This window comes from Pseudomonas sp. 1152_12 (genome assembly GCF_052850675.1).
This window is the reverse complement of sequence record NZ_VXCW01000015.1, coordinates 57,672-115,197: the sequence shown is the minus strand read 5'-3', so window position 1 is coordinate 115,197 and position 57,526 is coordinate 57,672. Positions and strand designations below refer to the sequence as shown.

At 57.9% G+C, this 57,526-nt stretch carries 51 protein-coding genes and 3 pseudogenes (2 of these 54 only partly in view); 23 read left to right on the top strand and 31 right to left on the bottom strand.

Annotated elements, in window-relative coordinates:
* On the top strand, positions 1-1,521 hold the 3' portion of the coding sequence (locus FW764_RS24275) for a methyl-accepting chemotaxis protein (protein ID WP_446436094.1). The gene continues 99 nt to the left of window position 1, outside the view; only the last 1,521 of its 1,620 coding nucleotides appear in the window; the start codon falls outside the window, past its left edge; the stop codon is at positions 1,519-1,521.
* A 157-nt stretch (positions 1,522-1,678) separates the two neighbouring features.
* Here FW764_RS24275 and FW764_RS24270 read toward each other — a convergent pair whose 3' ends face one another.
* Positions 1,679-2,401 (bottom strand): 3'-5' exonuclease, encoded by a 723-nt coding sequence (locus tag FW764_RS24270; protein ID WP_446436093.1) that lies wholly within the window; start codon positions 2,399-2,401, stop codon positions 1,679-1,681.
* Positions 2,398-4,278, bottom strand: coding sequence for a DUF294 nucleotidyltransferase-like domain-containing protein (locus FW764_RS24265; protein ID WP_446436092.1), 1,881 nt, complete (start codon positions 4,276-4,278; stop codon positions 2,398-2,400). The genes FW764_RS24270 and FW764_RS24265 overlap by 4 nt, the downstream gene beginning before the upstream one ends.
* 300 nt (positions 4,279-4,578) lie before the next feature.
* Here FW764_RS24265 and FW764_RS24260 point away from each other — a divergent pair, with 300 nt between their 5' ends.
* Positions 4,579-5,832, top strand: a complete 1,254-nt coding sequence (locus FW764_RS24260) for a cation:proton antiporter (RefSeq protein ID WP_446436122.1) — start codon at positions 4,579-4,581, stop codon at positions 5,830-5,832.
* Between the two features lie 107 nt (positions 5,833-5,939).
* Positions 5,940-7,217 carry a DUF2254 domain-containing protein gene (locus FW764_RS24255; RefSeq protein ID WP_446436091.1) on the top strand — a complete coding sequence of 426 codons (1,278 nt, stop codon included), beginning with the start codon at positions 5,940-5,942 and terminating at the stop codon, positions 7,215-7,217.
* A gap of 6 nt (positions 7,218-7,223) precedes the next feature.
* Here the strand turns inward: FW764_RS24255 and FW764_RS24250 are convergent, their stop codons facing one another.
* Positions 7,224-8,546, bottom strand: coding sequence for a chloride channel protein (locus tag FW764_RS24250; RefSeq protein ID WP_446436090.1), 1,323 nt, complete (start codon positions 8,544-8,546; stop codon positions 7,224-7,226).
* 241 nt (positions 8,547-8,787) lie between these two features.
* On the opposite strand from FW764_RS24250, the gene FW764_RS24245 reads away from it, so the two are divergent.
* The 7 genes from FW764_RS24245 to FW764_RS24215 all read left to right on the top strand — a co-directional run bounded on the left by FW764_RS24245 (position 8,788) and on the right by FW764_RS24215 (position 16,124).
* Entirely contained in the window at positions 8,788-9,741 is a 954-nt protein-coding gene (locus tag FW764_RS24245) for a TAXI family TRAP transporter solute-binding subunit (protein ID WP_446436089.1), read from the top strand.
* Between the two features lie 75 nt (positions 9,742-9,816).
* The gene (locus FW764_RS24240) at positions 9,817-11,844 is read left to right on the top strand and encodes a TRAP transporter permease (protein WP_446436088.1); all 2,028 of its coding nucleotides are present in this window, start codon (positions 9,817-9,819) and stop codon (positions 11,842-11,844) included.
* Positions 11,841-12,227, top strand: coding sequence for a DUF1850 domain-containing protein (locus tag FW764_RS24235; protein WP_446436087.1), 387 nt, complete (start codon positions 11,841-11,843; stop codon positions 12,225-12,227). The genes FW764_RS24240 and FW764_RS24235 overlap by 4 nt, the downstream gene beginning before the upstream one ends.
* A gap of 214 nt (positions 12,228-12,441) precedes the next feature.
* Positions 12,442-13,122, top strand: a complete 681-nt coding sequence (locus FW764_RS24230) for a response regulator transcription factor (RefSeq protein WP_446436086.1) — start codon at positions 12,442-12,444, stop codon at positions 13,120-13,122.
* On the top strand, positions 13,100-14,497 hold the full coding sequence (locus FW764_RS24225; RefSeq protein ID WP_446436085.1) for a sensor histidine kinase: 1,398 nt from the start codon (positions 13,100-13,102) through the stop codon (positions 14,495-14,497). Before FW764_RS24230 ends, FW764_RS24225 begins: the two co-directional genes overlap by 23 nt.
* Before the next feature lie 104 nt (positions 14,498-14,601).
* Positions 14,602-15,810, top strand: a complete 1,209-nt coding sequence (locus tag FW764_RS24220; RefSeq protein WP_446436084.1) for a D-alanyl-D-alanine carboxypeptidase family protein — start codon at positions 14,602-14,604, stop codon at positions 15,808-15,810.
* A gap of 17 nt (positions 15,811-15,827) precedes the next feature.
* Positions 15,828-16,124 carry a DUF6388 family protein gene (locus tag FW764_RS24215; protein WP_446436083.1) on the top strand — a complete coding sequence of 99 codons (297 nt, stop codon included), beginning with the start codon at positions 15,828-15,830 and terminating at the stop codon, positions 16,122-16,124.
* A gap of 90 nt (positions 16,125-16,214) precedes the next feature.
* Here FW764_RS24215 and FW764_RS24210 read toward each other — a convergent pair whose 3' ends face one another.
* From FW764_RS24210 to atpD, 11 genes are all read right to left on the bottom strand, one after another.
* Positions 16,215-17,669, bottom strand: a complete 1,455-nt coding sequence (locus FW764_RS24210; protein ID WP_446436082.1) for a TrkH family potassium uptake protein — start codon at positions 17,667-17,669, stop codon at positions 16,215-16,217.
* Positions 17,670-17,966: 297 nt separating this feature from the next.
* Positions 17,967-18,224, bottom strand: a complete 258-nt coding sequence (locus tag FW764_RS24205; RefSeq protein WP_446436081.1) for a hypothetical protein — start codon at positions 18,222-18,224, stop codon at positions 17,967-17,969.
* A 118-nt stretch (positions 18,225-18,342) separates the two neighbouring features.
* Positions 18,343-19,254: a F0F1 ATP synthase subunit gamma gene (locus FW764_RS24200; RefSeq protein ID WP_446436080.1), complete on the bottom strand. Its 912-nt coding sequence runs from the start codon at positions 19,252-19,254 to the stop codon at positions 18,343-18,345.
* The gene (locus FW764_RS24195) at positions 19,254-20,807 is read right to left on the bottom strand and encodes an alternate F1F0 ATPase, F1 subunit alpha (protein ID WP_446436079.1); all 1,554 of its coding nucleotides are present in this window, start codon (positions 20,805-20,807) and stop codon (positions 19,254-19,256) included. Before FW764_RS24195 ends, FW764_RS24200 begins: the two co-directional genes overlap by 1 nt.
* Complete coding sequence (locus FW764_RS24190) at positions 20,804-21,577, bottom strand: F0F1 ATP synthase subunit B family protein (RefSeq protein WP_446436078.1); 774 nt, start codon at positions 21,575-21,577, stop codon at positions 20,804-20,806. The genes FW764_RS24195 and FW764_RS24190 overlap by 4 nt, the downstream gene beginning before the upstream one ends.
* Positions 21,578-21,580: 3 nt before the next feature.
* Positions 21,581-21,871: a F0F1 ATP synthase subunit C gene (locus FW764_RS24185; RefSeq protein WP_083359038.1), complete on the bottom strand. Its 291-nt coding sequence runs from the start codon at positions 21,869-21,871 to the stop codon at positions 21,581-21,583.
* 41 nt (positions 21,872-21,912) lie between these two features.
* A complete protein-coding gene (locus FW764_RS24180) occupies positions 21,913-22,614 on the bottom strand; it encodes a F0F1 ATP synthase subunit A (protein WP_446436077.1) in 702 nt (233 codons plus the stop codon).
* Entirely contained in the window at positions 22,605-22,925 is a 321-nt protein-coding gene (locus tag FW764_RS24175) for an N-ATPase subunit AtpR (RefSeq protein WP_446436076.1), read from the bottom strand. Before FW764_RS24175 ends, FW764_RS24180 begins: the two co-directional genes overlap by 10 nt.
* Positions 22,918-23,274 (bottom strand): AtpZ/AtpI family protein, encoded by a 357-nt coding sequence (locus FW764_RS24170; protein ID WP_446436075.1) that lies wholly within the window; start codon positions 23,272-23,274, stop codon positions 22,918-22,920. Before FW764_RS24170 ends, FW764_RS24175 begins: the two co-directional genes overlap by 8 nt.
* The gene (locus tag FW764_RS24165) at positions 23,271-23,675 is read right to left on the bottom strand and encodes a F0F1 ATP synthase subunit epsilon (RefSeq protein WP_446436074.1); all 405 of its coding nucleotides are present in this window, start codon (positions 23,673-23,675) and stop codon (positions 23,271-23,273) included. Before FW764_RS24165 ends, FW764_RS24170 begins: the two co-directional genes overlap by 4 nt.
* A complete protein-coding gene (gene atpD, locus FW764_RS24160) occupies positions 23,656-25,113 on the bottom strand; it encodes a F0F1 ATP synthase subunit beta (RefSeq protein ID WP_446436073.1) in 1,458 nt (485 codons plus the stop codon). The genes FW764_RS24165 and atpD overlap by 20 nt, the downstream gene beginning before the upstream one ends.
* 676 nt (positions 25,114-25,789) lie before the next feature.
* On the opposite strand from atpD, the gene FW764_RS24155 reads away from it, so the two are divergent.
* The 5 genes from FW764_RS24155 (at position 25,790) to FW764_RS24135 (ending at position 29,711) form a co-directional block, all read left to right on the top strand.
* Positions 25,790-26,785 carry a TRAP transporter substrate-binding protein gene (locus tag FW764_RS24155; RefSeq protein ID WP_446436072.1) on the top strand — a complete coding sequence of 332 codons (996 nt, stop codon included), beginning with the start codon at positions 25,790-25,792 and terminating at the stop codon, positions 26,783-26,785.
* Between the two features lie 65 nt (positions 26,786-26,850).
* Positions 26,851-27,483, top strand: coding sequence for a TRAP transporter small permease (locus FW764_RS24150; RefSeq protein WP_083359046.1), 633 nt, complete (start codon positions 26,851-26,853; stop codon positions 27,481-27,483).
* Positions 27,480-28,763, top strand: a complete 1,284-nt coding sequence (dctM, locus tag FW764_RS24145) for a C4-dicarboxylate TRAP transporter large permease protein DctM (protein WP_446436071.1) — start codon at positions 27,480-27,482, stop codon at positions 28,761-28,763. The genes FW764_RS24150 and dctM overlap by 4 nt, the downstream gene beginning before the upstream one ends.
* Before the next feature lie 55 nt (positions 28,764-28,818).
* The gene (locus FW764_RS24140) at positions 28,819-29,253 is read left to right on the top strand and encodes a YeeE/YedE family protein (protein ID WP_446436070.1); all 435 of its coding nucleotides are present in this window, start codon (positions 28,819-28,821) and stop codon (positions 29,251-29,253) included.
* A 2-nt stretch (positions 29,254-29,255) separates the two neighbouring features.
* Complete coding sequence (locus tag FW764_RS24135; protein ID WP_446436069.1) at positions 29,256-29,711, top strand: YeeE/YedE family protein; 456 nt, start codon at positions 29,256-29,258, stop codon at positions 29,709-29,711.
* A gap of 78 nt (positions 29,712-29,789) precedes the next feature.
* Here FW764_RS24135 and FW764_RS24130 read toward each other — a convergent pair.
* The 12 genes and pseudogenes from FW764_RS24130 to FW764_RS24075 form a co-directional block, all read right to left on the bottom strand.
* Positions 29,790-30,407, bottom strand: a pseudogene (locus FW764_RS24130) (amino acid permease); the annotation flags it as partial.
* A gap of 199 nt (positions 30,408-30,606) precedes the next feature.
* A complete protein-coding gene (locus FW764_RS24125; protein ID WP_446436068.1) occupies positions 30,607-31,827 on the bottom strand; it encodes an acetate/propionate family kinase in 1,221 nt (406 codons plus the stop codon).
* Between the two features lie 71 nt (positions 31,828-31,898).
* Positions 31,899-31,982 (bottom strand): annotated as a pseudogene (locus FW764_RS24120) (hypothetical protein); the annotation flags it as partial.
* Between the two features lie 125 nt (positions 31,983-32,107).
* Entirely contained in the window at positions 32,108-32,620 is a 513-nt protein-coding gene (locus tag FW764_RS24115; RefSeq protein ID WP_446436067.1) for a hypothetical protein, read from the bottom strand.
* A gap of 190 nt (positions 32,621-32,810) precedes the next feature.
* Positions 32,811-34,706, bottom strand: a complete 1,896-nt coding sequence (locus FW764_RS24110) for an aspartate:alanine exchanger family transporter (RefSeq protein WP_446436066.1) — start codon at positions 34,704-34,706, stop codon at positions 32,811-32,813.
* On the bottom strand, positions 34,699-36,081 hold the full coding sequence (locus FW764_RS24105) for a glutamate decarboxylase (protein ID WP_446436065.1): 1,383 nt from the start codon (positions 36,079-36,081) through the stop codon (positions 34,699-34,701). Before FW764_RS24105 ends, FW764_RS24110 begins: the two co-directional genes overlap by 8 nt.
* Positions 36,082-36,353: 272 nt before the next feature.
* Entirely contained in the window at positions 36,354-37,130 is a 777-nt protein-coding gene (locus FW764_RS24100; RefSeq protein ID WP_446436064.1) for a cyclic nucleotide-binding domain-containing protein, read from the bottom strand.
* A 28-nt stretch (positions 37,131-37,158) separates the two neighbouring features.
* On the bottom strand, positions 37,159-37,740 hold the full coding sequence (locus tag FW764_RS24095; protein WP_446436063.1) for an N-acetyltransferase family protein: 582 nt from the start codon (positions 37,738-37,740) through the stop codon (positions 37,159-37,161).
* Entirely contained in the window at positions 37,730-37,885 is a 156-nt protein-coding gene (locus FW764_RS24090) for a hypothetical protein (RefSeq protein ID WP_446436062.1), read from the bottom strand. The genes FW764_RS24095 and FW764_RS24090 overlap by 11 nt, the downstream gene beginning before the upstream one ends.
* A 13-nt stretch (positions 37,886-37,898) precedes the next feature.
* Positions 37,899-39,320, bottom strand: coding sequence for an NAD(P)H-hydrate dehydratase (locus tag FW764_RS24085; protein ID WP_446436061.1), 1,422 nt, complete (start codon positions 39,318-39,320; stop codon positions 37,899-37,901).
* Between the two features lie 76 nt (positions 39,321-39,396).
* Entirely contained in the window at positions 39,397-40,431 is a 1,035-nt protein-coding gene (gene adhP, locus FW764_RS24080) for an alcohol dehydrogenase AdhP (protein WP_446436060.1), read from the bottom strand.
* A 64-nt stretch (positions 40,432-40,495) separates the two neighbouring features.
* On the bottom strand, positions 40,496-41,878 hold the full coding sequence (locus tag FW764_RS24075; protein WP_446436059.1) for an NAD-dependent succinate-semialdehyde dehydrogenase: 1,383 nt from the start codon (positions 41,876-41,878) through the stop codon (positions 40,496-40,498).
* 184 nt (positions 41,879-42,062) lie between these two features.
* Here FW764_RS24075 and FW764_RS24070 point away from each other — a divergent pair, with 184 nt between their 5' ends.
* Complete coding sequence (locus tag FW764_RS24070) at positions 42,063-42,767, top strand: VIT1/CCC1 transporter family protein (protein ID WP_446436058.1); 705 nt, start codon at positions 42,063-42,065, stop codon at positions 42,765-42,767.
* Between the two features lie 25 nt (positions 42,768-42,792).
* On the opposite strand, the gene FW764_RS24065 is transcribed toward FW764_RS24070, so the two are convergent.
* The 3 genes from FW764_RS24065 to FW764_RS24055 all read right to left on the bottom strand — a co-directional run bounded on the left by FW764_RS24065 (position 42,793) and on the right by FW764_RS24055 (position 43,722).
* The gene (locus tag FW764_RS24065; RefSeq protein ID WP_446436057.1) at positions 42,793-43,254 is read right to left on the bottom strand and encodes a hypothetical protein; all 462 of its coding nucleotides are present in this window, start codon (positions 43,252-43,254) and stop codon (positions 42,793-42,795) included.
* Positions 43,208-43,462: an Lpp/OprI family alanine-zipper lipoprotein gene (locus FW764_RS24060; RefSeq protein ID WP_446436056.1), complete on the bottom strand. Its 255-nt coding sequence runs from the start codon at positions 43,460-43,462 to the stop codon at positions 43,208-43,210. Before FW764_RS24060 ends, FW764_RS24065 begins: the two co-directional genes overlap by 47 nt.
* Before the next feature lie 116 nt (positions 43,463-43,578).
* Complete coding sequence (locus FW764_RS24055) at positions 43,579-43,722, bottom strand: hypothetical protein (protein WP_446436055.1); 144 nt, start codon at positions 43,720-43,722, stop codon at positions 43,579-43,581.
* A gap of 210 nt (positions 43,723-43,932) precedes the next feature.
* Between FW764_RS24055 and tpiA the strand changes: the two genes are divergently transcribed.
* From tpiA to FW764_RS24040, 3 genes are read left to right on the top strand one after another with little or no spacing between them, the layout of a single operon-like run.
* Positions 43,933-44,790: a triose-phosphate isomerase gene (gene tpiA / locus FW764_RS24050; RefSeq protein ID WP_446436054.1), complete on the top strand. Its 858-nt coding sequence runs from the start codon at positions 43,933-43,935 to the stop codon at positions 44,788-44,790.
* Between the two features lie 35 nt (positions 44,791-44,825).
* Complete coding sequence (locus FW764_RS24045; RefSeq protein ID WP_446436121.1) at positions 44,826-47,213, top strand: phosphoketolase family protein; 2,388 nt, start codon at positions 44,826-44,828, stop codon at positions 47,211-47,213.
* Positions 47,210-48,241, top strand: coding sequence for a class I fructose-bisphosphate aldolase (locus FW764_RS24040; RefSeq protein WP_446436053.1), 1,032 nt, complete (start codon positions 47,210-47,212; stop codon positions 48,239-48,241). Before FW764_RS24045 ends, FW764_RS24040 begins: the two co-directional genes overlap by 4 nt.
* Here FW764_RS24040 and FW764_RS24035 read toward each other — a convergent pair.
* Both FW764_RS24035 and FW764_RS24030 read right to left on the bottom strand, forming a co-directional pair.
* On the bottom strand, positions 48,228-48,923 hold the full coding sequence (locus tag FW764_RS24035; protein ID WP_446436052.1) for an HAD family hydrolase: 696 nt from the start codon (positions 48,921-48,923) through the stop codon (positions 48,228-48,230). The two genes, FW764_RS24040 and FW764_RS24035, sit on opposite strands and share 14 nt — an antisense overlap.
* A 9-nt stretch (positions 48,924-48,932) precedes the next feature.
* Positions 48,933-49,697, bottom strand: coding sequence for a Crp/Fnr family transcriptional regulator (locus FW764_RS24030; protein WP_446436051.1), 765 nt, complete (start codon positions 49,695-49,697; stop codon positions 48,933-48,935).
* A 281-nt stretch (positions 49,698-49,978) separates the two neighbouring features.
* On the opposite strand from FW764_RS24030, the gene FW764_RS24025 reads away from it, so the two are divergent.
* From FW764_RS24025 to FW764_RS24010, 4 genes and pseudogenes are all read left to right on the top strand, one after another.
* Positions 49,979-50,776, top strand: coding sequence for a PRC-barrel domain-containing protein (locus FW764_RS24025; protein WP_446436050.1), 798 nt, complete (start codon positions 49,979-49,981; stop codon positions 50,774-50,776).
* Entirely contained in the window at positions 50,773-51,420 is a 648-nt protein-coding gene (locus FW764_RS24020) for a BON domain-containing protein (protein WP_446436049.1), read from the top strand. The genes FW764_RS24025 and FW764_RS24020 overlap by 4 nt, the downstream gene beginning before the upstream one ends.
* 409 nt (positions 51,421-51,829) lie before the next feature.
* Positions 51,830-54,052 (top strand): response regulator, encoded by a 2,223-nt coding sequence (locus tag FW764_RS24015; RefSeq protein WP_446436048.1) that lies wholly within the window; start codon positions 51,830-51,832, stop codon positions 54,050-54,052.
* 369 nt (positions 54,053-54,421) lie between these two features.
* Positions 54,422-57,526 (top strand): annotated as a pseudogene (locus tag FW764_RS24010) (GH36-type glycosyl hydrolase domain-containing protein); its annotated part runs 2,250 nt beyond the window's last position; the annotation flags it as partial.

The following is a 57,526-nucleotide window of genomic DNA, read 5'->3' as shown; positions in this document are numbered from 1 at the left end:
ATGGGCAAGCTGCGGGACGCCGAAAAAGATGTCGAAAACAATTGGCTTCCAAGTATCCGACAAACGGCGTTGATGAACGTTGGCTCAATGCGGCTCAGACTTGAAACCCAGCGTGCACTTGCTGACCCTAAAGCACTTCAATCGACGGTTGCGTCCTTCGCAGGCTACCGGAAGGCTTTCGCGGATGCGGTGGTAAATTATGAGCCTCTGATCGCTAGTAACGACGAACGCACGCTTTATCAAGTAGTGACAGCGTCCGCCGATGCGTACGCCAAACAACTGGATATCCTCGAACCGTTGATGGCGCGCGGAGACATACCTGCCGCCGTCAACCTGGTGAGTACAGGTATACGGCCGTTGACGAATAGGATGGAGGCTGAAATCAAAACCCTGACTGACTTCAACAACAATGGCGCAACAGCGGCCGGGCAATACGCAACCAATACTTACTCCGAAGGCATCTGGACAATAATTGGCCTTATTACCGGCGTCGTCGTCCTGACTGTCGGGTTGGCAATACTTCTGACCAAGAGCATTACGACCCCGATCGGTGCAGCGTTATCGGTGGCCGAACGCATTGCCGGCAGCGACCTTTCCAAAGAAGTGCACGTTAGTGGGAAGGATGAAGCCGGACGTCTGTTAAACGCACTGGCCCAAATGCAAGAGAACCTTCGCAAAACCATCATGCAAATCGGTGATTCATCGACACAACTGGCCTCTGCCGCAGAAGAAATGACCGCCGTCACGGAGGCGTCCAGTCGAGGTCTCATCTCACAAAATGATGAGGTCAACCAAGCCGCCACGGCGGTCACTGAGATGAGTGCGGCTGTTGATGAGGTGGCCCGTAATGCGGAGTCGGCCTCGGAAGAGTCGCGTCGTACTCAGGCATTTACCGAGACCGGTTTGGAGCGAGTCTCTCAAACATTGAAGTCCATTCAAAAACTCAGCGGAAATGTTGAAATCACGAGTGACCAGATTCAGGTTTTGTCACAGCGTGCGCAAAGCATCAACAAGGTCGTGGAAGTGATTCGTGCAATCGCGGAGCAAACTAACCTTCTAGCGTTGAATGCCGCGATTGAGGCCGCAAGGGCCGGTGAGCAAGGTCGTGGATTTGCGGTAGTCGCTGACGAGGTAAGGGCATTGGCGCACCGTACGCAGTCGTCGACTCAAGAGATAGAGCAGATGATCTCGGCCATGCAGACTGATTCAGCCGAAGCCGTTGAGGCCATGAGCAAAAGCAAAGAGTTGGCAACTCAATCGCTTGATGTCGCACAGGAGGCGAGCAGTTCACTGGATCAGATCGCGAAGGCGATTACACAGATTAATGAGCGCAATATGTTGATTGCAACCGCGTCAGAAGAACAGGCACATGTTGCCCGCGAAGTTGACCGTAATCTTGTCAGTATCCGAGAGCTTGCCGTCCAGAGCTCTGCGGGCGCCAGTCAAACAGCCACCGCGTGCGGGGAAATGTCGAAGTTGGCGGTTGACCTTAATAAGATGGTGAATCGCTTCGTCGTTTGAAAAAATGACGCCGGACACACGATGTGTGCCTGGCGCGATGAGGGCTCTCAAACGGATCATGGGACACGCTGAGTGCTTGACTGGAAGTCTTTTGCAAGCTCAATGGCCGAGGAATATCGGTCGGGCAGGCGCTAGCGTTTCACTACCAAGCGGTGACTCAGTTCCACAACTCGCCAACAGGCGTGGACGCTGAGTAATAAGTCGCCACCTGCGCCTGCAACAATTCTGCGGTCGCCAGGGCATCGGTTAATGCATGGTGCGCGTGATAAGCCGGAAGGCCAAGGCGCGCACGGCTATCCGCCAGCCTTATGGACGGTTGTGGGCGCCCCATAAGTCGAGCGAACCACCCGCGCTTTTGCCGGTGTAGTCGGGCTTCCAACTGCATCGTATCGATGACCGGGAACTCAAACCCTTCCCCTAAATGCCTACGCACTGCCTGATCCAAAAAGGCCCGCTCAATATTCCGATAATGGACCACCATCACCTTGCCTGCCATGGCCTCCAGCAACGGGGCCAGCACCTGCTCAAAGGTGGGCGCATCTGAAATTTCAGCATGGGTTATGTGATGAAACGTCACTGATTTTTCATTTAGCTCGGACGCTGGTTTTATTACCCAGTAAAGCGAGTTCCCACAATAAATGCGCTGCAGCGTGAACGGCATTACCCCGATGCTCACAACGCTGTCAGCTTGTGCATCAAGGCCGGTAGTTTCCACGTCCATGGCCAGCAGTTGCACGCTGTCAATGGAAGCCTGTGCCGAGACCGCGCCGGCTTGATAGAACTGTCGCAAGCGGCTGTTAACGGCGTTGTCTGCCAGGGTCTCGAACTTTGAAGACCACTCGAGCATTTTATGATCGGGCTGCGCTTTCACGTGTTTCATGACGGCAGGCGACCCTTTGATGGATAGCGGAATCTTAAGAAATTCTGGCCATTACTCAAGACCTGAAACGCCTCTTTTAAGTTATGTCGCTCACTGTTGGAAAAGCGTTCCGGTTCGACGTAATTATTGAGCGCAGCGCCCTGCTCCAGTGCGTCAACCTGGTGTCGAATTCGCACCATCGAGAGGAACTCCAGCGCGTATCGCAGTTGCTTTAAGGCTTCAGGCGGAATGACGTTGCTGTTCGCGATGGCATCCATGCGATCAAATGAATTCTGCGCGGTACTGCCACACGCGAGCGCGTGGATGCGGATCAGGTCCGTCAGCGGTGCGGTGCCTCGCCCCTTGAGGTTGATGATCCGTTTGTGCTGCCCGTCTGTCTCAACGACAAAAGTACGGAAAAAGCCCAATGGAGGCGTCCGGTTAAGGGCAATCCGAGCCATGGCACTCAAAAAAACAGGATGTGTGCTGGATTTTCGAGCGCACAGAACCTTAAGCTCCTGTACGAGTTCCAGTTGGCCAAATACGCCGTCCAGGTCGAAAAAAATACAACTATTGAGCAACGTCGTCGGGTTAGGCTTTTCGATCCACTGATCAAAATAACTTCGCCATACCTTCAACGGCTGACGCCACTGATCGTTCGTCGCCATGATCCCGCCTTTGCAATAGCTGTAACCGCACGCGGCCAGGCCATCACTTACAAACGTCGCCAACGCTCGGAAGTAAGCATCGTGCTGGAGCGGATCGAAGCGGTCGTCGAGCACCAAGGCATTATCCTGGTCAGTCACCAACAACTGCTCATCACGCGCCATGGAACCCAGCACCATGAAGCAGTAAGGCACCGGAGGCGGCCCCAGCTTTTTCTCTGCCAGTTCCAGCAAACGCTGGGTAAAGGCCCGGCCAATACCGGAAATCGCGCTACCAATCATGTGCGCCGTCGCGCCGTCACGCACCATGCGGATATAGGTTCCGCGCAGGTCACGCAAAAGCGATTTCAGACCGTCGACCGACGTCTGGTTGGAGATTCTGTTTACCAGGTACAAACTGCTGTGTGACTCGTAGCGGATAATATCCGACAGGTTGATCAGCCCGATCGGATGGCCATGATGGACCACCGGCAGATGGTGAATATTACGGCGCAACATCACCAGCATCGCTTCAAACACGGAGTCGTCTGCGCCTATCGCTACCGGCTCGGCCGTCATGATGTCTCGGGCAGACGTTTCGTCAGCGTTTCGACCGGCCGCGACAACGCGTGTGCGAAGGTCCCGATCCGTCACGATCCCTTGGATTTCAGCCGCCTGCAAGCCCGCAGAAGACATCACCAGAACGCAAGAAACGCTTTGCTCGGTCATGATTTTTGCCGCGTCGCCGACGCAGGTATCCGACGTGACCCATACCAAGGGTCGAGAGATAAGGCCTCGGCATTTGAGCTGAATAAGCTCGCTCGCGCGCCCCTGCGCCTCAACGGCAGTCTTGAGCCTGGAATGCCCCTCAGCTTCAACGAAGTCGGCGAACGCATCATGCTGCGCACACAGGTCGGCGAAGACGTCGGCGGGTATGTAATAAATCAGGCTATCTTCCAAGGCTCTGGCGGGAAAGCGCACCTTGTTACTGCGCAACAGACCGGCCTGACCGAACAGATCGCCTTCGACAAGTCGGTTGTAGAGCTCGCCATTGCGCCGGTAAATCTCCACCGCACCGCTACGTACATAGTGCAAGTCATGAATGATCGCGCCCGCTTCAAGGATGTCACTGCCGGCCTTGAAATAACTCACTTCTACCCGCCGAGCGATGGCGTCTACCGATTCCTTTGGCAGCGTATCAAATGGAGCGAAACGGTAGAGGTGGTCGCTAATCTCCTGTAACTCGATTTGCATGAAACCTCGAAATGCTGAAAAGAATAAAAAGTGCGAGCGCCCTACATGGCAAAGGGCAGTAGTCTTTCTGTGTCGCCCACCACATCACATCCCGATACGAGGATCAAGCGCCGCGTCTGATCTACGCTATGAGTGGCAGCAACTGCTGCGCAACGGCTGGCCGTCATATTTACACTCCCGGCAGGCGCGGCATTCACTGAATCCACAGCGCAGGCGGCGGTTATTTCTGAACGCTCAGAGGTATTTGCGATCTGCATTGCCGAGGGTGCTTTCCTCATCCTGTGCTTTTGGAGCGGGTCAATGCTGGACATTATTGCGATCTTCCTTTGCATCACAGCAGTACTCGCCTATCTCAATCGGCGCTACGTTGGCCTGCCATCCGCCATCGGTGTGATGGGCATTGCCTTGGGCCTGTCACTGTTGAATATGGCCTCCGATGCGCTGGGCTTTCATGCTTTGCATACCCTTGAGCAATCGCTGGTGGAGTCCATCGACTTTTCCGAACTGCTGATGCAAGGCATGCTGTCATTGCTGCTCTTTGCAGGCGCGTTGCATGTGGACCTGTCGGAGCTGCGGGCTTACAAATGGCAGGTGGCATCCTTGGCAGTGGTCGGGACAACGCTCTCAACCTTGTTCATCGGCTTCGGGCTCTGGGCGCTGTTGTCCCTCACAGAACTGCAGCTACCGCTGTCTTATTGCCTGGTGTTTGGCGCGCTGATCTCCCCCACCGACCCCATCGCCGTGATGGGTATTCTGAAATCTGCCGGCGCGCCGCATAGCGTGGAACTGGTCATTTCCGGTGAGTCATTGTTCAACGACGGTGTGAGTGTCGTGCTGTTTTCACTGATCGTCGCAATGATTGCCAGCGGGGCGACACCGTCGGTTGTCGGCGCATCGCAGCTGTTACTGAAGGAAGCCGGAGGCGGTGCTCTGCTAGGTGCCTGCGTGGGCTATATCACTTACAGAATGCTCAAGAGTATCGATAGCTATCAGGAGGAAGTGCTCATCACCCTGGCCGCTGTTCTCGGCGCCTATGCACTCGCCACTCAGCTCCATGTTTCGGGCCCATTGGCGATGGTGGTGATGGGACTGATTGTGGGTAACCAAGGGCGCTCCCATGCCATGTCCGAGCAGACTGAAAAAAACCTGGACATGTTCTGGGAACTGATCGATGAAATACTCAACGCAGTGCTGTTTGTATTGATCGGGTTGGAAGTCGTTCTGATCCAGTTCTCCAACCCATTGCTCACCACGGGCCTGCTGGTCATAGTGCTGACCTTGTTATCACGCTTGTTGACTGTAGGGGTTCCGATTGCGGTATTGGGTAAACGCTTCCGCCTACCGCAGGGTGCCTGGAGTGTGATGACCTGGGGCGGCCTGCGTGGTGGGATATCGGTGGCATTGGCGTTGTCGCTGCCCCCAGGCGCGGCTCGCGATATCGTGGTTTCCCTGACGTATCTGGTGGTCGTTTTTTCTATTCTGATCCAAGGCATGTCGATCGGGAAATTGGTCAAGCGAGTCATTCCGTGTGCGGCAACCAAAGACGCTGGATGAACCCTCAGCCAGACAAAATACTCTATTGAGGATTATCAACTCACCGCCTTCGTTTCCTTGAACCCTTGCGATGGGTCCCCTCGTCTTATTTGCAGAAGGTATAAAAAATGCTTGCACGCTGGCGCTGGGTGTTACACCAATTGACCAAACGGCTGTGGTTCAGGGCGAGTCTGTTTTCCTTGCTGGGCATTGCGACCGCGTTACTCGCCGTTGTGTTCAAGGACTACATTCCCGAATCGTTGCCCGCCCGCATCGGTGCCGACGCCGTCGATAAGATATTGGGCATCATTGCCTCAAGCATGCTCGCGGTGACGACCTTTTCGTTAAGTACCATGGTCAGCGCTTACAGTGCAGCGAGCAGCGGCGTGACGCCCCGTGCCACCACCCTGGTGATGGAAGACACTACGACACAAAATGCCCTGGCCACCTTTATCGGCTCATTCCTGTTCAGCCTGGTGGGGATCATTGCCCTGAGTACCGGCGCCTACGGTACACAAGGGAGGGTATTGCTATTCGCGGTAACCATCGCCGTGGTCATTCTGATTGTCTACACACTGCTGCGCTGGATCGATCATTTGTCCAAGCTTGGGCGGGTAGGAGAAACCATTGACCGTGTCGAGCAGGCAACCATTGATGCCATTAACCATCGCGTCCAATGGCCGCATTTGGGCGCCGCCGCCTACCCTTGCGAGTCAACGGTCCCCCGTTCTGCGCTGATCATCACCAGCCTTCAGACGGGATACGTCCAGCACATCGACGTTCAGGCGTTAGGCGCGATCGCTAAAGCAGACGAGATACAGATATTTATGGACGTCCTGCCGGGAAGCTTCGTGCATGTAGGCATGCCGCTCGCCCGAACCGTCAGCTTGAGCAAGGCGCGCGCGGAGGACCTGGCGTCGAGCAGCGAAAAAATCATCGCCACCCTGGCTATCGGCGTGCGTCGCACGTTTGAACACGACCCAAGGTTCGGCCTGTCAGTGCTGTCGGAGATCGCCTCCCGCGCCTTATCGCCGGCCGTCAATGACCCCGGCACCGCCATTGACGTTATCGGCCGCGGCATCAGAAGCCTGACATGTTGGGGTAAACCTAAAGAACCTGCCGCGAAAATCGACGCTGACTGCCAGCACGTTTACCTGCGCGGTTTGACCGTGGATGACCTGTTCGATGACTTCTTCGCACCGATTGCCAGAGATGGCGCGGGCCTGGTGGAAGTCGACCTGCGTATGATGAAGGCCCTTGTGAGCCTGGCGCAGATAAACCCGGTGATGTTCAGGGGGGCCTGTACCCGGCACGCAGAACGGCTGCTCAAGCACGCGAACACTGCGCTTGTGCTCGAAGAGGATCGGCGCACGCTCAGCGCAGCGGCGCGACCGCTGCTGCACTGACCCACTCTACGTGTTGGCTTTTTGCGCGGCGGCGCCACTGCCCTCCGATTGCAGAAAGCCACGGGCCAACTGCTGATAGAGCTCGGGGCCCATCCTGGCACTGACTGCTTTGGCAATCAGCGCAACCGCCATCAGACTGATGACCATGCCATGGCTGTCGATCATCTCCATCACGATGATTGCAGAGGTGATCGGCGATTGCGTGACTGCTGCCAGAAACCCGACCATGCACAGTGCAATGATGGGCTGTGCCGCCAGAGCGAAGTATTCAGCAACATTGGCCCCGACAGCAGCGCCTACCGCCAAAGAGGGGGCAAAAATACCGCCCGGTATACCGGAAAAATAAGTGACGACGGTCGCAAGAAACCGCGTAATTGGTGCGTGCCACGGCAAACCGACATCGGACACGATGATCTGCGAGGTGATCCCGTAACCGCTGCCAAAGGACATCCCGCCGCTGAGCCAACCGAGAATCGCCACGATCATACCGCAGCCACCTGCAAACCAGACGGGATGCAGGCGGCGCCACTCCCAGACGACAAAACTGCGATACCGCTGTGGCCACAGGAGCATCCGACTGAACAACCCCCCCATAAGGCCACAGCCAATACCAATCGCCAGTACCGGAACAACGATATCGAGATTGGCCTCTTGTACGTCGAAATGCCCGAAATAGTTGTAGTTGCCCTGCAAGGCAATCGCGACCATCCCCGACAAAATGATCGTGCTGAGCAACACCCCGCTGGTGCGGGTTTCCAACTTGCGCCCCAGCTCCTCTACGGCAAAGGCCACACCGGCCAAGGGCGTGTTGAAGGCGGCGGCAATCCCCGCTGCGCCGCCGGCCAGGATAAGGTCTTCAGGGCGAATGATGCGTGCGTTGGGCAGGTAACGGTGAAAGAAATGCATGATCGAGGCGGCGACTTGCACCGAAGGCCCTTCACGCCCCGCTGAAAAACCACCGGTCAGGGCCAGGGTACCGAGCCCTATCTTGGCGAAGGCCAGACGCAACGACACCAACTTATTCACGGGCTTGCCTTGGTGGGCCAACCGTGTGGCCGCGATCACCTGGGGAATACCGCTGCCTTGGGCCCCGGTAAAAAAACGCGAGGTCATCCACACCACAAACATGCCGATCAGCGGCGTGTAGATAAACGGCAGCCACGGCCGGGCGGCGGCCTGTTGAGCGAACTGCATCAGCGCCAGGTCAGCCAGCCGGGCGAACATCACAACCAGCAAACCTGCGAGGGTAGCAGCGGCCCAGAGCGTCACTCGAGTACGCCATCGGATCGAAGCAAAGCGACGACGTATCAGCAATATCGGTTTGATCACCCGAGCGGATTCCCGTTGTTGAAATTCAATAAAATGTAATAACGAGGTTAACGGGTTAAACGCTCAGGTCCAACCGGCAGTGACCAGATAACTACAACCCCCACTCCCGCCTGACCGCTCGCCCGGCACCCTCAGCCAGCCATTCTGATACATAGTATGACTGTCCGCTCGCCACTGCGGTGATCAATCAACTACAGTTGAGTCGCTCTGAATAAAAACAAAACAAGCCGGAGAGATTCCCATGCGAGTAAAGAACCGCTTCATCCTGCTGGCAGCCGCCGCCACCCTGACACTCACCACCGCGACACAGGCAGCCCCGGTATTCATTAACATCCTGACAGGCGGCACCAGCGGGGTGTATTACCCGATCGGGGTCGGTCTCTCCCAGATTTACAATGAAGGCATCCCCGGCGTGAAGACTTCGGTTCAGGCCACCAAGGCCTCCGTGGAGAACCTGAACCTGCTGCAATCGGGTCGAGGCGAGTTGGCACTGGCACTGGGTGACTCGGTGGCGGATGCGAAGAACGGCGTCGAGGAGGCCGGCTTCAATACACCCCTGACCAAGCTACGTGCCATTGCCGGCGCGTACCCCAACTACATTCAAATTGTGGCCAGCAAAGAGTCGGGTATCAAGACGCTGGCAGACCTTAAAGGCAAGACCATCTCGGTCGGAGCGCCGAAATCGGGTACCGAGTTGAACGCTCGCGCGATTTTCAAGGCGGCGGGCCTGACCTATGCAGACATGGGCAAGGTGCAATACCTGCCCTTTGCCGAGTCAGTTGAGCTAATCAAGAACCGGCAACTGGATGCCACCTTGCAGTCTTCCGGACTGGGCATGGCCGCCATCCGCGACTTGTCATCGGTGATGCCGCTGAACTATGTGGCGATCCCCCCGGAAGTGGTGGCGAACATCGGCAACGCGGCCTATCACAGCGCGATGATTCCGGCCAACACTTATGACGGCCAACCTGACGCGGTGCCGACGGTTGCGATCACCAACATTCTGGTAACCCGCTCGGATGTACCCGATGAGTTGGCGTACCAGATGACAAAATTATTGTTCGAAAACCTCCCCCGTCTGGGTAACGCTCATTCGGCTGCCAAGGACATCACCCTGGAGAACGCCACCAAGAACCTGCCGATTGCGCTTCATCCGGGCGCCGAACGCTACTACACCGAAAAAGGCGCGCTCTAGCGAGGCACGGCGCAGCGGCACCCGATCGCTGCGCCTACGGTTCGCCCTTTTTCCATGCAGTGAGGCAGGCAGCTAATGAGTGAAGATCATCACGGCATCTCTGCGAACCCGCGAGACTGGCCAAAAACGCTGTTTTACGTCGCGTTGCTATTTTCGATCTTTCAGATCGTCACAGCAGCGTTTTCACCCTTTTCAAGCCAGGTACTGCGCGCGATACACGTCGGCTTCTTATTGTGGGTGGTCTACCTGAGCTATCCGGCCTATGGCAACAAGCGCCCCTGGCAACCATTGGCCTGGGTTCTCAGCCTGGCAGCCATTGTTACCGCCCTTTATCAATGGTGGTACGAGGCGGACCTGATCCAGCGCTCTGGGGACCTGACAACCGCGGACACGGTGATCGGCATTGTGCTGGTGGTGCTGGTGTTCGAAGCCGCTCGACGGGTAATGGGCATAGCCCTGCCGATCATATGCGGGCTGTTCCTGGCGTATGGCCTGTTTGGCGAGTATCTACCGGGGGAACTGGCACATCGAGGTTATGGTTTCGACCAAATCATCAACCAACTGTCTTTTGGCACCGAAGGGCTGTACGGCACGCCCACCTATGTTTCGGCGACCTACATCTTCCTGTTTATCCTGTTCGGCGCATTCCTCGAACAGGCAGGCATGATCAAACTGTTCACCGACTTTGCCATGGGCCTGTTCGGCCACAAACTAGGTGGGCCGGCCAAGGTCGCCGTGGCCTCATCGGCGCTGATGGGCACGATTACCGGCTCGGGCATCGCCAACGTGGTGACCACAGGGCAATTCACCATCCCTCTGATGAAACGCTTTGGTTACCGGGCTGCCTTTGCCGGCGGGGTGGAAGCGACCGCCAGCATGGGCAGTCAGCTGATGCCGCCAGTCATGGGCGCCGTCGCCTTCATCATGGCCGAAACCATCAACGTACCGTTCGTGGAGATCGCCAAGGCGGCGTTGATCCCTGCCATCCTGTATTTTGGTTCGGTCTTCTGGATGGTCCACCTGGAAGCCAAGCGCTCCAACCTCAAGGGATTGCCCAAGGATCAATGCCCCAGTGCGTTGGGAGCGGTGAAGGAGAACTGGTACCTGCTGATCCCACTGCTGGTATTGGTCTACTTACTGTTTTCGGGGCGCACGCCATTGTTTTCCGGCATGGTCGGACTGGCACTCACGGCCATCGTGATTCTCGGCTCGGCGATCATCCTGAGAGTACAAAGCTTTGGCTTGCGCTGCGCTTTCTGGATGGCGCTGGGCATCCTCTGTACCGGCTTTTTCCAACTGGGAATCGGCGTGATCTTCGCCGTGATTGCAGTGCTGGTGGGGGTCTGTGGGTTCATCAAGGGCGGGCACGAAACCCTGACCATTTGCCTGCACGCCCTGGTAGAAGGTGCACGCCATGCTGTACCGGTTGGCATCGCGTGCGCCTTGGTGGGCATCATTATCGGCGTGGTTTCACTGACCGGCGTCGCGTCGACGTTTGCGGGGTATATCTTGGCGATCGGCCGAGACAACCTACTGCTTTCGCTGATTCTGACGATGATCACGTGCCTGGTGTTGGGCATGGGGATTCCCACTATTCCCAACTACATCATCACCAGCTCGATCGCAGCGCCTGCCCTTTTGGAGTTGGGCGTACCGTTGATTGTGTCGCACATGTTCGTGTTTTATTTCGGCATCCTCGCCGACCTGACGCCCCCAGTCGCCCTCGCCTGCTTTGCCGCAGCACCCATCGCCAAAGAGACCGGGTTCAAGATCAGCCTGTGGGCGGTGAGAATTGCCCTGGCGGGGTTTGTCATACCGTTTATGGCGGTCTACAACCCGGCGTTGATGCTGCAAGGTGATAACTTGTGGATGACCGCGTACATGCTGGTCAAGACCCTGTTGGCGGTCGGGCTCTGGGGCATGGCGTCCACCGGGTATTTGCAGCGCAAAATGCCCCTGTGGGAGCGAGTGCTGTGTGTGGTTGCTGGCGCCTTGCTGGTGGTGGCGTTACCGCTGACCGATGAATTGGGCTTCGCGCTGGGGATCGTGGTGATATTCCAGCATATCTGGCGGTCCCGACGTGCCGAGCCAGCCCTCCCATGATCGGCGTGTGCCTGGGCCTGACGGGTGTAGTGTGGGCCCAGCTGTCGGTTTCCCACTTCACGCTGGCCTGGGATCACACCATTGAAAAGATCCGCTGGGAGGAAGACTACCGCGTGACCGAGCCAGGGCTAGTGCTGGAAGAAGCACGTGTACGCGGTAACGGCGCGGGGATGGAGGTTCCAGACGACGCGCAACTGGAAAATGGCAGTTGGCACTACCGGCGCCTACTGCCACCCTTGCAACCCTTGCGCCTGGGGCGAACACCGGAGGCTGGCGATTACCAGCTGTGTGTGGATGGCCAGTGTTACGCCCTGAGTCATTGGGTGGGGGCGCCAACCACTCGCCATCCTTTCATTCAAATGTGGACGTGCAAAACCGACTGATGGCCGGATGACCACGTTCACCCTCATTTCCGCTCATCTCAATCAGCACGTTAGGGTGTTATCCGTAATATCTCCATGCTGGCGAGGTGGGCAGGTTAAGGTGGGTTAAGAAATAGTTAGTGTTCGCGCGCGCCCTAGATCAATAGGGTTCGCTGGCACTGGGTGTCGGCATTGAGTCGGGAGCACCGAAAGACAGGTTCAAAGGGAGGACATCATGAGTAATGCGTTGGTCATAGAGGACGACCAAGTGACGGCGGAAATCATCGTCGCCGAACTCCAACGCCACGGCTTCAGCTCAAAGTGGGCGGCCACCGGGCGCGACGGGCTGGCCCTGGCGATTGCAGGCGGCTACGACGCCATTACGCTGGATCGCATGCTGCCGGACTTTGACGGGCTGACGATTGTCAGCACCTTGCGCAGTCTCGGAATTCAGACCCCGGTCCTGATGATCAGCGCTCTTTCGGACGTAGATGAGCGCGTTCTCGGACTTCGTGCGGGCGGCGATGACTACCTGACCAAGCCCTTTTCGGCCGTCGAGATGGTCGCGCGTCTTGACGCATTGCTCAGACGCACCGCCACAGACCCCAGCAACCCACACCTCAGTTGCGGCAACCTGCGACTGGACTTGGTGGAGCACAAGCTGACTCGCAATGACGAAGACATCCCGTTGCTGCCCACCGAGTTCAAATTGCTCAATTTCCTGATGCGCAGTGCCGGCCAACTGGTCACTCGCACCATGCTCTTTGAAGGTGTCTGGGGCTATCACTTCGACCCCGGGACAAACATCATTGATGTGCACATCGGTCGGCTGCGTAAAAAGCTGGAAAGCGACAAAGACTCACCTGTGATCCATACAATACGCGGTGCCGGCTATGTCCTCGCTACCCAAAAATGAGCAATGGCGCTCGTCCGGTAGTCGATTGATCGGGTTTTACGCGGTGTTTTTCGTGGCCTGGGGAGCACTCTTTACCGGTGTGCTGTACTGGGAAATCTCTCACTATCTGGGCACGGTTGCCGAGCGTACGTTGTTGCAGCGCGCCCACTACTATCAAAAGGTCGACGACTCGAACCTGCTTGCTGAGCTGGCGGCGAGTGAGGCTTACTCGACTCCCGGGATCGACGCCTACGGTTTGTTTGCACCCGATGGCACCCATGTCGCCGGCGACCTGCTGAAACTGCGCTCCAACCTGCCCGACGATGGCCAGGTTCATTACCTTGAGCGCGGCCTGAGCATTGCGCTACCCAGCACAGAAACCCGAAGCAGCTATGCCTTGCTGTCACGGCGCGCCGACGGGCATATTCTGATTTTGGCACGTGACGGCGGGTCGATTTCCGCCGTGGGTGGCATTATCGAGCAGGCCCTGATGTGGGGGTTGTCATTAACCCTTATCCCCGGACTGATTGGCTGGCGCTTACTGCGACGTCGCCCATTGCGCCGCGTCAAACGCCTGCAGCTGTGTACCGAAAGTATCGTTTCGGGCAACTTGGCTGAGCGTTTGCCGTTGTCAACACGCCGCGATGAACTGGATATGCTGGCCAACGCCGTCAATACGATGCTCGATCACATTGAGCAGTTGATGCATGAAGTGAAAAGCGTCTGCGACGGTATTGCCCATGATTTGCGCACACCTTTGACACGCTTACGCGCACGGCTCTATCAGCTCCAGCAATTGCCGCTGGCCCATGAACATAAGCAGACCTTGAACCAGGCGTTTGAGGAGAGCGAGTCGATCATGGTGCGCTTTCAAGGGCTGCTGCGTGTCGCCGAGCTTGAGGATATTCGCCGCCGCTCCGCCTTTGCGCCCTTCCCGATCATGGCGCTGTTGAAACAGGCGCATGAGTTTTACGAGCCGATGGCATTGGACCGCGCCCAAACGCTTAGGCTGGACATTCCCAGCGATTGCCCCCGGGTGTATGGCGACTCTTCGCTACTGTTCGAAGCGCTGGTCAACCTGCTCGATAACGCCATTAAATTTACCCCTGAGGGCGGCCATATCCAATTGCGGGGGAGTATCAAGGACGCAGCGGTCATTATTGAAGTCATCGACGATGGCACCGGCATCCCTGAAGCGGACCGTACGCATGTGATTCGCCGGCTCTATCGCGGCGAGGGAAGCCAGATAAACCCTGGCCACGGCTTAGGCCTGTCGTTAGTCGCCGCCATCGTGAAATTGCACGGATATACACTGGATCTCCACCCAGGCGCCTCGGGCAGGGGAACACGCGTATTGATTCACTGCCCGATGTTCAGCGCTCAAGCCACGGATTGATCGGCACCCGAAGATTAAATTTAACTTAATACTGGTTAATTTGAGCGCCCTGCCACCCAGGCCTAGTTTGACAGCACGTATTGCTGACCCAAGGCCTTTTGCTTGTGAAATATCTGTTGTTCCTGCGTGTGTTAACCGTGCTGTGTGTAACGCCACCACTTCTTTGGGCGAATGCCGTTTTGGCTGCCAGCGCCACCCTGGGGGCCATGATCCCCGCCGCGCCGAAGCTGGGCGCCGACGCCTGGATACTCATCGACGCAGAAACGAACAAGGTCATTACCAGCCACAACAGTGATGCACGCCTGCCACCGGCCAGCCTGACCAAGTTAATGACTGCGTACATCACGACGCATGAGCTCAAGTCCGGCCTGATAAGCGCCAATGATGAGGTCGTCGTGAGCGAAAATGCCTGGCGTACAGGTGGCTCACGCATGTTTCTCAAGCCCGGCAGCTCTGCTTCGGTTCACGATTTGCTAAGCGGCGTGATCGTCGACTCAGGCAATGACGCAAGCGTTGCGCTGGCCGAACATATCGCGGGAAGCGAAGCCGGGTTTGTCGGGATGATGAACTCCACCGCTTCTGCACTGGGAATGCTCAACACCCACTTTATGAACGCCACCGGCCTGCCAGACCCGGAGCACTATTCTTCCGCACGCGACATGGCGACCCTGGCTCGAAAAGTCATCAACGAAGGGACCACCTATTACCCTCTTTACGCCAAGAAAACCTTCACCTGGAACGGCATTCAGCAATCCAACCGCAATACGCTTTTGTGGCGTAATTCCACCTACGACGGCCTGAAGACCGGGCACACAGAGGCAGCAGGGTACTGCTTGGTCGCCTCCGCACAGCGGGACGGGCAACGTTTGATCAGCGCAGTTCTGGGCGCCAGTAGCGCCCATAAGCGTACGGCAGAAACAGAAAAACTGATGGGGTACGGCTTTCGCTTCTACGACACCCAAACCTATAAGAAAGGTGGCGAAGTACTCTCGCAAGTCGCGCTCTGGAAAGGCATACAGCCCTACGTGAATGTGGGTTTGCTTGAAGACATGACCCTCACGCTGCCCAAGAATAAAAATCGCGACGTCGAGATGCGCCTGGCGTTTGATGGCCCCATCGAAGCCCCGATCACGGCAGGCACGGTCGTCGGAAGGCTCGAGCTGTTCGACGCTGAGCATAAGCTGGGGAGTCGCCCCTTGGTGGTCCTTGCGGACGCAGAGCAAGGCCATTGGTGGCAACGCTGGTGGGATACCGTGCATTTGTTTTTTACCCAGACAGTCCGCAACTGGTTCGATGAGGCCCAGGTAACGTGAATAGTGAGGAGAAGGTCATGAACTCCGATGATCTACGCAAAGAACTCGCGCTATCAAAATTCTTCGAAGGCGATTCATCCCTCAATGACGCTGTACAGGGACTGAGTCAGACTGAAAAGAAACTGTGTATTGAATCGGCCTTTGAGCAAGAGGCCGCAAGGCTTGGGGTAGAGGTATGGGAGCTGACGCTGACAGTGATTGCCCAGTCTCCCCAAGAGCTGAAACGCCTGACCCTGGCGTTCCATCGGGAAGTGTCAGAGATGGTTGAGATGACATGGAAGGATTACTGCACGCTGAATGGGGTCACCGAGTAGCCCTTGGGCCGCGCATGCATAGGCGCTTCGCGTCGCGACGGCCCGCAGTGCTGACCGTCAATCCTGGCTCAGCCTATCAACAGTGAGCACTCAATATCTCCAGAATACCGGCGTGACGAGCACTAACACTGTCAGGATTTCCAGCCGTCCCAGTAGCATGCCTAGGGTCAATAGCCATTTGGCGGCATCCGGCAGTGATGAAAAATTACCGGCTGGCCCAATGATCGTGCCAAGCCCAGGCCCGACGTTACACACCGCCGTAGCGGCACCGCTCAACGCCGTTGTCCAATCCAGCCCAATCAGACTCAGGCCCAAGGCAATTACAGCAATCGTGATGGTGAAGAAGAATGAGAACGTCAAAAGCGAACGTAAGATCTCTTCGTCGATGGGGTGGCCATTGTACTTTTTCTGAATCACGGCACGCGGGTGGATCAGTTGCTTCAAACTGCTCACCAGTAAAGTTGCCGCCACTTGAAAACGGAAGATTTTAAGCCCCCCCGCCGTGGAACCTGAACAGCCGCCCACAAAGGTCAAATAGAAAAAAAGCAACACCGAGAAGCTGCCCCACACGGTGTAATCGCCGACGGCAACACCGGTGGTGGTGACAACCGATGTCACATTCACCGCCACGATACGAAATGCATCCCACCATCCGTAATCGCTGTGAAGACAAAGCCAAGTACCTACCGCCAGCCACACGAAGACCAAGAACCCAATAAATCCACGAACCTGGTGATCCTTCAGCAGCGCGCGCCGATGGCCACGCAATGTCGCGACGTACAACGTAAAAGGCAGGCTACCCAGTATCATGATGGCAACTGCTACCCAGTGAATAGCAGGCTGTGTCCAATGCCCAAGCGAGGCATCCGACGTCGAGAAGCCACCGGTAGAGATCAACGACATGGCGTGATTGACGGCGTCAAATGGCGTCATCCCGGCAATCCAGAGCGCGAGCGTTCCGCCCCCCGTGAGTCCCAAATAGAGAAAAAGAATGTATTTGGCTGCCACATGGGAGCGCGGCGTCACTTTTTCCGACCAGTCTGAAGACTCTGTCTGGAACAGCCGCATGCCCCCTACTCGCAGCAGCGGAAGAATCGCCACGGCCATGCCGATAAAACCGATCCCACCCAGCCAGTGAAGCATCGATCGCCAGATCAATAGCCCCGGCGAGGCGGAGTCCAAACCACTCAACACCGTTGAGCCGGTGGTTGTGATGCCAGACATCGTTTCAAAAAAGGCGTCGGTGTAACTGATGTGACTGATAAACACCATTGGCAACGCCGCGAAGGTACACACCACCACCCAACTGCCGGTCGTCAGCAGGTACATATCCCTTGGACGAAGTTGAGCAGTCTCTGGGCGCCCTCGCATGACCAGCAACAGGCCGCAGATGAACGTAATCAAACTGGACCAAAGAAAGGCAGACAGATCGTCGCTGCGCTCATAGACCACCAAGGTGATCATGGGAATGGCCATGCTGATGGCCAACGTAATCAGAAACAGACCTAAGACAAAGCCGATGAGTCGTATTGCCGCGTGGGACATAAACAATAACCTGGCAAATTAGCGCCGCGCAGTATCGCGGCGCCAAAACTTCTCCACCCGTAAATTTTCCGTAAAGTTTTTAGGGTCTATGGGGCGCTTCGTCAACCTTAGCCTATTCCAAAGCGCACGCGGCTAAGGATCGTTACCTCAGCTTTTTTTAACCGCCAGACATTGCGCCCACCTTCACCCAACACGCCCCACCAGTGTCGAGTCAGCCAACGCCACTCGCCAAGCCTGCCATGACACGAAATCGCAGCCATCGGTAATTCGGGGCCATGGCCAGCCGCGATCCCTGCCTTAGATCACCTCGTCCTCCGAGGCCTTCAGGTGGAACATCCCCTTGACCTTGGTTTGCAGAGTTTTCGCGATGGCCTGCGCTTCTTCAAGTGTGGTGCCCCTCTCAAGGTGCAGGGTTATCCTGCCCTGCGCAGGCGAACTTGCAGTTGCGTGGAGTGGCTGACAAATAATCGAAACAGGGGCTTCATCCGGCGCATGCTCGGTGGGCGCCAGCTCCCTTACGATGTATTGATAAACAGCGGATAGCGGCTGGGTCATAGCGATTGCCTCAACAGGTGATTGCCAACGTGCGTTTGAGTGGCGTGCGTGAGCAAGCCTTCAATCCTCATTCTGTTAGCCATCGCTGGGCCTGTCTGTTCGACAGCACACAGTCAGTTCAGCCTTGGGGGCCGGCATCCGCGTTGGGCGACAGGGCGTCAAAACCTGAAATAACGTCAAAGAGCTCCTCGTCGATACCAGCTTGGCGTAACCGGTGATAGGTGGCATCGAGGTCTTGCAAGCGTTCGCCAATGTTGCGGTCTGCGCGCTGCATCGCGGCAAGACGGCTGGCGTTTTCACTGGCCAGCGACTCGGCACTGGCGCGAAACAGCGAGACAAACAGGTGCTCACGGACGAACGCGCGAAGTGTCTGTGTATTCGCGCTCAGGACGTCGGGCAATTGCGGTGTGGGCCAGGGTTGCTGAGCCAGTGCGTGTTGCCAGTGCTCATCCAGAGGCAACAGTCGCTGGCTCACGGCACTATAGCCGTTACCGCTGGGCCGGTTGTAGAACAGCATCAGCGTAGCGCTTCGTGGTGCTCGTGCAACTGCGCTGTCCGCGATCGGGACGGTTTGCAGGACCTGCCCCACCAGTTGCGTGATGTGCTGTACCGACCCAGGCACGGCGAACACGCCCTCGGGCGCGATGCCGGCATCGAGCAGTCGTTCATGCACGCGCTCACCGACCGCCCATACCTTCACCGGCAAGGACTCGAGTTGGGCGATTGCGTAGTCAACCACCTCGTCGTTGAAGCGTCCGACCAGCCCCTGATCGGAACCGAAGACCACGGCATGCACGGTGCGATCCTCAGCCCGAGCTGCGGGGGACCAAGCACGTATTCCGGGGTCGACCGCGCGCAGACAAACGCCGAGCCCCAGTTCGACGGTGCGCGCATAATCGGCGAGTGCCGCCACTGATCGCTCGTACTGCCCAATGGCCGACGCCGCCGAGGCTTTCATGACCCGCACCACAGACTTGAGGTCGCTGGCGCTGCGGATCTGGCGGCGCAATGCAGTGATGGTGGTAGCCATCAGGCCTCCTGGGGCGTCGACAGAAACACCATCAGCGCCTGACGCGCCGCTTCGGTGACCTGCTGACGGTCAGCATCGGTGAGCGCTCCAGCATCCGCCAGGCGCTTGCCGACGACATCCGCAAGACCGTCAGCCGCCGCCTCCACGGCCTGCTGCGCAGCCGTCATGCGCTCAAGCGGCACCGGGTCGAAGAGTGCCGCATTCAAGGCCAGCAAAATCGCGATTTGAGCAGGCACCGTCACCGGTGAAAACTCCGACTGGCCCAGGCAGGCGCGGATGCGCTGACCGTGAACGATGGATTGGCGGGTGTCCTCATCCAGTCGAGCACCGAAGCGCGCAAAGGTCTCCAGCTCCTCGAACTGCGCGTAGGCCAGCTTGAGGTCGCCCGCGACGGCTCGATACGCCGCGCGTTGCGCCTTGCCGCCGACACGTGACACGGACTGGCCGACATCAACCGCCGGCAGCACACCGAGTTCGAACAATGACGGTGACAGCACGATCTGTCCGTCAGTAATCGAGATCAGATTAGTCGGGATGTAGGCCGAAATGTTCTGGGCTTCGGTCTCGATGATGGGCAGTGCTGTCAACGAACCACCGCCGCGTGCATGGTTCAAATGAGTGGCGCGCTCGAGCATGCGCGAATGGATGTAGAAAATATCGCCCGGGAAGGCCTCGCGCCCCGGTGGTCGACGCAACAGCAGCGACAGTTCGCGGTAGGCACGCGCGTGGTGAGTCAGGTCGTCGTAGACAATCAGTACGTCGCGGCCGGCTTCCATAAAATGCTCGGCGATGCTGGTGGCAGCGTACGGGGCAATATAGGACAGTCCCGGCGCTTCGTTGCCTTCGGCCACCACCACGACGGTGTAGGCCATCGCCCCTCTCTCTCGCAGGTTGGCCACTGCCTTGGCCACTGCCGACGCGCGCTGGCCAATGGCGCAATACACACACAACACATTCTTGTCGCGCTGGTTAAAAATCGTATCGATGGCGATCGCCGTCTTGCCGGTCTGGCGGTCGCCCAGAATCAGTTCGCGCTGGCCCCGGCCAATGGGGATCAGCGCATCAATGACTTTCAGGCCGCTTTGCAGCGGCTCGGTCACGGGCGCACGGTCCATGATCGGTGCTGCCGGCCGTTCGATGGGCAGGCGCGATCGGGTCGCAGGCGGCGTCCCCCCATCCAGGGCACGGCCCAGTGGATCAATGACCCGCCCCAGCAATGCCTCACCCACCGCCACGTCCATCACTCGTCCGGTCCGCCGTACGGCTTGGCCGGCGCGCAGGTGAGCCGAGTCACCCAGCAGCACCACATCGACGCCCGCCTCGTCCAGATTGAACGCTATACCGGACAAACCACCGGCAAATATCAGCAGTTCCTCGAACCCCAGGTGCGGCAACCCCTGGATACGGGCTATACCCGTGGACACGCTGACCACCGTGCCCATTTCCTGCAGTGCCAGCTGCGGCTTGAAAGCCTGGAGTCGCTGGCTGATACCGGTGAACGCCTCGACCAAGGCGTCTTGGTGCGTAACGTCGGTCGACACGATCGGGCTCATGAGCGCTCCGTTGCGCGCGGTGGCTCGCACACATCCGAAGACAACGCACTCAGGTAATCAGCAATGCTCCAGGCCAGCGTCAGCCCTTGCACGCTGACTTCAATACCACTGACCAGTTCAGGCGCGGTCTCGAACGTGAGCGCAATCGCCTGCCCGCTCCACTCATCCAATGCCGACTGGATGAGGCCACGCTGTGCGGCCGGCAGCTCGAACGCGCTGCGCAATCGCGCCGGCTCGTTCTCGCGGGGGGCCTTCAGCGCGTCGGCCAACTCGTCGCGTGCGGGCCCGTCAAAAGCCTGCAGGCGCTGGATGAAGACTTCACACACGCGCTGCTCCAGGCCAACTGACGCCAAGTCGCTGAGCACCCGGCGTGAAATGTCGTACACCTGTTGTTGCGTCTGACGAACTAACGAGGCGTGCAAATCCTGGCTTTGCGCCAACCGGTTTTTCGCGCTCAGCGCTGCTGCCGCCTCGGCGCTCTTACGAGCGTCGGCCAGCAGGCGCACGCGCTCATCGTTGGCTTCAGCTATGGCCTTGTTCAACAAGGCCGCCCGTTGTTCGTCAAAGGCCTTATTCTTGCTCTCGAACTCGTCTTGTTGCTGATGGGCCATGGCTTTGGTCTGGGCCGCATCGTTGAGCTCGGCCGCAATCTTTGCCTCACGTGCAGCAATGGCGTTCAGCACCGGCTGGTACAGAAAACGCTTCATCAACCACACCAGGATAAGGAAGTTCAGCACTTGGGCGGCGACGGTGAACCAGTCGATGAGCACGGTCTATTGACCTGCCGCTTGGGCAACCGACGCGATAGCGGTATTCCAGAATGGATTGGCGAAGATCAGGATCATCGACACGACAAAGCAGTAAATTGCCGTTGACTCGATCATCGCCAAGCCGACAAACAGCGTGCGCGTGATGGTAGCTGACGCGTCGGGCTGTTGCGCCAGGGAGCTTAGCGCTGTAGCGACAGCCCTTCCTTCGGCGAGCGCGGGGGCCATCGTACCGAAGCCGGTGGTCAAGCCCGCCATGACAATCGAGGCGATGGCGATCCAGGTGAGAGAGTCCATAAGGGGCCTTTATGTGGGTTGATGGAAGAGGTCAAAAGGGCTCAGGCCACCGCCGCCGAGGACGGCTTCTTGGCTGCTGTGCCGCTGCGGGTGGCGGCGGCGATGTACACCGCCGCCAGGATGGTAAAAATGTAGGCTTGCACCATGCCGGTGAGCAAACCCAGCACGGTCATCACGATCGGGAAGAAAAAGGGTGTGATCGACAGCAAGATGGCGATGATCATCGCGCCGCTCATCATGTTGCCGAATAGGCGCACGGCCAGCGCCAGCGTGCGTGAAGCTTCGCTGATGAGGTTAAAGGGCAGCATGATCGGCGTCGGTTGCATGTACGACTTGAGGTAGCCCGCCAAGCCCTGGCCGTAGATGCCAAACACCGGCACCGCAACCCACACGCACAAAGCCAGTGCGACGGTGGTCGACAGTGAGGCGGTGGGCGGTTCGAAGCCAGGGATCACAGTGCTCAGTGCCGCAGCGGCGACAAACAGGAACAGCGTGCCGAGAAACCCCAGGTAACGGCGTGGATGCTTGAGGCCGACATCCTTGATCTGGCCGACCATGGCCGTCACCACAATCTCGAGCAGGTTTTGCCAGCGCGAGCGTTCGTGGCCAGTGGCGAGGCGGCGCGTGATCAGCACGGCCCCCACTAGCAGCAGCGCCATCAATGCCCAAGTGAATACGATCGTGGCATTGAGCTTGAAGAAGCCATCCTGCCAAAAAATCCATGCATCAGGCGTCAGGCGCATGGCGGCGCTCCCCGAAAAGGCGGTGCCTTGGTCGCTGCGGTCAAGCGTGTGACGCGCATGACCAGGGCCCGGGCCAGCAGAAAACCCAGCATGCACAACGCCAGCCGCGCCGGTTGAGCGGCACCCACGGCATAAAAGCCCAGCAAGACGATGGCGGTGCGCAGTAGGAGGCTGCCAAGGAACCAGCGTGCCGGCGTTGGCGACGAGGCGCCACGGCGTACGGTCCACCAAAGCCCGCCGAAGAATATCGCGCCCAGAACGCCACCGGCCAACAACGCCCCCGCCAATGCCCAACCGCCATAGTCAATCATCACCCTGCTCCTTCTCATCGAGTTCATCGTGCATGGCTTGGTCTTCCCTGGCCACCCAACGCCACGCGTTGAAGCAGCCGAGGGTCAACCCCGCCACCAACAACGCCAGCGTCCACGACCGACCGCCTGACGGGTGATGATCGAGCCACAGCCCAAGGGCCGCGCCCAATAATGTGGGGACCACCACCGACCAGCCGATCAGCCCCATCATGCCCAGGCCGAACCACACGCCAGGAGTACCGCGGCGGCGCGCTTTGAGTTTGCGGGCGGCCTTGGCGCCGACCTGTTCGGCCAGTGTCGGGCCGCCATGTGCAGGATCGGACGACGGGCGTTTCGGGTCTTGCTTCATAACGCGCTATCGTGTAACGACGCGAAGCGGCGCATGAAGCCACTCTCCAGCCGGGCCATGGTGGCGCGCATCGCAAGTTCTTGCGTATCCAGCGTCAGAAACTGCTGCTCGATTGCGTCGTGCAGCCGGGACAGATCGTCACCGCGCAGCGCCCGTCGCGCCGAGATCACCACGGTTTGTCCGGTCTTGACCAGCACCCCCGCGTCCAACGCCAGGAACACTTCGCCTTGGGCTTCGCTCTGGAAACTGAGGATGCCCGGCACAAGCGCCGCCACACAGTCCAAACGCCTAGGCAGCAGGCCGAACGAGCCTTGCGCGGTCTCGACGACGATGTGTGACACGTTGGTTTCAACGGCAAACACTTCAAACGGCAGCAATACCTTAAGTGTCATCAACGGCATGGCTCGGCTCCTCAGTGGTCTCAGGCGAGGTGTTCGCCTTGGCCTTGGCTTCGTCGACTGCGCCAATCATGTAGAGCGCGCTTTCCGGGAAGTCCTTGAATTCGTCCGCCAGGATGCGCTCGCAGCCGTCCAACGCGTCATGCAGACTGACGAGCTTGCCGCGCATATTGGTGAATTGCTCGGTGGTAAAAAAAGGCTGGGTCAAGAAGCGCTCCAGGCGACGTGCGCGGGCCACGACCTTGCGGTCATCCGCTGACAATTGCTCCAAGCCGAGCATGGCGATGATGTCTTTGAGTTCGGCATACTGGGCGAGCGTGCGGCGGATAGCCTGCGCAAGACGGTAGTGGCGCTCGCCGACGATGCCCGGCGTGAGCACCTTCGAGCTGGACTGCAGGGGATCGATGGCCGGAAACAGGCCTTCACTCGCACGTTTGCGCGACAAGACAATTGATGCCGAAAGGTGCGAGAACGTATGCACTGCCGCGGGGTCGGTGAAGTCATCAGCCGGCACGTAAACCGCCTGAATCGAGGTGATAGCACCGCTGTCGGTGTTAGCGATACGTTCTTCCAACGCCGCAAGCTCGGTGCCCATCGTCGGCTGGTAACCCAAGCGCGACGGCATCTGCCCCATCAAGCCGGAAACCTCGGAACCGGCCTGGATAAAACGAAAAATATTGTCGACGAGCAACAGCACATCGCGGTGTTGGTCGTCGCGAAAGTACTCTGCCATCGTCAATGCCGCATGCCCGACCCGGAAACGCGCCCCAGGCGGCTCATTCATCTGGGCAAAAATCATCACCATATTCGGCAGCACGCCAGCGGCCTGCATCTCACGGTATAGCTCCTCGCCTTCGCGTGAACGCTCACCGATGCCGCAAAAAATGCTCACGCCTTTCTGGTGGCCGATCATGTTATGGATCATCTCGGTCAGCAGCACCGTCTTGCCGACACCCGCGCCACCGAACAGGCCTGCCTTGCCACCGCGCTCCAGAGGCGTGAGCACATCAATGGCTTTGATACCGGTCTCGAACACTTCAGAATGGGTGGAGCGGCGTACCAGCGGCGGTGGCGCATGGTGCACGGAGCGCCATTGCACGCCATCCAGCGCAGGCTGGCGATCGATGGTATTACCAAAGACGTCGAACATGCGCGACAGAATCTGATTGCCAACCGGCGCTTTCAACGGGCCACCGGTGTCGCGTACAGGCATTCCTCGCGCCAGTCCCTGGGTGGGTGTCAGCGCGATGCCACGCACGTGGTGCTCGTCACGCTGGGCCAACACTTCGATGACCACCTGACCTGCATCACCAGCGCGCAACAGGGTGTGGATGGGCGGCAGCACAGCATCGAAACGAATGTCCACAACACTGCCGCGCACGGTAGCCACCACACCGACATTCATAGCCGCGTTCTGCGGCGTCACCTGGCGCAGCATCATCTCCAGTCCTCCTGCGGGGTTATCGTGGCGAGCCTGTGTTCCATGCCTTGGTTAATGCGCATGGCTGGAACAGCGTGATAGCCGAGCCTGTTCAGGCGCATCGGGCGAGCGCTGGGCAGCAGCCGATCGGTCTGCCGCACGCCCCCGAGGTCATATAAAACCCTGCCAACGGGCACTGACACCCAATCGAGCTCAGGAAACAGACGATGGCCAACCTCGCCAGGGAGTACGGCGAGTAAACGGCTCTGGTGGGGGGCTGGCGTCTCCGACATATTCAGTAACCTTTTTTTCGGCTGCCTTAACACGGTGCGAGGCACGCGAGTTCAGCGGCCAGGCAACGCCTAAGCGTGTGCGCTACGCCAATACGGCATACCCCCAAGTTAGCGGCCTGACAGGTGCTTGAGTAGCCTCGGAAACTACCTACAGACAAGCCCCGGCGGTATGACGGGGCGGATACCAGGCGGCCGGTGCGCCCCCAGAATCTGGCCCGTTCTAAGACTGCAGAGGTCGCGCAGGGGCAGAAGGTGCGGAAACTACTCAGTGGCGCTTTCCATTGCCCCGCTGACGCGCCTGCACTCAGTGATGTTTTTTGCCTAGACTGGATGCTTGGCCGTATAACTAAATGCGCGTCAGAGAACAGGCCGCGCAACAACTAAAATAAGAGGAAGCCCCCAACATGTTCAAATCCATCTGCAAGGCACTCGCCTGCACGTTTGCTCTAGGGAGCATGAGTGCAGTCATGGCAGCTGATCCAATCATCATCAAGTTCTCACACGTCGTCGCCGACCATACGCCCAAGGGCCAAGGCGCACTGCTGTTCAAGAAACTGGTAGAGGAACGCTTACCCGGCAAGGTCCAGGTCGAGGTGTATTCCAACTCATCGTTGTTTGGTGATGGCAAAGAGATGGAAGCCCTGTTGCTGGGGGATGTGCAGTTAATTGCGCCGTCACTGGCCAAGTTCGAACAGTACACAAAGACCCTCCAGCTGTACGACCTGCCCTTTCTGTTTGATGACATCGCAGCGGTTGACCGCTTCCAGATGAGCCCGCAGGGCCAGAGCCTGCTCAAGTCCATGGAGAGTAAAAACATTACCGGCCTGGCCTACTGGCACAATGGGATGAAACAGTTGTCGGCCAACAAACCGCTGCGTGTTCCTGGGGATGCCCGAGGCCTGAAGTTTCGGGTGCAGGCCTCTGCCGTGCTTGAGGAGCAGTTCAAGGCCTTGCGCGCCAACCCGCGCAAAATGAGCTTTGCCGAGGTGTATCAAGGCTTGCAAACCGGTGTGGTCAACGGTGCAGAAAACCCTTACTCGAACATCTACAGCCAGAAAATGCATGAGGTACAGAAATACATCACCGAATCCAACCATGGCGTGCTGGACTACATGTTGATCACCAACACCAAGTTCTGGAATGGCCTGCCGCCGGACATTCGCAGTGAACTGGACAAGATTATTGTGCAGGTGACCGCGCAGGTTAACAAAGATGCGGAGCAGCTCAATCAGGACGCCAAGCAAAGCATCATCGCCGCCAAAACCACCGAAATCATTACTCTGACCCCTGAGCAACGCGAGCAATGGCGAGTCGCGATGAAACCCGTCTGGAAAAAATTCGAAGCCGATATCGGCCCTGAGCTGATCACCGCAGCCGAAGCCGCCAACAAGGCTCAATGACCGGAAGGCAGGTGTTGCCGACGTGGTAGCACCTGCCAGTCATCACGATACGGGAGATGCCATCCATGCAGGCCTTTCGGCGCATCTGGGAACACTTCGAGGAGGGCTTCATTGTCTTCCTTTTGGCCGCGATGACATTGGTAACGTTCGTCTACGTCATCCTCAACAATCTCTATACGCTCTTCTACCGGCTTGCCGACAATTGGGAAGGCGCCAGCAACCTATTGTTCGCCATGGGCGATGGCGTCATGAGCATGGCTCAAGCCATGACCTGGAGCACCTCACTCACCAAGGCGCTGTTCGGCTGGCTGATTTTCTTCGGCCTGTCCTATGGCGTGCGCACCGCCGGGCATATTGGCGTTGACGCGCTAGTAAAGCTGGCGAGTAAACCCGTCCAACGGCTCATTGGAATCTTGGCCTGCCTTTGCTGCCTGCTCTATGCCGGCCTGTTCAGTGTGGCCAGCTTCGAGTGGATTCATACCTTGATGTCAGCTGGAATAGGCGCCGAGGACCTTGGCCATTTCGGGATCATGCAATGGCACATAGGGCTGATTGTCCCGGTGGGTTTTGCATTGGTATTCATCCGTTTCGCTGAAATTTTCGTGCGCATCCTGCTGCACCGCCAAACCGGCCTCGGCCTGGCCGACGAAGCCGCTGACGTGATGAAACTGACCGAACACGAGGACAATAAACCATGACCATTGCCTTCCTGTTCGCGGCACTCTTCGCATTGATGTTCATTGGTGTGCCCATTGCCATTTCCTTGGGCCTGGCGGGCTCGCTGACCCTGGTATTTTTCAGCCCGGACTCCGTCCGTTCCCTGGCAATAAAGTTGTTTGAAACGTCGGAGCACTACACCCTGCTGGCGATTCCGTTTTTCTTGCTTGCGGGCGCCTTCATGACCACCGGCGGCGTCGCACGCCGGCTGATCGACTTTGCCAACGCCTGCGTCGGCCATATTCGTGGAGGGTTGGCCATCGCCGCCGTATTGGCCTGCATGCTGTTTGCAGCCCTCTCCGGCTCCAGCCCCGCAACGGTTGCAGCGGTAGGTTCGATCGCAATTGCCGGCATGGTGCGCTCTGGTTACCCGCAGGCATTCGGCGCGGGAATCGTCTGTAACGCGGGCACGCTGGGTATCCTGATACCGCCCTCGATCGTTATGGTGGTTTATGCCGCCGCCACCGAGACATCCGTTGGCAAGCTGTTCATGGCCGGCGTCATACCTGGCCTATTGCTGGGGATAACGCTGATGGTGGCGATCTACATCGTCGCCGTTAAGAAAAACTTGCCGGCGCTGCCACGCGCTACCCTGCGTGAGTTTCTGAGTGCTGCGCGTAAAGCCATCTGGGGATTGCTATTGATGCTGATCATCCTGGGTGGCATTTACACCGGGATGTTCACACCAACGGAAGCCGCTGCCGTGGCCGCGGTGTATTCGGCGTTCATCGCCTTGTTCGTCTACAAGGATTTGACGTTTCGCGAGACACCTAAAGTGCTGCTCGACGCTGCCAAACTGAGCATCATGCTGATGTTCATCATTGCCAACGCCATGCTCTTTGCTCACGTATTAACCACCGAGCAGTTACCCCAACAAATCACGGCTTGGGTGATCGAAGCGGGGCTGACACCGGTGACCTTTCTGCTGGTGGTGAACATCGTCTTGTTGGTGGCTGGCGCCTTTATGGAACCCTCGGCCATTATCCTGATCCTGGCGCCGATCCTTTTTCCGATTGCCATGAAACTGGGTATTGACCCGATTCACCTTGGGATCATTATGGTGGTCAACCTGGAGATCGGCTTGATCACGCCTCCGGTCGGTCTGAACCTGTTCGTGACGTCCGCAGTGACGGGCATGTCAGTGCCTGCCACTATCAAGGCAGCCATGCCCTGGCTGGTGCTCTTGCTGCTGTTCCTGGTGCTGATTACCTATGTACCCTGGATTACCTTGGCGCTGCCCAACTGGCTGGGCATGAATTAATGCCCGCCCTCCCCAATCAGTCATCCGCCGCGCAGCCACCTAAAAGGAAATCGCTATGATCGATATGAACCACTTCACGCCGCTGAGTGCATGGGGCGGTGGCCTGTTGATCGGCTCGGGCGCCGTGCTGCTGATACTGTTCAACGGACGCATCGCCGGCATCAGCGGCATCGTCGGCGGCCTGCTACGCCCGGTGACCGGGGACGTCGCCTGGCGAGCGGCATTTGTGCTGGGGCTGTTGATGGCACCCGTGGCTTACCAACTTGTCGCGCCATTGCCTGCGGTGCAGATCAATGCCGGTTATCCACTCGTGATCCTTGCCGGCCTGCTGGTCGGTATTGGCACACGCTATGGGGCTGGGTGTACGAGCGGCCATGGAGTGTGTGGCCTGTCGCGTTTATCCCTGCGCTCTGCGGTCGCCACACTGGTGTTCATGAGTGCGGGGATCATCACTGTTTATGTCGTTGGCCATCTCCTGGGAGGCCTTTGAGCATGCCGCTTTTTTATGCGTGGGTTGCCGGTTTGGTGTTCGGTATCGGCTTGCTGGTTTCCGGAATGACAAACCCGGCCAAAGTCATCGCTTTCCTCGACGTGAGCGGACGCTGGGATCCCTCACTGGCCTTCGTGATGGGCGGCGCCATTGCGGTGGCGGCAGTCGGTTTCAAATTCGCAAGAACGCGAACCCAATCGCTGCTGGGGCTACCGATGAACCTGCCCACCGCTCGAAATATTGATCGGCGCCTGGTCATGGGTAGCCTTCTGTTCGGCGTCGGTTGGGGCGTGGCAGGTATCTGTCCGGGGCCGGCTTTGGTGCTGCTAGGCTCGGGCCTTCCTCAAGGTGTTGTGTTTGTCATCGCCATGCTAGCCGGCATGGGACTCTTTGAATGGCTGGAGCGACGCAAACGTCGTGGAACGTCGATCAGCGCCTGCGTGGATAAAACCACCTGAATCAGCTGCGCCAGCGTGCGTCAGCGAACAGACGTTGGCGTTACGAATCGCTGTCTATCGACCGTGACTGTGCTTGGATCAAGGCCTCAGCGCCGTATGAGTCGTCACAACAGTTAAACCGGTAACGCGAGAATAGACCTGCGCCAGGTGGCCGTTGAACAGCATCCACAGCGCTAATACGCCAAGGGCCACAAATAGCAAGGTCACGAAAAAGCTCATCAATGTCGCCCGGCTCACGGTCCTGGCATCCGATTTATCGGACATGACCACTGCACCCTCAATGCCAATGAAGACCCACAAGGTCACAAGCATGGTGCTCTTGACCTGCCCCAGCAGGTTGCCCAACGGCTGGTCGCCCGCTACGTTGCCGCCGACATTGCCCCAGAAGTCGGTGGTCAAAAATCCGGCTTTCACCGAGAGGGCAACCACTGCGATGAACACCGTGATCGGCACAAACTTGGCTACCGTGCCGATCACATTAAGCTCCGACGCACGCTTGACCCCGCGCAAGACCAGCCAGTTCAGCGCCCAGAAAACACGCCAGCCGAGCACAATCGCCCACCCGGTATTCCCGCCGTTGAAGTAAGGCGGAAAAAAATAATTGAGTGTGTCCATCAGCAGTATGGCGAAGCCTACGTTGCCAAACGCCGATGACAGCCAGTAGCCCCAAGCGACCTGAAACCCGGCGAATTTGTCGAAGCCATTGCGGCGCCCGAATCGGGAACGGCTTCCGTTGCTGTGCTTGCTTTGATGGTGTCAATCCTCAGTCATCGACAGAACCTGAGACCGTCGTCTCACGACTTCCACGCCATGTATGTTCACCAGGCATCAGTGACGTAATGCCTGGCAGCGACGGATCGAGTGGCGGCGCTTCCACACGGTTGTTAACAAGGCACTACCCATGGTTTGAGCAGGGGTTATGCAACTGTCGCAAGACATGCCGTGCCATGTTCAAGTTTTCGTCAGTGGGTATTACCCAGGCTGACACGGCACTGTCGGGCCTCGACAGGCAGCCTGATAACGCATTTGCCTCATCGTCGTTGCGCTGCACCCCCAGCCATTGGCAACCGTCAAGAATGGCGGTGCGCACTTCGGTGGCGTGTTCGCCGACGCCTCCCGTAAACACCAAGGCATCCAGCCCACCCAATACTGCCGCATACGCGCCAATCTCACCTACAACGCTGCGTACGAACAACGCCACTGCCTCTTTGGCTTCAGGCGCTTCGCTGGCCTGCAGTTCGCGCATGTCGCTGGAGATCCCCCCCGACACGCCCAGCAACCCGCATTCGTGATACAGCAGGTGTTCCAGGGCCGTCACGCTCATGCCGCGTTCACGCATCAAGTACAGAAGGATGCCCGGATCGAGATGCCCCGGCCGGGTGCCCATAAGCACCCCGTCCAGTGTGGAGAAGCCCATGCTGGTTGCGCGACTGACACTGTTGCGCATCGCGCACAGGCTGGCACCGCTGCCCAGGTGGGCGACAATGGTTTTGCCCTTGGCCGCCCGCTTGTCGTATCGGGGCAGAACACTGGCGATGTATTCGTAGGACAAGCCATGAAAGCCATAGCGGCGCAGGCCTTGCGCGGTCAATGCCCGAGGCAGTCCGTAGCTTACTTCCAGTGGGTCGAGGGTGTGGTGGAACGCAGTATCGAAACACACGAACTGCGCCAGGCCCGGATGCTCGCGCGCCAGGTAGAGGATCGGAGCCAGGCACTGGGCCTGATGCAAGGGCGCCATCGGGATAAGCGCTTGCAGGTCGGCGATAACCGTGTCGTCGACCCGTTGCGCGGCCTCAATACGATCGCCGCCATGAACCACACGATGGGCCGCTGCACAGATTTGCCAGGCGTAATGACGGTCAATCCAGTCCATCAGGTTGAACAAGGTGCCGCCTGGCGGCGAGGCATCGTTGCGTGGCCACTGTTCTTCATTTTGGGGGTGTGCACCCGTGCGATTGAAGATCAGGTGCTCAGTGTCGTGACGCACGTTGAAACTCCCGCTGCCCAGGCATTCAGGTGCGCCCCAGGTATCAACGTCCGTCTGGTACAAAGAGAACTTGATACCCGACGACCCCGCGTTCAGGACCAGTAGCACATGGTGCGATTCGTCAGTCATGAAGCACCTCGTGAGTGAACCTTGTTATCCAAGCCGCCAACGCCTGACGACGGCACGTTCGACCAACCAATGTTGTGCAACTCCTCGCCTCCGATCAGGATTTCCCAGAGCACGATATTGCGGCGTGCGTCAGCGAGCTCGAAATTGCGATCCCCCCAACCAGTGGCCGTTGACAATGCCGGTGGTGAGCCAGTCGAACAGACCGTCGCGCAGTGTGGTCAGACGTTCCGTCATATCCATGGGAGTCCTCGATGTCATCAAGGTCATATGTGGGCCCGCACTACGAGGTCGAGTGCAGCGCTTTTTTCACCTCGCTGATTTTCGCGTCGTCCGGATCGCCCTCGACGCGCGCGATGACAGCACCCTTTGCGTCGAGCACGAACACGAATGCCTTGGCACTGTCGCGCGGGATGTTCAAAGCGACCTCAAGGCTCGATTCGCTCAAGATCCAAGTCTGGTCGTGGTAGCGTGCCGGGATCTTTTCCTTGGCCCGGCCAATTGCGTCTTCCTCACTCATGAAGAACGGCAGGTCGATAGCGAGCACGTCTCGGATACGCACCCTAGTCGGATCAATGTTCTTGCGTAGCGCTTCGGCCCACAGACGTGTGCTCTTTGCGGCGTCCGTGCTCGGCGTGACGATCAAGATCGTCAATTGGCCAATCAACTGGCCAGCGCTGACTTTTTCCCCTGTGAGCGCAGTCGCTGTGAAATCGGGTATAGGGCTGTTGGAGAGTTGCGACCAGGCGTTGACGGGCCACAGCAGGGCAAGCGTGAGCGTGATGGCTGTTCTCATAGAGCGTTCCCTTTTTAAGCGAGTCGCACATCGTAGCTGCCTATAAAACCGCTGCCTACGCAACAAGGTGCCTGTTTCGATCAAGGTTGTCCCAAGGTAAGGACTTCCACATGTACGCGCCTCGCGCCACCACGTCTGTGCGGTAACGAACAGACCTATTGGCGTCGACAGTCAGCCCAGTTGGATCCGATCATGTCAAGATCATTGAGAAATAGCCGCCAATCAAGGCGAGGACGGTTGTCAGTGCATAGCTCACGGGATAAGGAATAGCCGCGACCGAACTTTGGGATTCCTCCATGATTGCGTTCAGGCTTGGCGTGCTGTTCCGCGCACCTGTCGAGGCGCCGTCCGAAATGATTGCATTGAGGCCGAATACCTTAATTCCGACATAGAAGGCGACGAGCGGCGGTATAAGAGCTCCAGCGACACCTATCAGTGCAAGCCACAGGAGCGTATCCCCACTCAGGGCGGAAATGACCTTGGGCCCTACGTTTGCGGAAAGGACGGCCACAAAGGCATTCAGGCCGAAGTCCTGCAGGAAACTTCGCGCCCCTTCGTTTACGGGACCGCCGAAATTAGGGTTACGGCTACGGAAATAGCTGACACCCACCCCAGCCATGATGACCCCAGCCGATGTTCCCAGAGAGAAAGGGATTCCCGAGATTGTGACTGTGACGATCCCCACCAGGTAACCTGCCAGCATGGCAAGCGCAAGATACAGGACCTCAGACTTCATCGTCGCCAAGATGGCTTGGCCACCCAACTGTTTGGCCATCACCTTAATAGCCGCATCTGGCCCGGTCAGGCGTAAAACGTCGCTGAACTGCACCTCGATTTTGGGTCCAAGTGGTAGTTCGTTGCCGGCACGAAATAGGGCCTGGACGGTGACGCCGCCAGGCATAACCTGACCAAGTTCGGCAAGGCTTTTACCGGCGTGGTTGTGTTTACCAACATGGATGTCGGCAACCACCAATGGGATCCTGCGCGCCAAAGACATGTCAGATTCCGGACCAATCAGCCCCCCATCTGTATGAATCAGGTCATGGACATCACCGCGCACCGTGATGATGTCATCCTTCGTCAGCGTAAGATCGCCGCTCAGATCCAGCACCTCACCGTCGCGCACGACCTGGATGATGGGTACTTGCGGAAAATCGATGGCCAGTCGCGACAGTTTTTGGCCGACGAAGTCCTTGTGGGTAACGGCAAAAGCGCGCAGATCATAGGGCGAAAAGCCCATGACCAACGCACCGGGTCCGCCGGGGACGGGATCCGTCGCGCCCCCGCTGAACTGCGCCTCGGCCAGTTTTGCCTCGGCTTTGGCATCGTAGCCGAAGATGCGTGGAAGGTAGCGGATGAGCAAGATGGTAAACACGGTCGAAAGGACATAGCTGATCGCATAAGCCGCCGCCATATTGGCGCCGACTTGTTCGACGCTCGTGCCAGCAGGCGGGACATAAGCCCCGCTGGCAAGAGCGCCCTGACCGACGCCCAAGACCGCTGTGATGGTGTAGCTTCCTGATATCAGCCCTGTGGCATAGCCCGGCGCCAGGCCGACCAGTTTGGCGCCGAAATAGCATATGACCCAGTTCAGGCTCCAGACGATTACACCGATCCCGACGAAGGCCGGTCCTCCTTTTCGTAGACCTGCAAAGAATTGCGGTCCCACCTTTAAGCCCAAGGCATACATGAACAAGAGCAGCATGAACGACGACAGGATGCCAGGGATGGCATACGTGATGCCATACGCAGCCTGGGCAGTCATAGACAGCACGACGCCGACCAGAAGTGTGCCTGCTGTGGAACCCAGCGATATTGTCTTGAAGCTAAACTTGCCGATCAAGGTGCCAATCGCGAGCGCGAGCAGGACGAATGCGATGGGCTGGTTACCCAGAAGCTGGAAAAAGCCGTGTAACCCAGCCTCTGTCACGGGCCTGATCGTTTCGAAAACCTGCCCGATCACTCCGCTTGCTAAGGGTCCCTCACTGACTTGGGCCGCCGCAGGAGCGGCGAATAACATTGCCAAGAGTGCCCCCCAGACCATGCGTATCAAGATCGTCCGATCGCGATTCGCGATTTTAAGCATGATGGAATCCTGGCTTCGCAGTGGAGTTGGGGACCGGGTTCTCCAAAAGGTGGTCAATCGCGCGTTTTAGATCGTCCAGTAGAAGCTGCGCCAGGTCTCGACTGACGCCGTGACGAATAAGAATGCGCTGAACCACCGTCGTTTGCCGATTCAACGGTAGAGGATAAGAGGCGATCAGCCAGCCTCGCATCCGCACCCGTTCTGAGAGGTCGTATAGCGTAAAACCGCAATTTTCGTCCTTGAGCTTGTAGGCAACGGCCGGAATACCCCCATGACCGTCATAGACCATTTCGAGCTGCTTGATCTTGGAGAGTTCGACGCCCAGCCATTGGGCCGTATCCGAACAGGCCTTCTGAACAGCCGTGTATCCGTCCCATCCAAGCCGCAGGAAGTTGTAATATTGCGCGATGATCTCGCCGCCGGGGCGCGAAAAATTCAGCGCGAAGGTCGGCATGTTACCGCCAAGGTAGTCGACGTAGAAAATGAGTTCCTCGGGCAGGTCTTCCTTGGACGACCAGATCACCCAACCACATCCCAGCGGCGCAAGCCCGTATTTGTGACCTGAGGCGTTAATCGACCGAACGCGTTTGATCTTGAAATCCCAAACAAGGTCTTTCTGGATAAACGGCGCGATGAATCCACCGGAAGCTGCGTCTACATGGATCGGAATGTCGAAGCCCAGGTCGCGCTGGATGGCATCTAGCTCCTTAGCCAATGCCTCGACCGGTTCATAGACGCCGGTGAACGTAACGCCCAGCGTGGCCACGACACCGATGGTATTTTCGTCGCAATACTTGCGTAAGTCTTGGGGTTTGAGCCCAAGTGCGTCCCCTTCAAGCGGCACCTCCCGAATCTCGACATCAAAATATCGCGCGAACTTCTGCCAGCATATCTGCACAGGACCGGTAACGATGTTGGGCTTGAAGGTGTCTTTGCCCTCAGCTTCGCGCCTTTTACGCCACTGCCACTTGAATGCCAGCCCACCTAGCATCGCCGCCTCACTGGAGCCTGTCGTCGAACAGCCTATGGTTTCGCGCGATTTATCGGCATGCCAAAGGTCGGCAATAATATGGACGCAGCGGTTCTCGATCTCGGCAGTCTGTGGATATTCGTCCTTGTCGATCATGTTCTTGTCAACGGCTTCGGTCATTAGTTGCTTGACCTCGTCCTCAACCCAGGTCGTACAAAAGGTCGCGAGGTTCTGCCGCGAATTTCCGTCCAGCATGAGTTCATCACGGACAAGCGCATAAGCCGCGCGAGGCTCTGTGCGGCCCTTGGGAAGCCGGTACTTAGGGAGACTGTGTTGCGAGGCGTCAGTTGCGTAAATGTCCTGCAGGCTGGACTGTTTCTCTGGATTAACGCTATGAATTGGCATGATATTTCCTTTGAAGTACAGGGAGCCGTTGGGGGCCAGGTACGTGACCTCGGAAGGCCGGCGAGGATGTGCACACAGCAGTTTTCTATCTCTGCTGTCTGTGGGTATTCATCCAATTGCATAAAGTCGTATAAGAGGAATGCTGACTGCTGGGTTTTGTACCCGCCTTCCAGGGGTTTATGTCTGGAGTTTGATTGGCAGCCAAGGTCACACGCCCCAAAGTGCTTGATGTCATCGCAATCATAGGGTGAGGGGGCAAACACAGAGGTGGATCACGCTGACCGGCTTGTATGGCTGCGTTGGCAAAAGGCTTTTAACCGAACAATGTCGATGATCTCGACGCTACGCCCTTCAACGGTCATTAAGCTCAGCTCGCGCAGGCGCGCAATCGCCCGGCAAATCGTTTCGGACCTTACGCCAATCGACAAGGCAATGTCCTCACGTGACATGCGCAACAGAAAACGGTGCTTTGAGTAGCCCCGTTCTGCAAAGCGTTTGGACAGCCCTAACATGAAGACTGCCAGGCGTTCTTCTGAGTTGTAGTGCCCCAGCGTGAACAGTCTGCTTTGACCGTAGGTGATTTCGCGACTGAGCATTCTGCTGAGGTTCAAGCGCAACGCGGGCAGTTCGCGGGCGAGACTTTCGAGGCGCCGATAAGAAATCATATACGCCTCACTGTCCTCCAGTGCCACCGCTGAACATAAGTGCAACTCCCCGGTAATGGCTTCCAAGCCCAACGGTTCTGCTGACATGGTAAAACCCGTGACCAGGCTAAACCCTTGATCGCTGACCAGAACGGTTTTAAAACTACCGTGCCTTACAAAGTATAAATATTGTGCGTGCCCCCCCGCATGATAAAGCTCGGCACCTTTGTTAATGCGCACCGTGTGGGTGATTAATTCATCGAAACGCTCACACTCCGCCTCAGAGCGCTCCAGCGACAAAAACGCCTCATAAATAGCAGAGTGATCAACGGGCTTCACCGGATCGTAGGCGCGCAAGGGCAAAGACGTAACAGGTCTTGTTCGTTCGGTATTGATTAGCATCATGCACACTCCAGCATCGTCGACTGAGGCGTTACCCGAAGGTGGACGACAGGTCGAGTTCATAAATGATGTCATCATCGCCAGTGGCCGGGTACCGGCTATGAAATCCGAGGCTTCGGGCCAGGCGATGCATACCAAAGTTGTTGACCTGATGGACCGACATCATTGTTTTGAACCCATTGCGTTTGGCCGCAAGGATCAGGTGCCCCATTAACAGCGTTGCCATGCCCTGACGCTGCCAGCGGTCCGCGATGACCACCGTGCAATCACACTGTGGGTTACCGGCAGTCGCGTCATAGCGACTTATTCCGACTTCCGTCAGTTGACCGTTCTCATGAACCATGGCGATGTATGCCATACGGTTGAGGTGGTCCACATCCATCAGTTGGTCCAGCAGCGACACATCCGGTTGCCCCATGGCGCCAAAAAAACGTGTGCGAAACGACTCGGCACCCAGCTGTTGAATAAATGTGAATTCACGTTGACGATCTTGTGCATGCAACGGCCGAATCAACACATGGGTATCGTTGTTCAAGGCCTCTATCCAATGCTCGTCGGGAGGTTCGTGGCCGAGCCCCGCGAGGATGTGTTCTACCGCATAGTCATTGATCATGACGGGCTCCCGTTTCAAGAAGTGAAAAAGTGGCGTCGAGCACCAAGACAGCAGCGTCTTCGAGCGTGCCGACGTCGGGCTCACGATCAAGCATCTGTGTGCACTGGAACGGGCTGGCGATTTTATTCAATACCATCGCGTACATGGCGCGCCTCCACTCAGCTGTACAGCCGGCGGAAGACCGCCGGGAGCAAATCCGGCAAATCTTCTGCCAACAAACCAGGTCCAAACTCGACCGCCGCCGCGCCGTGCAACCAAACACCTGCGGCCGCCGCCGTAAAAGCCGGAACGCCCTGGGCGAGCAAGCCCAAAATAATCCCACCCAGGACATCGCCGGAGCCTGCGGTGGACAAGGAAGATGGCGCGTTGGTATTAATGATTGCGCGGCCATCCGGCGCTGCGATCACGGTGTCACTGCCTTTGAGTACCACGACCGCCGCGCAACGCAGGGCTGCGGCTCGCGTGCGGGTCAGCTTGTCGCCGGCGGGGTCGAATATCCGGCGGAATTCACCTTCATGTGGGGTCAGCACGCAAGGCCCGCGTATCGCACGGTCCAGGGCTTCGGGGTCATCCTGAAAGACCGTAATTGCATCAGCGTCAATCACCGTGGGGCGCCCGGTTGCAAGCATCGCCAAGACGTGGCCGAACGTGTCTTTGTTAACACCGGCACCGGGACCGACCAACCACGCGGAAAAACGGCTGCCGTCCAGTAGATGACCAAAGTCTTCCGGGGTTACCCAGGGGTGCACCATGATGCTGTTGAGTGTCGCGGCGTACACCGGCAACGCTATGTCAGGCACGGCAATCGTCGTCAGGCCCGCACCGGCCCTTGCTGCACCTCTGGCGGCCATGCGGGCGGCCCCAGCCATCGGGTAACCACCGAATATCAATGCATGCCCGCGGCTATGTTTATGGGTATCGGCCTGCGCTCGCGGCAGGTCGGCGAGCCACAACGCCGGATCATTCTCAAAAGCTAGCGGTGTGAGGGAGCCCAGCACCGATTTAGGGTTGCCGATATCGGCAACCACGACTTCACCGCACAGGTCTCTACCGGGCAATAACAGGTGGCCGGGCTTTTTGCGGAAAAACGTCACGGTCAGCACCGCCGCTACAGCCCCCAGCGCGGCGCCCGTGTCGCCCATGACGCCGCTGGGCGTATCAATCGCAACAATCGGTACACAACTTCGGCCAGCTGCAGCCAGTGTATCGAGTGCCTGTCCCTCAAGCGGGCGGCTGAGGCCTGCGCCAAAGAGTGCATCGACGATCAATTCAGCACCTTGTAGTACCGGCGGGCTGAGTGCTTCGACCTCCCCGCTCCATCGCTGTGCATGTTGCCTTGCTTCATCCTGGAGGCTGAAACGGCTACCTAGCATGGCGACCCTCACCGGCCAGCCGGCCTCTGCCAACAGGTGCGCGGTGACGAACCCGTCCCCGCCGTTATTGCCTGGCCCGCACAACACCAACAGCGGCCTGGGCGCCCATCGGGCTTCAATTGCGTGCGCCACAGCCGCACCGGCATTGCCCATCAATTCGAAAGACGAGACGCCGGCCGCCACCGATAACCGGTCGGCTTCAACCATCTGTCGCACGGTTAACAAGGCGCTCTGGCTGCTTGCCTCAGACCCTGAACTCAACCTGTTCATGCGTTTTACTCTCTTAAACAGCAGCGAAATCTATGACCACTCGCGAGGGAACGTCACCGTGCTCAAGGCGCTCGAACACCTGGTTGATCGCTGACAGTGGTTGCAATTCAATGTCGGCTTTAACCTTGCCTTGAGCCGCGAAGTCCAGTGCTTCAGCCATGTCCTGACGATTGCCGACAAACGAGCCACGAACGGTGATGCAGTTGGCAACCACCTCGAACAAAGGCAGCGGGAACTCACCCGGTGGTAGCCCCACCAGTACGCACGTGCCGTGCTTGCGAGTCATGCCCACGCCTTGGCGGAAGGCACTCAGGGACGGCGCAGTAATCAGTACGCCATGGGCACCGCCACCGGTGGACTTGATGACAGCCTCGATGGGGTCGCCCTGTTTGGCGTTGACCACCGCATCGGCCCCAAGGCGTGTGGCATGTGCCAGTTTGCTGTCGTCGATGTCCACGGCGCAGACTCTCAACCCCATGGCTTTGGCGTACTGCACCGCCAAATGGCCAAGGCCGCCGACCCCGGAGACCAGCAGCCACTGCCCTGGGCGAGTCGCCGTTTCCTTGATGCCCTTGTAAGTGGTGACGCCCGCGCAGATGATCGGCGCAGCTTCGCAAGCCGATAGCCCTTCAGGGATGTGAGCCACGTAATTCGGGTCGGCCAGGATGTACTCGGCAAAACCGCCGTTCTGGGTGTACCCGCCGAACTGCGCCTGGGCACAGACCGTCTCCCACGCGCTGAGGCAGTACTCACAATGCCCGCACGCCGAATACAACCAGGGCACGCCGACCCGCTCACCTTCCTTGACGCTGGTGACACCTTGCCCCAGCGCCGTCACGATGCCGATACCCTCATGCCCGGGGATAAACGGCAGCCCGGGCTTAAGCGGCCAGTCGCCCCGCGCCGCATGCAGGTCGGTATGACAGACCCCGCAGGCTTCGGTGCGAACCAGGATCTGGCCGGGACCCGGCGTCGGAATGTCGCAACGTTTGAGCACCAGCGGTTGACCGAACTGTTCAACGACAGCGGCTTGCATTGTTTGAGTCATGAGAACATCCTTTTTTGCGCAGTCCACTGGGTGGGGCAGCATGAGCTGTGGGCTTCGCAGGCCATTAAACCGGTGCGTCGATAGCGACATATCGCACCAGTTTCTGGTTGACGAAGGCCTGGATACCTATCTCGCCGAGTTCACGCCCGTAACCGGAGTTTTTGATCCCACCAAAAGGCAACTCGGCATCAGACCAACTGATGTTGTTGATGAACATCATGCCGGTGTCTACCCGGCTGGCGACGCGCAGTCCACGGCCCACGTCCTCAGTAAATACCGAGCCGCCCAGGCCGAAGTCCGAGTCGTTGGCCAGCGCGATGGCCGCTTCTTCATTCTTGACCCGGAAAAACAGCGCCACAGGGCCAAAAAATTCGCCTCTGAACGTTGGGTTGTCCGGTGCGATGTTAGTCAGGATGGTCGGGCTCATATACGAACCGGGACGATGCAGTCGCTCACCGCCAAGCAGTACCTCTGCACCGGAAAACACCGCATCATCAACCTGCACCAACAACTGTTGCAGGGCCGACTCTGTCGACAGGGGGCCGAGCGTCGTGCTCTCGAGCATCGGGTCGCCAGGCTCCAGCTGCGCCAGTGCGGCCCTGAAGCGCTGGATAAAAACATCGGCGACGTCCTCGACCACGATGAACCGTTTCGCGGCGCAGCACGTCTGCCCACAGTTGTACATGCGGCCCCACACCGCCCATTTGATGGTGAGGTCCATGTCGGCGTCTTCCAGAACAATAAAGGCGTCGCTGCCGCCCAGTTCCATTGACGACGGTTTGAGGTTGGCCCCGGCCCTCGCCGCGAGACTGCGGCCCGCAGCTACACTGCCGGTCAGGACAACGCCTTTGACTCTTGCATCATCGACCACGCTGTCCGATTGCTCGTGGGATATCAGCAGGTTCGTGTAAAGCCCCACGGGCGCACCCGCCTCGATCAATAACGCCTCGAAAGCCATCGCGCACTGCGGCACACAGCCGGCATGCTTGACCAGCAGTACGTTGCCGGCCATCAAATGCGGCCCGGCCACACGTGCCAGTTGGTAGTAGGGGAAGTTCCAAGGCTGCACCCCGAAAATCACCCCAATAGGACTGCTTTCAATGTGCGCCTCCCCTTCTTCAGGATGAAGCTTGCGGCGCATCAAAAAGCGCTCAGCGTTTTGCGCGTAGTAGTCCAGTATGTCCGCGCTGAAGCTCACCTCACCACGTGCCTCACTGATGCGTTTTCCCATCTCCAAGGTCGCTAGCCGGGCAAATTCGTCTGCCCTGGAACGCATCAAATCAGCGGCCCTGCCAATGATGGCGGCACGTGCCGTGTAGGAGGTGTGCTTCCAGCTTTGAAAGCAGCGCTGCGCGGCGGCCAGTTTTGCCGCCAGCGCCTGGTCGCTGATGTACTCGAAAGTTTCCAACAACTGGCCGTCGCTGGGATTTACGCTTGTATACGCCATGGTGAATGCCTTTCCCGTGAGAGGATGCACGCCGAAGGATTTCGGCTAAGAGCACCTCAGTGCTCCCAAGGAGGTGACTGCGCAACAGTGCAGACATCCACGTTAGGCGTCTGAATGACTGGTGGGTAGCCTCGGAAACTACCTACACTGAGGGTCCAAGCCATCGCGTAACAGGCCAACACCCATGACCCGATTCATACGCCGCCATGCAGAAACCCATAACAGCAGCCGAATCGGCTGGCTGAGGGCAGCCGTGCTGGGCGCAAACGACGGAATTGTCTCAACCGCCAGCTTGCTGATCGGCGTTGCTGCCGCCAGCACGACCCACCACACACTCATCGTCACGGGTATCGCAGGGCTGGTGGCGGGCGCTATGTCGATGGCGGCGGGCGAGTATGTGTCGGTGCACTCCCAAGCAGATACCGAGCACGCCGACCTGCTCAAAGAGAAGAAAGAGCTTGAGACCAAGCCCGAGGCTGAGCACCGGGAACTGGCCCAGATCTATGTCGGACGTGGCCTTGAGCCCGAGCTCGCCAGGCAGGTGGCCGTCCAGTTGATGGCACATGATGCCTTGGGCTCGCATGCGCGGGACGAACTGGGGATCTCCAAGGAACTGAGCGCCAAACCCCTCTCGGCTGCATTCGCCTCGGCGATGAGTTTTATTGTTGGCGCTGCGTTGCCCGTTGCGGTCACCTTGATGGTGACGCTTGAAAACGTGATCCTCTGGATATCGATCATGTCCCTTGTGTTTCTTGCGGCCCTGGGGGCTGTCGCCGCAAAGGCCGGAGGCGCGCCGTTGCTGGCAGGCGCCTGGCGTGTGACATTTTGGGGGGCGCTGGCGATGATCATTACCGCGCTGGTCGGCCGGCTATTTGGCGCAGTCGTATAACGCTGCACCTGTCATCCTGGATGATTCAGGAATAGGAGCAAATCAGTGTCAGGAACTCGTTCTCGACACTGACACCCGCAGGCGCTCTTTCATCTGAAATGAACAGCTCGCCGTTGTAGTAGGCGAAATAGGCCGAGTTTTGCGTGCCTCGCTGGCGAGCGAAACCACACACTGCAAGATCACGTCCAGCAATGTTCACCGCCGTCGCGTAGACCGGGTCGAACACCCACCCTGCGCCCTCGAGCCCGGCAAGCGCCTTGGTCTTGGCGATGTGCTCGTCCTTGGCGGCGACTGCTACCTTGATGCGAGGCTGGCTCAGACTTTCAATCGAGTCCGGTGTGGTCACGCCGGTTTGAGCAGGCGTATGGCTGCACCCGGCCAGGCATGCCCCTGCCAGTCCGAGCGAGGCAATAACCCCCGCTGACCCACATCCGCCGCGATTAATTAACACGTCCGGCCTTCTTGAGGGTGAGTTGCGCACGCTCATTGACCTCATCCGCAGACTTCTTGGCAGCGAGAGCCGCCTGCAGGGCCTTATCGGCCTTTGCTGATGACTCATCCGCGTGCACCCGTGCCGCCGTCGCCATGTCTTCAGCGCCACTGATCCGCGCATCAATTTCTTGTCGCCGATAGCCACAGCCAGCGGTCAAAACCAAGCTCACGATTAATGACGTGATCAAAATGAGCCGTCTCATGGTGTCGCTCCTCTATTTTCAGGGGTGGGTGCAGGCTTTGCTGGTAACGCGACGTTCACAGTATTCGTTTAAGGGATATCGCAGCAGGCTCGGAAACTACTCAGGCCGGTGCGAAATCAGTTGCCGATGTCATGCAGTGCCTTGAACGCCTTGAACAACACACAAGGATCAATCGCGCCTTTGTAGACTTTCGGGGGTTGACGCTTGAGCCCAAGCAGGCTGGAAACCCGACACCGTGGCGTACGTATGGAGTACTCCACGATGAAGACAACGTCTACGTTTGACCCTGTTGCTGTCGTCCTGCTCACGCAACTGCCTGTCGGTCATTGAGCCGTGTGTGCTACCGCACAGAACGAAGCCTTGCCTAGGCGCATCTTCACGCTTGGACCAAGGGACGTGAGTTCGGGAAGGAGAGCGACAATGGTGTCTGTCTACTGGCGTGAACGGCACATGGGCCGGGGTTGGTTTCCATGGTGATGCTTGGCCCAATAGAAGATATTCAGTGGCCGAACACTGATTACGCATTGTCGGAACAGCGCCGCATGCGGCCACTGATCGTCGGAAATTGGAAGATGAATGGCCTTGCGGAACAGCTCAGCGAGATCGAAGCGATGGCCGCGTCAGTCAATGCAACGCCGCCACCGATCGACGCTTTGATCTGCTTGCCCGCCACCCTGATCGCGCGAGCCGTGGTGACGGCCACCGGTCGCATCGCCATCGGTGGCGAGGATTGCAGTGCCGAAGTCTGCGGCGCGTTTACCGGCGACATCAGCGCAGAGATGCTCAAGGATGCTGGCGCTCGCGCCGTCATCGTCGGGCATTCGGAACGCCGTCAGCAGCACGGGGAGACGGATGCAGGCGTAGCAGCTAAGGCCAATGCGGCCTGGCGCGCTGGCCTTCTGGCAATCATCTGCATCGGTGAAACGCACACACAGCGACTGGCAGGCAAAGCCTTGTCCGTCTGTGCCACGCAGATCACCGGGAGCGTGCCCGAAGGCATAACAGCGTCCAACACCGTGATCGGCTACGAGCCACTCTGGGCCATCGGCTCCGGCGAGGTGCCTACCCACTCGCAGATCATAGAAATGCATGCGCACATCAGGGCATGCCTGACCCAGCGTCTGGGTACAGAAGGTCAAAAGCTGCGGATCCTGTATGGCGGTTCAGTCAACCCCTGCAGTGCCGACGCCATCCTGAGGCTGCCGCAAGTCGGTGGCGTGCTGGTCGGTGGTGCCAGTCTGAAGGCTGCGGATTTTCTTGCGATTTGCCGCGCCGCCCCGGTGGTGCCTGCGCATCCCCCCACTACACCAAAGGAACAGAGACGATGAACGACGCACTGACGTTACGGCCAGAGCCTGAAGGCATGGACGTCGCAAGGCTTCCGGCCACCGATGTTCCCACGTTGGACGCAGAAGCATTGTGGCGAATAAACGCTTACTGGCGAGCTGCGAATTACATCTCGGTTGGGCAAATGTATCTCTATGACAACCCACTGCTACGCGAACCATTGACGATGGCACACGTCAAGCCGCTCGTTGTCAGTCACTGGGGCACAACACCTGGTCAGAACTTCATCTATGTGCATTTGAACCGGGTGATCAAGCGCCTCGATCTGGACATGATCTACATTGCGGGCCCCGGCCATGGTGGCCCGGCCATTGTCGGCAATGTCTACCTCGAAGGTACCTGGAGCGAGGTCTATCCGAATGTCGGCCAGGATGAAGCGGGACTGAAGAAGCTGTTCAAGCAGTTCTCGTTTCCGGGGGGAATTTCCAGCCATGTAGCGCCCACGACGCCGGGGTCGATCCACGAGGGTGGGGAACTCGGTTATTCCCTCAGCCATGCCTTCGGTGCCGCCTTTGATAACCCCGACCTGATAGTTGCCTGTGTGATTGGCGACGGTGAAGCCGAGACCGGACCGTTGGCCAGCGCGTGGCAATCCAACAAGTTCCTGGATCCGGTGACCGACGGTGCGGTACTGCCTATTCTGCATCTGAACGGCTACAAGATCAGCAACCCCACGCTACTGGCACGCATTGAGCCTGACGAACTGGAACAGTTCCTGCGCGGCTGCGGCTGGGCCCCTTACTTTGTCGAAGGCGATGACCCTGCGACGATGCATGAACTGATGGCCAGCGTCCTCGACAAAGCCATCGCCCACATCAAGCAATTGCAAGTGCGTGCCCGCGAGAATGGTGCGGCCACGCGACCTCGCTGGCCGATGATCGTGCTTAGATCACCTAAGGGCTGGACGGGGCCGAAAGTCGTCGACGGGCTACCGATTGAGGGCACCTTTCGGTCGCACCAGGTGCCGCTGGTGGTCGATGGCAATCACCCTGAACACTTGGCGCAGCTCGAATGCTGGATGAAAAGCTACAAGCCAGAGGAGCTGTTCGACGAACGCGGGCGACTGATCGCTGAGCTGGCCGACATGGCCCCCAAAGGCCTGCGGCGCATGGGCGCCAACCCAAACGCAAACGGCGGGCTGTTGCTACACGATCTGCAGATGCCGGACTTTCGTGTACATGCGGTTCATGTGCCCTCCCCCGGTGCTGTTTTTGCGCAAGACACCTGGGTCCTTGGTGATTTTTTCAAGGATATCGTCACGCTCAACCCGCATAACTTTCGCATCTTCGGGCCAGATGAAACATTGTCAAACCTGCTCGGCGCCGTCTTCCAGGTGACCAATCGCCAATGGGACGCCGCCAGTGTTGCGAACGACGAGTTTCTTGCGCCTGCCGGGCGCGTCCTCGATGCCATGCTCAGCGAGCACCAATGCGAGGGCTGGCTGGAGGGCTATCTGCTGACCGGCCGGCACGGGCTGTTCAACAGCTACGAGGCGTTCATCCGCATCATCGACTCGATGTTCAGCCAGCACGCCAAGTGGCTCAAGGTCACTAAGGAGCTGGCGTGGCGCCGGCCGATCGCCTCACTGAACTACCTCCTCGCTTCGCACGTCTGGCAGCAGGACCATAATGGCTTCACCCACCAAGACCCGGGTTTCCTCGATCATGTGATCAACAAGAAAGCCGACATCGTTCGCGTCTATCTGCCGCCTGATGCGAATTGCCTGCTGTCGACCTTCGACCACTGCCTGCGTAGCCGCAATTACGTCAACGTCGTCGTCGCCGGCAAGCATGCGTTACCTCAATGGTTGACCATGGATGAAGCCGTGGTGCATTGCACTCAGGGGGTTGGGATCTGGCAATGGGCCAGCAACGATCAGGACACAGAACCGGATGTGGTGATGGCCTGTTGCGGCGATACGCCAACTCTGGAAGTCCTGGCGGCCGTGTCCATCCTGCGCGAACATTTGCCTGAGCTGAAGATCCGTGTGATCAACGTTGTCGACCTGATGAAGCTGCAGTCGGCCAGCGAGCACCCGCATGGGCTGAGTGATGCGGACTACGACTCGCTGTTTACCAAGGACAAGCACATCATCTTCGCTTTCCACGGCTACCCTTGCCTGGTCCACCGGCTGACCTATCGGCGAAACAACCGCAACCTGCATGTGCGCGGCTACAAGGAGGAAGGGACGATTACCACGGCTTTTGACATACGGGTCCAGAACGACCTGGACCGGTTCCATTTGGTGCAGGACGTTGTCGACCGCCTGCCTCACCTAGGCAGTAAAGGCGACTACTTGAAGCAGAAGGTTCGGGACAAGCTTGTCGAACATAAGCTTTACATCGAACAGCACGGCGAAGACCTGCCCGAAATCCTCAACTGGAAGTGGGAGGCGTACGCATGAACGCGGCACGACTTGTCGATACGGCACGCCTCATGCTCGCTACCGGTAAGGGGCTGCTAGCGATGGACGAGAGTACCCCAACCTGCAATGAGCGTTTCGCCGCGCTCGGCATTCCACAGACCGAAGCATCACGACGCGCATGGCGCCAGCTCATCATCACCACGCCGGGGCTGGCCGACAGCATCAGTGGCGTGATTCTCTTTGATGAGACGATCCATCAGCGGTGCGCCGATGGTACGTCGTTCGTGAAGGTACTGGAGGACGCGGGCATCGTGATAGGCATTAAGGTCGACACCGGCGCGAAGCCTCTGGCTGGCCACTCTGGCGAAAAAATCACGGAAGGGTTGGACGGTTTGCGCGAGCGGCTGCAAGGCTATTCTGCAATCGGTGCGCGCTTCGCCAAATGGCGTGCGGTGATCTCGATACAAGAGGGTCTTCCCAGCACTGCCTGCATCGCCGCCAACGCGCATGCGCTGGCCCGTTACGCGGCCCTTTGCCAGGAAGCCGGGCTCGTGCCCATCGTTGAGCCTGAGGTGCTGATGACTGGCGACCACACACTGCAGCGTTGCGCCGACGTGAGCCTGCGGGTGCTGCACGAGGTTTTCGAGCAACTGCATGTTCAGGGCGTACTCCTGGAAGGTATGGTGCTGAAGCCCAACATGCTCCTACCGGGCTTGAACTGCTCCCAGCAAGACCACATAGACAAGGTGGCTGATGCCACCGTGACAAGCCTCCTGCGTGCTCTGCCCGCTGCGCTGGCGGGCGTCGCATTCCTGTCAGGCGGCCAAAGTGCCGAGCTCGCATCCGCGAGGTTGAACGCGATGAACCAGCGTTACAAGTGGCGCCTGCCCTGGGCATTAACGTTTTCTTTCGCGCGAGCGATTCAACAGCCAGCACTCGAGATCTGGCGCGGCGAGCCCGGCAACGTGGTGCAAGCGCAGAGGATGCTGGAGCACCGCGCCGCTTGTAACAGTGCGGCGCAGCAAGGCAATTACTCGGCCGCGATGGAGGCCATCAGCGATGTATAGCCGGTGGGCCCCAGTGTGAGCGATCGAGCGTAACGAGATCGCCTATGCATTCGATCGTGATATCCGCAGCCGGTTGTGCCGCGATAATCTTCGAGTCCAGTGCATAGTGGCCCTGGCGAATGAAGACGGTGGTTAGCCGCTCCCGCCATATCGACTTCATCGCAGCCAGAACGCCCAGTTTGTCGTCAACCATCACGTAGTGACGAGCGGGATAATGGCGCTGCACGGCAGGTAGCATTTTTTCCTTGTGCACATAAATCAGAGCACGCCCCTGCACGGCCTGCCACAACCCCGAGCGTTGTATTTTGCGCGGCTGTAACACGATGTCGCCGTCGGACAGGATGACAGTCGACCCATACTGATCCAAATGGACGAGGGTCTCTAAAGCGCGAGCATAGATACGATCAGCAAACGGGTAGTCAATCAAAAAGGCGGCCGCCATCATCAGTTGCTGTTCGTTGGCATCACCGTGTTCGAGTTCAAGCCGGTATTGCTGCAAGGCGCCGAGGTAGTCGACATAGCCAAGCGCGTTGCGCAATCTGTCGAAGATGCTCCAATAGCGCCGTGCGCAGGTACTGCCCAATTGCTGCTTTAAATAGTTGTGAAAGTCGACCACGACACGGTCGCCGTCGAGCAAGGTGTTGTCGACGTCCAGCAAGAACACCACTTCGCGTTCAGTCATGGCGATCACTCACTGAGTATGCGCTGCGACGGCAGGGTAAACAGGCCTGCTCAGATGGGTTGGGTGAACATAGGGCTGCAGTCGGTCGGTCTCATGCTTGACCACGGCGTAGCACTCGCAACTCAGTGACTCAAGCCGGGGGCGGTCCAGCACGGTGATTAGGCCGCGGCTATAGTCAATAACGCCAAGCTTTTGCAGCTTGCGGGCGGCCTCGGTAATCCCTTCGCGACGAACACCCAGCATGTTGGCGATGAGCTCTTGGGTCATCGTCAGTTGGTTACCGGATAGACGGTCCAGCGACAACAACAGCCAGCGGCACAGCTGCTGATCGATTGAGTGATGGCGATTGCAGACCGCCGTCTGGGCCATTTGAGTGATCAAGGCCTGGGTGTAACGCAGCGTCAGCTGCAACATTTCGCCGTGGCGATTGAACTCGTCCTTGAGCAACTGCGCCCTCAGCCGGTAAGCGTAACCGGCGCATTGAACGACGGCCCGGCTCGAAGTGCTCTCGCCGCCCATGAACAAGGCCACACCGATCAACCCTTCATTGCCCACCACCGAAATATCGGCCGCCGCTCCGTTTTCCATGACGTAAAGCAGTGAAACGATGGAGTCGGTCGGAAAATAGACATAGCGCAGGACATCGCCGGGCTCATACAGGACTTTACCAACGGGAAATGACACCAATTCGAGGTGAGGGATCAGACGACGGCGGACCTCGCTGGGCAGTGCCGCCAGCAGATGATTTTTTTGGAGGCTCGGTGTCTCGGACATATCAGTAGCCTTTTTGCTGGACGCGTCCTATCAAGGTAGTCGCGTGCTGCACCCGTGAGTAGCCTCGGAAACTACCTAGTGGACTGGCGCGAAAGGCTGGAGGTGGCGAAGGTGAGCGGTCGCCAGAGAACGGGGGCGACGTCAGGGCGCTCCGTATGGTGAGCGTGCGTCACCGCACAGACGCCAGGGGGCGTAGGGCACACAGTGTTGTTAGCCACACTCGGCCTGCCGCGGTGCTCTGTGCTAAAGACATTGATCAATGCTCAACAAAGGACAGTCCTATGTTACGAAGCATGCAAGACCTGAAGGATTACACCATCGCGGCGACCGATGGGGATATCGGGGAAGTGAAAGACTTCTACTTCGACAATGAAGCGTGGGTAATCCGTTACTTCATTGTCGAGACCGGTGCCTGGTTCTTCAGCCGTAAAGTCCTCATCAGCGCGTTTTCCATACAACGCCCCGAGTGGGAGCAGCGACGATTGCAGGTCGCAATCACCCAGGAACAAGTCAAAAACAGCCCCGATATCGATACTGATAAGCCTGTGTCTCGGCAGCACGAGATGCAATACCTGAGTTACTACGGGTATCCGTATTACTGGGTGGGCGCCAATATTTGGAACGCCGGCCCAGAACCAGAAGGTTTTGGGCTGCCAGGGGGCGAAGTCGAAGAAGCGCGTGCGCGCCATCAGGGCGACGACCCTCATTTACGCAGTTGCAAAGCAATTATCGGTTATCACATCAAAGCCACTGATGGCGCAGTGGGGCATGTCGAAAGCCTGCTGATCAATGAGGACACTTGGGCAATTCAGTATTTGGTGATCAACACCAGCCATTGGTGGATCGGACACAAAGTACTGATTGCGCCTGAGTGGATTGACGAGATCAGTTGGGCGGACAGATCCGTCACTGTCGACCTCGACTGTGCGTCGATCAAGGCATCGCCACCCTTTGAGTCGTCGCAACAGTTGAACCGCGAACGCGAGTCGAAGCTATACGAGCACTACGGGCGTATGGGCTACTGGCAGGTTGAAACCCTTGTAGAGACACAGGTTTTCCATCCAGAGGACAAGACATGAGTGACCTTACGTTACGTAGACGTATTCTGGACGAGCTGGAGTTCTTACCGCACATCGACGCCGGCGCGATCGGTGTCACCTTGCAAAGCGGTGTTGTTGTGCTGACAGGCCATGTAAGAACCTACGCTGAAAAAATTGCGGTTGAAGGCGCCGTCCAGGCCATAAAAGGTGTAGTGGCGCTGGCCGAAGAGCTGGAAGTCCGAGTATCAGGACCAGACGCTGTTGAAGACAGTGTGATCGCCTCGCGTTGCCTGGACCTGGTTCGCTGGAACACGACAGTGTCCGATGAGCCCATTCACATCAAGGTGCAGCACGGATGGGTGACGATCCAGGGACACGTAGAATGGCAGTACCAGAAAGAAGCGGTGCAGAACGTTATAGAACAATTGCAAGGTGTCGTCGGTATCGACAATCTTTTGGCCATACAGCCTAAAGACAGTACTCAAGACATCAAAAAGCTCATCGACGCAGCTTTGACACGAAGTGCTGGACTGGATGTAAGCAAAATTCGCGTCACTGTCCATGGCAATCAAGTGACCCTTGAAGGCACCGTTTCGCAATGGCGTGAACGTAAAGCGGTCGAGCAAGCAGCTTGGGCGGTGGCCGGTGTCAGTCAGGTAGAAAATCACCTGCTCATCGACTGACTCGACACCTTACGCCGCCAGGCAGCCACCGCCGGTCGGAGAATCTGGCGCAGACACGTTCGCATTCAACAGGCTCGCCCTCAGCCTAGTCGGGATAACTTTCAACAGGCTGGCGGTTAGTCGGCCCCAAACGGTATTGGAATGACATAGCACTGCTGGCAGGACATTGCGTATCACTCAAAGGAGTGTAGGCTCCGTGGTAGGAGCGCTCCTTCGGAACGCTGTGATATGGACAATCAAAATGCCTGTTTGCCTTCCACTCGACGTTGGAACGGCCACGCCCAAGGAGGTCACCCCATCCCCTTCAGCCGACGCTGCAACGCTGCGTTCAAAACAGGGGGCTTCACCTCACGTTACTGCCCCGAACTCCCTTGATCAGTTGCACTCGCTGAACAATGAACTTACGGAGATGAACGATCAGCTTCGGGGTTCACTGGAACAGCAACGGGCCACCTCTCAGATGGCGTTGAATGTGCTGCACAGCACCCACATTGCAGCCATTTTGCTAGACGCCGATCTGAATATCCGCTTGTTCACTCCCGCCAGTCAGTCATTGTTCAACATTCTCAATCAGGACATTGGACGACCTCTGGCTGACCTTCGCCCGATGGCCACCGATATTAATTTGTTGGATGACGCCAGAACCGTCATACGCGACAGGGTTCCACTGGAGCGCGACGTCGAGTCGCACAGTGGCGTGAGTTTTACCCGGCGTATTTCGCCCTACAACCAGCAAAACGATTTTGTTGAGGGCGTGGTCATTACCTTTACGGACATAGGCGACAAAAAGCAGATGTCCAAAGCACTCGAAATTGCCAAGCAGCACGCCGAACTGGCGAGTGCCGATCGCCTGCGCTTTCTCGCTTCGGCAAGCCATGAACTTCGTCAGCCGTTGCAGACACTCAAGTTATTGCAGGGCCTGTTGTTGGGATTGCTTGACGATGAGCAACCCCGAAAGCTGACCGCAAGAATCGGCGAAACGGTGGGTGCAATGTCCGGCATGCTGAATGCGCTTCTGGATATCAACCACATTGAAACGGCTGCTAATCGCGCCAACATAGTCAGCTTTCGCATCAGTGACTTACTGGAACGACTGGCTGAGGAGTTCGGCTACAAAGCGGGCGCTAAAGGTTTAAAACTCAAGGTCGTACCGTGTCAGCTCATCGTGGAAAGTGACCCGCGCCTGCTCGAGCAAATGTTGCGTATCTTGCTGTCGAATGCACTGCAATACACCCATGAGGGCCGCATATTATTAGGCTGCCGCCGTCATGGAGGGTGGCTCAGCATTGAAGTCTGGGATACGGGCATCGGCATACCCACGCCGACAGTGGAGTCTTACCTTGATAACAGTGCACCTATCGCCAACGCGTCCAATGAAAACACTACCGGTTTGTTTATCGTCAAGCGGTTGTGCAAGGTGTTGGGGCATCGCCTGCGAGCGCAATCGGGTAACACCCGCGGGTCAGTATTTTCTATCGATGTCACTTTTTACCATCCGGCCATGTCGTTGAGCCCCACTCAGCCAGACGCTGATCCAAACGAGAAAGGTAAAACCCATGACGGTGAAGTGATCCTCATTATTGAGGATGACGTGGAGCTGCTGGAGTTATTGGGCATGTTGCTCAAGTCCGAAGGTTATCAAGTGGAAATGGCCGCCGACGGACTGAGCGCCCTGGAGAGGGTCACACACGGTGGCGTACAACCTGACTTGATACTGGCTGACTTTAATTTGCCGGGTTCTTTAAATGGTTTACAGGTCATCAATCAGTTGCGCAAAACACTGCGTCGCTTCATGCCTGCCATCATTCTGACGGGTGATATCTCTCGGCAAACTTCCCATGACGTGGCTTTTGAACACTGCTCTCAACTTAATAAACCGGCGAAGCTAAAAGAGATTGTATTCGTTATTGCTTCTCTACTTGATCAGAAGCGTTTGGCAAACGTCGAGTACGAACAACACCCGTGCGTCGACCCTGCCGGTAAAGAGGCATCGACCATATTCGTAGTCGATCGCGACGATTTCTTTCGCAATACCATCCGAAGTTTACTCGAGTCCAAAGACTATCGGGTTCGAGATTACGCCTCATGCGAGGCGTTTCTGGAGGACTACTCCCCCGGTCTGCGTGCCTGCTTGCTGGTTGATGCACACCTCCCCGGCATGCAGGGTTTAGAGCTTCTAGAGCGGTTGAGAGGTAATGGCGATGATCTGCCAGCCGTCATGATCAGCGATAGCAGGGAAATTTCAATTGCCGTTAATGCCATGAAAGCCGGCGCCTGTGACTTTATTGAAAAGCCCTTTAGTCGTCATGAAGTGCTGCACACTGTTGCGCGAGCGCTGGAGTACTCGCTGGACGTCAATAAAAAGATGGCATGGACTCAGAACGCTACCCACTGCATTAACAGCTTGACGTTGCGGCAACGCCAAATCATGGACATGGTGCTTGCCGGGCATCCGAGCAAAAACATTGCCGTCGAACTTGGAATCAGCCAACGCACGGTCGAGAACCATCGCGCGTCGATCATGACGCGTACCCATTCAAAATCGATTCCAGCCCTGGCGCGTATTGCACTGGCGGCAACCTCAAAGACACCAGCGAAGTCGACCTTCAGGGGTAAGTCCTCTAAAGCGTAGGTTTCGTCGGCACGCTGCTCGCGTGTTCCAGGGACCACAGTCATGGCGTGCCTTATGTACGCCAACAGACAGACGACGCACTGGCTAGCCGACATCATTTCGAGCTGGGTTTACGAGCTGCAGGGTTTTCGCCTGCCAGTACCGTGACCTTTTATTAACCCGTTTGGTGCAGATGAGTGAAGAAGCTCATGTCAAGTGATTAACCCAGGCGCCGTGCACCTATGCTCAAGTCAGTTAGAACCGGTCGAGAAAACGCTGACCAACTGGCGGACGCGTTAGCACTGACGCTCGAAGAGATACGCGCAGTGCTCACACCGATTCTTGGACCGGTGGCAGTCACTGCACTTTACCGGCGCTGCCTGCATCTGACGCCTATCCGCCTCACTGGATAGCATGGACGCGCTGGAGCGTTACCAGCAGCACTTTTATAACTGGTATGACACCCAAACCCTCCTGCCAATGAGGCCGCAATACATCTCTACGGTTGACAGTGGCAACCTGGCGGGGCTGCTGCTGACCTTACGGGCAGGCTTGGTGCAAGTACCGGACAAACCACTTTTCGACCTTTCAGTTGTCACCGGCCTGCGTGACACGTTGAACACACTGGCTGAAGCACCAGAACTCAGCGACCCGCTCAAGCCATTGCACGCGATCTTGAAGCGGGTAACCAAATCACCCGACGCCCCTGCCTTGCTGTCCCTGCTACACGCCGCGCGAAGCATCGTTGCGGCGATACCGGCAAGAACTGAGGGTGAAATCAGCTACTGGCAGCAGGCGTTCGCGGCTCAATGTGATGACTGGATCGCGGCGCTTGATCGCTATCAACTCCCCGCCCCTCTGATCGGCCACGCGCCGCGGCGTGAAACGTTGCGGGAGCTGGCACAGCTCAACAGTGACGATTGGCCCATCGAACAGCATGTTCGTATTACTGCGGTGCGTGATGCTGCGTCTGAGTCCATCAATGTGCTGGACCGGCTGATCAAGTTGACCGGCAGCCTCGCCCAGATGAATTTTGCGTTTCTCTACGACAGCAAACGTGATCTGTTCTTCATCGGTTACAACGTTGAAGAACGGCGATTGGACGCCGGCTACTACGACCTGTTGGCTTCCGAGGTACGCCTGACCAACTTCGTTGTGATTGCTCAAGGCCAAATTCCTCAGCGGGCCTGGTTTACGCTTGGCCGACTGTTGGGGGAATATGCTGGTGTGCCGACCTTGATGTCTTGGTCAGGGTCGATGTTCGAATACCTGATGCCGATGCTGGTGATGCCTAACTATGAGGGCAGCCTGCTCGACCAGACCTGTCGGGCGGCGGTGAGCATACAAATCGAACAGGGCAAAAACCTCGGCATTCCTTGGGGAGTATCGGAGTCGGGTTACTACACCTTCGATACCCACTTCAATTACCAATATCGCGCGTTTGGCGTACAGGCACTTGGCCTCAAGCGCGGCCTGAGCGATGACGTAGTGATCGCACCTTACGCCAGTGCGCTGGCGCTGATGGTCAACGCCGACGCCGCCTGCAAAAACCTGCAACGTCTCGCTCGTCAGGGCGCCGCCGGCCGTTACGGGCTTTTTGAGGCCGTCGATTACACTGAAGCACGACTGCCGCGAGGCCAGCGGTTTGCCCTTGTAGAATCTTTCATGGCCCACCATCAAGGGATGAGCTTGCTGGCGCTGAGCAGTGTGCTACTCAATCAGCCAATGCAGCGGCGATTCGAATCAGACCTGACGTTGCAATCTGCCCTGCTGTTACTGCAAGAGCGCGTGCCCAAAGCTGCAGAGCATTACCTGCAAACCGCACAACCACCCGCCTTGGGTGATATTACCCAGAGCCAGGACACCGCATTGCGGTTGTTTGCCCATCCAGGGAGCAAGCGCCCCGCCGTTCAGTTGCTGTCAAACGGCAATTATCACGTGATGCTCAGCAGTGCAGGCGGTGGCTACAGTCGTCGAAATGACATGGCAGTGACACGTTGGCACGAGGACACGACCCAAGATAACTGGGGTACGTTCTGCTATTTGCGCGACATCGCGACCGGCGAATTCTGGTCGGCTGCGTTTCAACCCACACTGCGTCGAACAGAGAACCAAGAGGCCATTTTCAGCGATGCACGCGCAGAGTTTCGTGCGCTGGAACTGGATTACGACTCCCATATGGAAATCGTCGTTTCGCCAGAAGACAACATTGAGCTGCGTCGGCTACACATCACCAATCGCGGCGCCTCTGCCCGAAAGTTCGAGATCACCACCTACGCCGAAGTGGTGCTGGCCCCCCCCATCACAGACGCGATGCATCCCGCGTTCAGCAAGTTGTTTGTGCAGACCGAATTGCTGTTACCGCTGCAAGCTATCATTTGCAGTCGCCGCCCTCGGTCCAGCACTGAGAGCACGCCGTGGATGTGCCACTTGCTGGCAGCCCACGGGGTGGAGATCGACAGCATCTCCTATGAAACCGATCGCGCCCGCTTTATCGGTCGAGGCCTCAGCCTCAGAGCCCCTGCGGCTTTAGCGCCCGGGTGTGAGCAATTATCGGGAAGCCAAGGCGCGGTACTTGACCCAATCGTGGCGATCCGCTGCCGTGTCACTCTGCAAGCAGGCCAGCAGGCGACTATCGATCTGGTGACCGGCGTGGCCGATAACCGCGAAGGTTGTATCTCGCTGATCAATAAATACCGTGACCGGCACTTGGCTGATCGGGTTTTCGATTTGTCCTGGACCCACAGCCAAGTTCTGTTGCGCCAGCTCAATGCTTCACACGCCGACGCACGCCTGTTTGAACAAATGGCCTCTTCGCTGCTTTATGCCAACGCCGCCATGCGCCCGGACAGCGCAGTATTGATGAGCAATCGGCGTAATCAGCAAGGGCTTTGGGGGCAGTCGATTTCCGGCGACTTGCCGATCGTGCTCTTACAGGTGAAAAGTCTGGAGAACTTCGAGTTGGTCCAGAAGATGATTCAGGCCCACGCCTATTGGCGCCAAAAAGGCCTGGTCGTGGACCTGTTGATCTGGAATGAAGACCAGAGCGGTTACCGCCAGCAATTGCAGGACGCGATCATGGGGCTTGTAACCTCCGGCAGCGAAGCGACATTGATGGATCATCCCGGCGGGATTTTCGCGCGTACCGCCCAGCAGATGTCGAGTGAAGATCGTACGTTGTTTCTCTCTGTCGCATGGCTGGTGCTCAGCGAAGGGTTGGGCTCTATCGCCGAGCAAGTCAACCGCCGACGCGTGGCACCGGTGTACGCTCCATTCGTTGCAACCCGCCAGTACCTTCCCGCGCCAGCGGCAACGCGGTTACCGCCTGTCCCTCGCCCGTTGTTACTGGGCAACAACTATGGCGGCTTCACCGAGGACGGCTGCGAATATGTGATTAACGCGACGGCTACCGGGCCCACACCTGCGCCGTGGGTAAACGTCATCGCTAACGCACAGCTGGGCACCGTCGTGTCCGAGTCCGGCAGTGCCTACAGC

Excerpts from the sequence above, each read along its gene's own strand:
- FW764_RS24270 (WP_446436093.1), bottom strand. The coding sequence starts at position 2,401 with ATGAAACACGTGAAAGCGCAGCCCGATCATAAAATGCTCGAGTGGTCT.
- FW764_RS24265 (WP_446436092.1), bottom strand. The coding sequence starts at position 4,278 with ATGCAAATCGAGTTACAGGAGATTAGCGACCACCTCTACCGTTTCGCT.
- FW764_RS24260 (WP_446436122.1), top strand. The coding sequence starts at position 4,579 with ATGCTGGACATTATTGCGATCTTCCTTTGCATCACAGCAGTACTCGCC.
- FW764_RS24255 (WP_446436091.1), top strand. The coding sequence starts at position 5,940 with ATGCTTGCACGCTGGCGCTGGGTGTTACACCAATTGACCAAACGGCTG.
- FW764_RS24245 (WP_446436089.1), top strand. The coding sequence starts at position 8,788 with ATGCGAGTAAAGAACCGCTTCATCCTGCTGGCAGCCGCCGCCACCCTG.
- FW764_RS24240 (WP_446436088.1), top strand. The coding sequence starts at position 9,817 with ATGAGTGAAGATCATCACGGCATCTCTGCGAACCCGCGAGACTGGCCA.
- FW764_RS24235 (WP_446436087.1), top strand. The coding sequence starts at position 11,841 with ATGATCGGCGTGTGCCTGGGCCTGACGGGTGTAGTGTGGGCCCAGCTG.
- FW764_RS24230 (WP_446436086.1), top strand. The coding sequence starts at position 12,442 with ATGAGTAATGCGTTGGTCATAGAGGACGACCAAGTGACGGCGGAAATC.
- FW764_RS24225 (WP_446436085.1), top strand. The coding sequence starts at position 13,100 with ATGTCCTCGCTACCCAAAAATGAGCAATGGCGCTCGTCCGGTAGTCGA.
- FW764_RS24215 (WP_446436083.1), top strand. The coding sequence starts at position 15,828 with ATGAACTCCGATGATCTACGCAAAGAACTCGCGCTATCAAAATTCTTC.
- FW764_RS24210 (WP_446436082.1), bottom strand. The coding sequence starts at position 17,669 with ATGTCCCACGCGGCAATACGACTCATCGGCTTTGTCTTAGGTCTGTTT.
- FW764_RS24205 (WP_446436081.1), bottom strand. The coding sequence starts at position 18,224 with ATGACCCAGCCGCTATCCGCTGTTTATCAATACATCGTAAGGGAGCTG.
- FW764_RS24200 (WP_446436080.1), bottom strand. The coding sequence starts at position 19,254 with ATGGCTACCACCATCACTGCATTGCGCCGCCAGATCCGCAGCGCCAGC.
- FW764_RS24195 (WP_446436079.1), bottom strand. The coding sequence starts at position 20,807 with ATGAGCCCGATCGTGTCGACCGACGTTACGCACCAAGACGCCTTGGTC.
- FW764_RS24185 (WP_083359038.1), bottom strand. The coding sequence starts at position 21,871 with ATGGACTCTCTCACCTGGATCGCCATCGCCTCGATTGTCATGGCGGGC.
- FW764_RS24180 (WP_446436077.1), bottom strand. The coding sequence starts at position 22,614 with ATGCGCCTGACGCCTGATGCATGGATTTTTTGGCAGGATGGCTTCTTC.
- FW764_RS24175 (WP_446436076.1), bottom strand. The coding sequence starts at position 22,925 with ATGATTGACTATGGCGGTTGGGCATTGGCGGGGGCGTTGTTGGCCGGT.
- FW764_RS24170 (WP_446436075.1), bottom strand. The coding sequence starts at position 23,274 with ATGAAGCAAGACCCGAAACGCCCGTCGTCCGATCCTGCACATGGCGGC.
- FW764_RS24165 (WP_446436074.1), bottom strand. The coding sequence starts at position 23,675 with ATGCCGTTGATGACACTTAAGGTATTGCTGCCGTTTGAAGTGTTTGCC.
- atpD (WP_446436073.1), bottom strand. The coding sequence starts at position 25,113 with ATGATGCTGCGCCAGGTGACGCCGCAGAACGCGGCTATGAATGTCGGT.
- FW764_RS24155 (WP_446436072.1), top strand. The coding sequence starts at position 25,790 with ATGTTCAAATCCATCTGCAAGGCACTCGCCTGCACGTTTGCTCTAGGG.
- FW764_RS24150 (WP_083359046.1), top strand. The coding sequence starts at position 26,851 with ATGCAGGCCTTTCGGCGCATCTGGGAACACTTCGAGGAGGGCTTCATT.
- dctM (WP_446436071.1), top strand. The coding sequence starts at position 27,480 with ATGACCATTGCCTTCCTGTTCGCGGCACTCTTCGCATTGATGTTCATT.
- FW764_RS24140 (WP_446436070.1), top strand. The coding sequence starts at position 28,819 with ATGATCGATATGAACCACTTCACGCCGCTGAGTGCATGGGGCGGTGGC.
- FW764_RS24135 (WP_446436069.1), top strand. The coding sequence starts at position 29,256 with ATGCCGCTTTTTTATGCGTGGGTTGCCGGTTTGGTGTTCGGTATCGGC.
- FW764_RS24125 (WP_446436068.1), bottom strand. The coding sequence starts at position 31,827 with ATGACTGACGAATCGCACCATGTGCTACTGGTCCTGAACGCGGGGTCG.
- FW764_RS24115 (WP_446436067.1), bottom strand. The coding sequence starts at position 32,620 with ATGAGAACAGCCATCACGCTCACGCTTGCCCTGCTGTGGCCCGTCAAC.
- FW764_RS24110 (WP_446436066.1), bottom strand. The coding sequence starts at position 34,706 with ATGCTTAAAATCGCGAATCGCGATCGGACGATCTTGATACGCATGGTC.
- FW764_RS24105 (WP_446436065.1), bottom strand. The coding sequence starts at position 36,081 with ATGCCAATTCATAGCGTTAATCCAGAGAAACAGTCCAGCCTGCAGGAC.
- FW764_RS24100 (WP_446436064.1), bottom strand. The coding sequence starts at position 37,130 with ATGATGCTAATCAATACCGAACGAACAAGACCTGTTACGTCTTTGCCC.
- FW764_RS24095 (WP_446436063.1), bottom strand. The coding sequence starts at position 37,740 with ATGATCAATGACTATGCGGTAGAACACATCCTCGCGGGGCTCGGCCAC.
- FW764_RS24090 (WP_446436062.1), bottom strand. The coding sequence starts at position 37,885 with ATGTACGCGATGGTATTGAATAAAATCGCCAGCCCGTTCCAGTGCACA.
- FW764_RS24085 (WP_446436061.1), bottom strand. The coding sequence starts at position 39,320 with ATGGTTGAAGCCGACCGGTTATCGGTGGCGGCCGGCGTCTCGTCTTTC.
- adhP (WP_446436060.1), bottom strand. The coding sequence starts at position 40,431 with ATGACTCAAACAATGCAAGCCGCTGTCGTTGAACAGTTCGGTCAACCG.
- FW764_RS24075 (WP_446436059.1), bottom strand. The coding sequence starts at position 41,878 with ATGGCGTATACAAGCGTAAATCCCAGCGACGGCCAGTTGTTGGAAACT.
- FW764_RS24070 (WP_446436058.1), top strand. The coding sequence starts at position 42,063 with ATGACCCGATTCATACGCCGCCATGCAGAAACCCATAACAGCAGCCGA.
- FW764_RS24065 (WP_446436057.1), bottom strand. The coding sequence starts at position 43,254 with ATGAGCGTGCGCAACTCACCCTCAAGAAGGCCGGACGTGTTAATTAAT.
- FW764_RS24060 (WP_446436056.1), bottom strand. The coding sequence starts at position 43,462 with ATGAGACGGCTCATTTTGATCACGTCATTAATCGTGAGCTTGGTTTTG.
- tpiA (WP_446436054.1), top strand. The coding sequence starts at position 43,933 with ATGGTGATGCTTGGCCCAATAGAAGATATTCAGTGGCCGAACACTGAT.
- FW764_RS24045 (WP_446436121.1), top strand. The coding sequence starts at position 44,826 with ATGGACGTCGCAAGGCTTCCGGCCACCGATGTTCCCACGTTGGACGCA.
- FW764_RS24040 (WP_446436053.1), top strand. The coding sequence starts at position 47,210 with ATGAACGCGGCACGACTTGTCGATACGGCACGCCTCATGCTCGCTACC.
- FW764_RS24035 (WP_446436052.1), bottom strand. The coding sequence starts at position 48,923 with ATGACTGAACGCGAAGTGGTGTTCTTGCTGGACGTCGACAACACCTTG.
- FW764_RS24030 (WP_446436051.1), bottom strand. The coding sequence starts at position 49,697 with ATGTCCGAGACACCGAGCCTCCAAAAAAATCATCTGCTGGCGGCACTG.
- FW764_RS24025 (WP_446436050.1), top strand. The coding sequence starts at position 49,979 with ATGTTACGAAGCATGCAAGACCTGAAGGATTACACCATCGCGGCGACC.
- FW764_RS24020 (WP_446436049.1), top strand. The coding sequence starts at position 50,773 with ATGAGTGACCTTACGTTACGTAGACGTATTCTGGACGAGCTGGAGTTC.
- FW764_RS24015 (WP_446436048.1), top strand. The coding sequence starts at position 51,830 with ATGAACGATCAGCTTCGGGGTTCACTGGAACAGCAACGGGCCACCTCT.